Raw genomic sequence first — 57,671 nt, 5'->3', positions numbered from 1 at the left:
GGGATAGCGAAAACCGTCTACCAGACAAATGGGTGGTCAAGACTCGTGATTACCAGTTTTCCCTTGTTTTAACACCAAATGGCGTTAAAAGTGGCACGCAATTGTCACTCAATGAATTTGCAGAACTCGAAAAACACGCCCAATTTCAATTAGTAAAAGCTGACAATATCAAATCGTTTGATATACTCCCCGTCGCTTTGAAGTCAATGGAAGTATGGACTGTTAACGATTTCCAATCGCTCGCCAATGTGGCGAAAGCTGAAGACGATAAGCATTCAAATAACCGCAATGACGCATTATCGATGAAGTTGAACGAAAGCCATGACTGAGATGCAAAAAAACACAGGTATCAAACGTATACTCCTCGCCGCTAAATATTCTTGGTTTGGTTTAATTGCCGCATGGAAGCACGAAGCGGCGTTTAGACAAGAGATCATAGGCCTAGTGATTGCGGTCGCAGTCGCTATGTGGCTGGATATTTCTCTCGTAGAAAAAGCGGCACTAATTGGCAGTGTACTGTTTGTCATAACCGTTGAGCTGATGAATTCAGCCGTTGAAGCCGTTGTCGATAGAATAGGTCTAGAACGTCACGAGCTATCAGGGCGTGCCAAAGATCTCGGCTCAGCCGCAGTATTTGTTGCAATCGGGTTAGCATTGCTCGTATGGGCAAGCATTCTTTGGACTTACTTTAGCTAATACGTTCAAACCATTATCTAATATGTTCAAACCAATAGTTAGTGAGTTCAAATTAATCGTTAGTAAATTCAAACTCATAGTTAATCGCTCCTAACTTACGGCAAGTAAACCCAAACTAACGGCTAATAAGGCTTGACCTTCCCCATAGGTCAAGCCTTAGTGTTATCTAAACACCTTAAAACACGGGCCAGTTCATGGGATGCTGCAATCGTCCGCCCAACGGCGGCACAAACCAACTAGGTAAACTGTTCAAGCTTATCGCCATTTTATTCGTGATCATTTTCACTCTTGCCCTACTCTTTCCAAGTTAATCATTTTTCTGTTTTAATTGATAAGTCTATAATATATAAGCATGTTCTATTAATGTGTTGGAATGTAGACCTACTATCCACTCACCGATGAAAATGCCACTCATTGCATAGTATTAATTAGAGTTGTCTTCCAGCGATCTAATACTAGCAGTCTGTTACATTTTATTTACATTCATCTTGAATAATCATTATTTGTTATGCACCGCATCGGTGAGTGCATAACCCATATGGAATATTCAACATGGAGTAACAGATGCAACAACATAATAAAATGCTATTGGCTGGAATAGTCAGTACGACAATGCTCAGTGGCTGTTGGTGGGAAGACCCGAAAAACGTTGCCAAATACGTCAGCGAGAAGATTGAACGTGAAGAAGTGGTTGAGCACCTCGTCACGCTAGAAGGGCTTGCTTCTACTACCTCAGATGGCGCATCAACCACGCGCGCCGCCGGTTCAAAAGGCTATCAAAACTCGTTGGAGTATATCGTTGAAGTCATGCAAGACAGTGGCTATGACGTCACTACCCAATCCTTTGACTTCCGAGCATGGGAAGAACTAACGGGCACTCAGCTTGTCGTTGATACACAGCCTCTCATTGGGGTTCGCGATGTACAATCAGGGCAAGAGCCCGATTTTGCCACCATGTCTTACTCTGGGTCGTCTAGCGGATTACTGACGAGTAACCTTGCCTTTGTGACACCAGACTTCCGCTTCGACGCAAGCGACTACGACAGCACAGACGGCTGTGAAGCATCCGATTTCACCGGCAAAGCCATTGCTGGCAAGATTGCCGTCATACAACGCGGTGGCTGCTCCTTTGATGCTAAAGTCGTTAACGCTCAAAATGCCGGAGCCATTGCGGCCATTGTGTTCAACCAAGGTAACGATGAAGGTCGCAAAAGTGTGGTTAACGGCACATTGGGGAGCGACAGTTTAGCCACTATCCCAGCTTTTGGTGCGCGCTATGATCTTGGTAAATCCTGGTATGATTTATCACAAGCCAATGCCGTCAGTGCATCGCTGTCTGTCAGCGTTCAAGATGAGGTTGTTGTCACTGAGAATATTATTGCCGACTCCAAAGGTGGAGATGAATCACAGATTGTCATGATTGGTGCTCATCTAGATTCAGTACCAGAGGGACCCGGAATCAACGACAATGGCTCCGGTACTGCAGGTCTACTGGAATATGCTGTCACATTGGCTGATTTAGGCATACCCGTTAAAAATAAAGTTAGATTCGCTTGGTGGGCAGCAGAAGAAGCCGGACTGGTGGGCTCTGAGTATTACACCAGCACGCTTTTCTCTCAACTGTATACGCAAGCACAAAACGAAATACTGGCAGAGCTCGGGCTTAGTGACCCATCAGAGCTCACCGCTGAGCAAGTCGACTTGGTTGAGGCTCGTTACAATGCGATCAATGATATTAAACTCTATCTCAATTTCGATATGATTGGCTCGCCTAACTACGTACTTGGTGTGATGGATGGTGATCTATCCGATACAAAAGACAGCCCAGACAATGCTTACACTGGCAATTTCGAGCCACCTTATGGTACCTCTGACATTGAGCTAAATTTCAACGAATTCTTTGGCTCAAAAACACTTGCAACGGTACCACAAGCACTCTCCAAGCGTTCAGACTATGCAGGCTTTGCCGATTGGGGCGTCGCATTTGGTGGGCTATTTACTGGCGCAGAGAAAGTAAAATCGGCTGAAGAAGTCGAGCAGTTTGGTGGCGATATTGGCGTCGCTTACGATGTCTGCTACCACCAAGCTTGTGATGATCTCAATAACATCAGCCAAGAAGCCCTGTATGTTAATACTCAGGCTCTTGCCTACGTGACAACGTATTACGCAATGAGTCCGAGTTTATTCCCAGAAAAACCGCAAGCGGCACCACAAGTAGCAAGCTTTAGTTTGCGCGAAAACGCATCGCAATCACTACGCATAGGTGAAAGACTTAAAGCCGCTGATAGCGTTTCTGATCATGACCACTTCCACGGAGATTTTGATCAGGATAAACACTAACTAACATCGCAGCCATGCTTTTCCTCTAGTACCGGCTTGCTAGAGGAAAAGTATCATGCTCACAACGCAGCCATTCACTACGGCATGATTCAACAATGAAGATTCTCAATTAAAGCAAATTCCATTACAGTGATTCCATATTGAAGAAACAAATGGAAAACACGTGAATCTACGACAATTGGAAGTCTTTTATGCCATCATGCAAGCTGGCACCGTTTCCGGCGCGGCGAAAAATCTACATGTATCACAACCCAATGTCACACGAGTTCTCGCTCATACGGAACAACAGCTTGGTTTTACTCTTTTTGAACGAGTCAAAGGGCGCTTAGTCCCTACCCTTGAAGCAAACACCTTGCTGCCAGAAGTTGAAAACATCTACCGCCAGCTCAATCAGTTTCGAGTGATAACTAATAAGGTGAAGCAAGGGCACCAACATATCCGCATTGGTGCGCCACCGGTACTTGCTAGTCATTTGCTCACCCCAATCATCGCGGCTTTCTACCAATCACACACATGTTCTATCGATTTAACCACAGGGAATCGTAACGAATTGTGCGATGCATTACTGAATAATGAACTCGATATCGCTATCGCATTTGGCGACAAAACACCGGCAGGGATTTCTCATGAATTACTCACAAAAACCGCCATGAGAATATTGTTGCCTCGCTTACCTTGCCAATCATTAATCCCTGCTGATAAGCACCCTATTAACATCCCGCTCGAACTATTGTTGCAACAAGACATCGCAATTATCGCATTGGACAACCGCGATCCATTGGGAGACAAACTATCTCAAGCCATTGCTAACATTGACTCAAACCACGCCCCTTCTATCACCGTACGAAATTACAGCGCTGGTGCAGAGCTTGCGAAACTTGGCGCGGGCATTGCCATTGTTGATCCTTGGACAGCCGCTCAATACCAACATTGCCCTGAACTCTATGTCGCAGAATTGAACACACCACTAGATTGTTCCGTCTCTTTAATGACCAGTGATCTGCACCCACTGTCGATTACTTCAAAACAGTTTTTGCAGCAACTTCGCCAGTATCACACAGTAACGCAGTAACGCAGTAACGCAGTAAAAATACTAAACCACTGTCTATTAGCACTGCCCATAACCTCACGTTATAGGCGACCAACAATAGAGTATTCGTCCCTAGCTCCAACCGCGTTTATCTTAGGTGTTACTTAATGCACGCTAAATGAAAGGGACACCATGCGAATTTCTCAACCATACTTACTTTTCCTCGGGGATGTTACCGACCCTCTTTCCGCAAAAACGGCGCGCGGTATCGTGCAATGGCGGCCTGAGGCTTGCTTGGGTCAACTTAGACTCACCGCAGACACCGTTTCGCTAGGTCTTAGTGAGATGACCCTGCAACAAGCAAAACAGCAAGGCGCCAAAACCTTGGTGATCGGCACGGCGAATGCGGGGGGAGTAATACCTAGAAATTGGCTAGACACGCTGATCAGCGCCGCGAACATGGGGTTTGATATTGCTTCAGGCATGCATCAACGATTGTCTGAAATACCAGAACTTACCGAGTTGGCAAACCTAGGGATTACCCATCTATTTGACGTTCGCCACTACAATGAACGGCTATGTGTGGGGACAGGGAAAAAGCGTCAAGGCATGCGGCTGCTAACCGTTGGTACAGATTGCTCGGTTGGCAAAATGTTCAGTGCTTTAGCAATCGAACAGTCACTTAATTCACGCGGAATCAACGCTCGCTTCAAAGCCACCGGTCAAACCGGCATCCTAATTGACGGTCAAGGTATATCCGTTGATGCCGTGGTGGCGGATTTTATCTCGGGTGCTGTTGAACAAATAAGCCCTGATTTCGACACGCACCAGTGGGACATTATTGAAGGACAAGGGTCGTTATTTAACCCGTCTTTCGCAGGCGTTAGTCTTGGATTATTGCATGGCGCACAACCTGATGCGCTCGTTCTATGCCATGAAGTGGGCCGTCAACATATTCGCAACCTACCGCACGCCCAGTTACCGACCCTCGAACAAACCATCCAAGCCAACCTTTTGGCGGCACGTGTGACCAACGCCAACGTCCAGTTCGTCGGTATCTGTTTAAATACCTCCTCATTAATTGAATCTGAAGCCAAGCAGCTATGTGTCAAATGGGGTAAAGAGCTTGGACTTCCCGTCACGGATCCCGTGCGTTTTGGCGTCGAGACCATCACTGACAAACTCACTGTATGATAAATAACGCTATGGGAGTCATTGAGTGAACACTATGAAAATCAGCAGTTACCATCACGCGATTCAGTTAGCGCGACCCTTTACTATCTCTCGTGGCACTCGTACTCACTGCGATGTTGTGCGCGTCTCCATACAATACCTTAATGACACGGCACAAGGAGAATGCACGCCTTACCCTCGATATGGTGAGTCCGTAGATTCGGTGATGGCTCAAGTTGAATATTTCAGCCAACCACTGAGTATATTAACACCGCAAGCAGCTCGTACCGCCTTACAAACCATGCCCGCTGGTGCGGCAAGAAATGCGATTGATTGTGCCTTGTGGGCACTGGAAGCCAAGCAAGCTGGGGGGCAGTTCCCACAACAGCAATTTTCTATCAAACCCAAAATTGAGACCGCGATGACCGTTTCAATGGCTAACCTCCAAAGCATGGCTGCTCAAGCAAAAGAGTATGTTGAAAATGGTGCCACCTTACTTAAGGTTAAGCTTGATGCTGATGAGGTGATTGAAAAGACTCGCGCGATTCGTGCAGCAGCTCCCAAGGCAAAAATCATTATTGATGCTAACGAAGCTTGGCAAACATTGAATCTAGTCACCGTTTTTAACGCCCTTGCCAAACTGAATGTCACGATGATCGAGCAACCCGTACCAAGCGGGCAAGATCATTTGCTTACGGGTATTCCCCACCCTATTCCACTTTGCGCCGATGAAAGCTGCCATACTCGCGCCGAACTTGACGCCTTAATTGGCTGCTATGAAATGATCAACATCAAGCTGGATAAAACGGGTGGACTCACCGAAGCCTTAGCACTGGAAAAGCAAGCGCGAGCAGCGGGGATGCGTATTATGTCAGGCTGCATGCTTGGCACCTCTTTGGCGATGAAAGCCGCCCTACCAATCGCCAACAACGCTGAGATTGTTGACCTCGATGGGCCCGTTCTTTTAGGAAGTGATATAGACGATAAACTCACGTACCAAAATGGCGCAATAGTCGTGTAATGGAATAAGAAAAAGCCCGAGTATAAAAGCTCGGGCTGTTTGGTTTCGGCCTTGCTAATTACGCGGCTGAAACATCCTGGTTGTTTGAATAACGGCGAATGACAATTCGTAGACGAAACAACATTAAGGCTGCCGCAACCGTTAGCCCGGTCAGTATTCCGACCCAAAACCCTTCTTCTCCCATTGCTGGAACAATATGGTCCGTTAACCCTAATACCACCCCAATCGGCAGCGCAAGCCCCCAATAAGAGGCAATAGCAAGAAACATCGGTACTTTGGTGTCCTTATAGCCGCGCAACGCACCATTTGCTGACGTTTGCAGCGCATCACTAAATTGATACATAGCAGTAAAGATTAATAACGTTGCCGCGGTCGCGCTAATCGCTGGATCAGTGGTATAGAGCCTTATGATCACTTCAGGGAACAACAAAAACATCGCCACCGACAACAATGACATTAACGCCGCCACTAGAATACCGAACTGGCTGCGCTCGACGGCACCCGAATGGTCTTTAGCCCCAAGAGCATGACCAACACGAATCGTAATACCAAATGAAATACTCATTGGAATCACATACGTCATACTAGAGATATTCAGGGCAATCTGAGCTGCAGCAACGTTTTCTGCACCAATCCGTGCAATCAACAACGCAATCACGGCAAAAATACTGCCACACACGGCAATATTCATCCCAATTGGTAGCCCCAATTTAACCAAATGACCAATTTCTTTTGCTCGCGGCTTCGTGTCTTTAAAACGCAAAATCGTTTTAAAATGATGGTGCCCTTTAATATAAGAGTACAACAACGCCGACATCATCCAATACACGAGACTTGTCGCCCAACCACAGCCTACGGCGCCCATTTCTGGCAAACCAAACTTGCCGTAAATAAGGACATAGTTCACAGGAATATTGACGAGCAAACCCAAGACCGAAATGATCATCGGCGCTTTGGTATTATTCATTCCTTCGCAAAAGCCATTTAAGGTATAAAACAGAGCGATGCCCGGTACGCCAAACGCTAGAGCATACGCATAGTCGCTGGCAATAGGGATGATTTCAGAGGCAACACCGATCCATTGCAAGATCGGTTTAGCACTTAATAAATAGCCAATCAGCAAAACACTTGAGGCTAGAGCGAGCCAAAGCATTTGCACAAATTCTACAGAAATGCTGTCAAAATCACGGGCGCCACGGTGAAACGCCACCACTGGCGTTAACGCCATAATAATGCCGCGCAAAAGCAATAACACCGGAATCCAAAGGCTGGTTCCCAGTGCAATGGCAGCTAAATCAGCAGGGCTCACCTGCCCTGCCATTGTCGTATCAACGAAACCCATTGCTTGCGTAGCAAGCTGAGTCAAAATAATTGGCGTCGACAACGTCATTAACGCTCCCGATTCGCGGGTAAAACGAGGTAAAAAAGGACGAATTGTAGTTTGCATGGGGGTTCAAAACACCAATATAAATGCACCAATAATGGCAGGATGGCGGTGTGCATTTTAGGGTGTGCCCTGTGGGCGGCGACAATATAAACGTCATCATGGTCAATTTCAAGCCACCAATAACTGAGAATTGTATTGATGTTCGACTCGAAAGCACGCAAAATAGCGCGCCTTGCCCTATCTTAGGGTATATGGGCGCAAAAAAGATACACCTACCCCGGTAGTATCCACTTTGAGATCCCACTCTCCTACCCCACTTACTGAGTACCACTATGAGTTTTGAATCCTTAGGATTATCTGTTCCACTTCTTCGCGCTATCGACGAGCTTGGCTACACCAAAGCATCGCCAATTCAAGAAAAAGCCATTCCTGCCATTATTGAAGGCAAAGATGTCATGGCTGCCGCTCAAACAGGAACAGGCAAAACTGCAGGATTCACGCTACCGTTACTTGAGAAGTTGAGCGCTGGACAAAGGGCAAAAAGCAACCACGTACGTGCACTCATCCTGACGCCAACGCGTGAACTTGCTGCTCAGGTTCATGATAGTGTGGTGAAGTATGGCGCTCACCTGCCAACAACATCGAACGTTATATTTGGTGGCGTCAAGGCAAACCCGCAAATGCAAAAGCTTCGTAAAGGTTGCGATGTCCTGGTCGCGACACCGGGTCGTCTGCTTGATCTTTACAGCCAGAATGCAGTGAAGTTTTCACAGCTTGAAGTACTCGTATTGGATGAAGCCGATCGTATGCTCGATATGGGCTTCTTCCGTGATATTAAAAAGATCCTCGACCTATTACCAAAAGAGCGTCAAAACTTGCTTTTCTCGGCAACCTTCTCGCCAGAAATTCGTTCTTTAGCAAAAGGCTTAGTACACAATCCGGTCGAGATCTCAGTAAACCCACCTAACTCAACCACTAAATTGGTTGAGCAAAGCATCTATGTTTCCGACAAAAACCAAAAGTCAGCGATTCTGGCTAAGCTCATCGAGCAAGGTGACTGGAAACAAGTGCTCGTATTTAGCAAAACGAAGCATGGTGCCAACCGCTTGGCTCGCTTTTTAGAAGGCAAAAACATCTCTGCGATGGCAATCCACGGTAATAAGAGCCAAGGCGCAAGAACCAAGGCACTGGAACAGTTTAAAACTGGGCAAATCCGCGTGTTAGTGGCGACTGACATTGCTGCTCGTGGCTTAGATATTCCTCAGTTGCCACAAGTCGTCAACTTTGATTTACCACATGTTTCGGAAGATTATGTGCACCGTATCGGTCGTACTGGTCGCGCTGGTGAAACCGGTAAAGCCTACTCACTGGTTTGTGCAGACGAAGCGAAAGAGCTGTTTTCCATAGAAAGACTGATTGGCGAAGTGTTAACGCGACATGAAATGGAAGGCTTCAAGCCTGTGCATGCGCTACCAGCTTCAAGAACAGACACTCGCGCAATGAAGCCTAAAAAGCCGAAGAAACCAAAACAGCCAAAAACAGAACACACAGATGGTCAACGTCCAACGAATAGCCATCAAAAAACCAAGCAGAGACAATTTGGCAACTCTGAGTCAAATAACAAAAATGGCGGCAAACCGAATGCTCGTTCCGGCGCGAACGCCCGCCCTGGCAACGCCCCAAGAAGACGTAAGCCAAAACCAACCAATACGGTTGCTAAGTCACAATAACTAGACGGCTTATTAAGCCGTTATTATTGATTAAAAAAGCCATCGCAAGATGGCTTTTTTAATGGTGCAGTAACCATCGCCTTACCGCCACAGCAGTCACACCATCGACGAGCTACCACTTAATGGCTAGCCGGTTTTTTGACACCAAGTCAATGTTTTGACTACGCTTGCGCTACATCATTGTTCTATAAAATAACTCTGCAACCTCTTTTCAGTCTATAACAATTTTTGTTAACTTCATCGCAAACATATTGCATAGGGTTATATTCATGCTCAGGTCGCTACGTTCGCTCAATATTAAAAATACGATTCTTGTTGTATTTCTCATTCCCACGTCTCTACTCATCTTTTTAATTGGAATACAAATTAACCAAACCAGTCAGCAAGTCTCAGCCGCTGACACCTCTGAAGAATCGGTTCAGTTATTTCACCTTTATGATGAGGTCGCTCACCAGTTTGCGGTCGAGCGAGGATTGACTGCGGGTGTACTCGCCACTAAAGGCCAAGGCACACAAGCTGACGCCCTTAAAAAACAGCGCAAAAATGCCGACCTTGCGTATCAAAACCTCATTGCTTTTCAACCTATGCATATCGACTCGACGCTGTTTAGCAACCTGATGAGGGATATCAAGCAACAACTTGAGCGACGAGGTGAAATACGCGCTCAAGTCGACAGTCTCGCCATCCAAGATTCACCTTTTGCTTTCTACACCAACATCAATAGCCTCGCCCTTGATAACCTATCCGTGTTATTGACTCAAATTAGCGACTCACAGCTCAAATTAAAAATGCAGGGCTTGCTGGCGTTATTGGTGATTAAGGAAGAGGCAGGAAAAGCGCGCGGTGCGCTCAACGGTGCCTTTGCAGCGCAGCACTCTTCATTAGACGCTTACAGCAATATCAGTACTTATATCGCCACTGAAAAGCAAGCGTTAAGACAAGCAGAGCTTTTATTGCAAGGCGATATAAAGCAACAACTTCTAGCCATTACTCGCAGTCAAACTTGGGAAGACGTCAATAACATCCAACAGCAGTACCTGAGCCAAAAAGACAGCCTTACCACGTTAACGGGTCCTACTCCTCAAACCTGGTTCTCGTTAGCAACAAAACGAATTGGGTTAGTCAAGACTCTGCGCGATACCTTTACTCTGGATATTTCTCAGACCGCAGCTGAACTCAAAGCGCAAGCGAGCCAAGCTCGCTTTTCCTATATTGCTCTCGCACTATTTGTGGTGGTGCCATTAACTCTACTCGCGTTTCATTCCGTTCGGACGATTCGCCAGCGGGTTCGCCAATTTAGTCAGCAACTGGATCACATTGCCAAAAACAAAGACCTAACCGTTAAACTGACTAGCAACAAAAATGATGAGTTGGGTGAAATTGCCCTTCATTTTAATCACCTCACTGACAGTCTAAGCCAAGCATTGCGTAAATCGCTTGAGGTCGCCAATCGCACTGAACAAGAAATGAAGACCATGACGGAATTGGTCAGCCAAGCACAACAAGCTAGCCAACAGACGCACCTTCGTTGTGACAACATTGCAACAGCGATGACTGAAATGTCGCAAACTAGCCAAGAAGTGGCCAGTATCACCGTGGATGCGCAACACAGCGCCGATAGTGTCAAAGATAAAGCGATAGAGTGTCATCAACACGGCGAACAATCGCTAGCCACAACCACGGGTCTTATTGAAAGTGTCAACGACACCTATACCTGCTTAGAAAGCCTTGAGCAGCAAATGGCAAATGTCACTGAAATTCTCGACACTATCAATGCGATTTCAGAGCAGACTAACCTTCTTGCGTTAAACGCGGCGATTGAAGCTGCCAGAGCTGGCGAACAAGGACGTGGGTTTGCTGTCGTCGCAGACGAGGTGAGAACGTTGGCACAACGCAGTAAACAGTCCACAGAAGACATTCGACACCTTCTGGACAACATCAGTGATAACGCCAAAACCTCCTTTGGCAATATGCAGCGTAGCCGAGATGCTAGCTACACTACACAAACCATGGTATCTGAAACCAACGAAATGATGGATGCGCTCACGGTGACAGTAAAAGAAATCACCGATTTCAACACCAGTATTGCAACCGCTTCAGAAGAACAGTCTCAAACCACGCTATCGGTTGATTCCGATATCGACAATCTATTGTCTCTTGTTGAAAGCACTAATCAAACGGTCACTAATCTTCATAACGAAATGAGTACAGTAAAGTCGCGAATGTCAGAGCTGGTCAACGAAGTGTCTGCCTTTAAGCTAAGCGCGTAGCTGTAACTAAGTTAGTAGCTGTAACTAAGCCAGTCGCTTAATAATTTGAAAGTAATAGATAAAAAAATACCGAGCTAATCACAAACAATGTATTAAACTCGGTATTTTTTGGCTTTCATGGTCCGATAAGATCAGCTTACATGCTATGAGCTTGCATAGATCACACTACCACCCTTGATGGTGTCTATAATCTCTTTAGATAACGCCTCCGGTAATGCAGGGCAACCCCAGCTGCGACCTAAATAGCCATTCTTTTTAATGAATGATTCATTAGCGTAGTCTGCGCCATGAACAACGATATAGCGATCTCTCGCATTATCATTAACACCACGGCTCAAACCATCTAGCCGTAACGAATAGCCGTTAGAGCCGTAATAAGTCGTATCGGTAACAAAAGTACCTAATGACGTTTTTCGAGAATTAATCGCATTAGAAAAGGCCGTGGCTTGTTTAGCACCGCTATTCACACCATGGGAAACATACGTGTTATACATCAACGCTTTTTTAGCTAGATCAATAACATAAAAACGTTTATCCGTTGAAGGTTTCGAATAATCGATAATCGTCAGCAACGGTTTCTTTTTTTCTGGCGTTTGGCTATACGCGATATAGGCGTCTTTAAATAGTTGAAAATCAACCACGCCATCTAATGCTGCTCTATCATATATACGCTCAACTTGCGTTTTATCCGTCTCTACCTTTTTCGGTGTATGGTAGGGTGATAATTCCGTTTCGCTGCGAGCATTATATGAAAACGCCAAAACCGCTATGAAAGCAAACATCCATAGAGGGGAAATAATATTTTTAATCATTACTACAACAGGTTAGCTCAATAAATCAATTTATACGTTCAATAACGCATTTACAATTGCTGGGATATTACGCTAATTTGAGTAAATACTGAACATTATCGTGGGGTTTTTGAGCGAAAATTTGAAACAAATCGTATGATATCTATAAGCTCTCCAAGCGATTCATTTATAATCAACAAGTTAACTTTCTTATTCCAATACATTAAGTGTTACGACAAAAATACGCCACTTAATTCATATTTCAGTGACCATTAGTATAATCCAATCCATTTTATAGCACGCCTCTTAATTGACTTAACCGTACGTCACTCTATCCGCCGTTAATGATGTGGCTGGATTAGACTGTTGAGAATGATGACCACTAAATATACGGTCGAAATAACTCAGTGGCGCGATTTTAGCGTTTGCTTTACCTTGCCATTTAGAGCTGTTCGCCACCAGCCATTTTTCACTCGCGCCTGCAATAATTTTCTGGCTGACTGCCGCCTCTCTGAGTTCATGTTCAAAAGCATAATCTTGCTGCTCGCCAGACGTCGTCACAAAGCCACTTGGCTGTGGCCCTGCTGACACTTCAACGGCACGTATAGAAGCACAACTCACAATCCCAATATCGGCGGAAAACAGGTCAAAAAATGGGACAACGTGGTCACCAACAACATCTCGATCATTGGTTCGAACCCGCCCTCCGGGTACCCAAGTTTCGATATGATCGCACTGAGACAGGACATGCGCCGCTTCAAAATTATTCGTGACCACTCTTAACTCTTGATGGGTAATTAATTGCTCTGCAATCATCGCAATGGTCGTGCCAATACCTAGAAATACCGTACTACCATTCGGGACATGCTGCGCCACTTGCTTGGCAATACTCAATTTTTCGTCTTTATTTGTGGTTTGACGTGACACATAACTGCGGTTCGCCAACATCGCCGGTAAACCCACACCTCCGTGATGACGACAGGCTAATCCTAAACGACACAACTCGTTTATATCTCGCCTTATCGTTTGAGTCGTCACGTCAAAGCAGCGGGCTAAATCATCAATGGCGCAATATTCCTGAAGATGAATTTTATCTACAATAGATTGCTGACGAAGACTTAATTTATGCATTATTACAACGTCTCACATTCAACCGGATCCTGCGGAATAAAACCCAAAGAATGATAAGCTTGTGGCTTATCAGTAATCATCATATCCACACCCCACTCCCAATATTCAGATACTTCTCCCGGTCTATTAGGCGTGTAACAATAGAGACCGTAACCCAATGCCTTAATATTATAGGCCTGTCCTCTAGACAAGTAGCGATAATCACAATGCACGCTAAACGCCTCTATTTCTAATAGTATCTCACTGGCATTATCTGGAATACTCTGCCACAGCTGACCACGCTTTATCTCTGGCAATATAACACCAAGATACTTTAATACAACGTTATCAAAACTAGAAAAAAGCAAATCCGACAACGTCAAATTATGCGCATCTATGACGTTTTTTATTTGGTCGCAAAGTTCAAACACGTCATCATCTGGGTAGCGTTTTATTTCAATATTAACCTTAGTCCCATTAACTTTGGCTAACAACAATGCCTCGCTAAGTGTTGGAATTTGTTCTTTATTATATTGCGAATCGAACCAAGAACCCGCGTCTAACTGTTTCAATTCTTGTTGAGTCATTTGAGAAACCAAGCCACTACCATTACTGCATCGGTCTACCGTTTTATCATGGATGACCATAGGAACATTATCCGCGCTCAACTGAACGTCAAGTTCAATCCAGTCACAACCATATTGCCTCGCCAAATTGAACGCCGCCAATGTATTTTCTGGCGCGATACTAGATACACCTCGATGTGCGGTTAACTTCATGAATACTCTTCTCTGTCTCATTAATTCAAATCGAAGAATCTCAGATTAACGTTACGATTTTATTTCATTAATAGTGAGCAATAGTGAACAAAACCGAAAAATTAACTTCATTTTAATGTCACTAAAGCGTCATTAAGTTCATTTAACTTTCAAGTGAACATTTTGGTGGCTGTTTATTATTCCCATCAAATCTTACTACCACAATATTGATGTCCTCAGATAAGGAAGATCTCATGTCAATTAAGACATTTACTGGTTTAGCATTAACAACCGCACTTTTAAGTACACAAGTTCACGCTAAAACAGAAGTAGAATGGTGGCACGCAATGGGCGGTGCGCTAGGTCAAAAGGTCAATGAAATCGCCGCCGACTTTAATGCCAGCCAATCAGAATACGAGATAAAGCCCGTTTATAAAGGCAGCTACGCAGAAACTATGACAAGCGCTATTGCGGCGTTTAGAGCAAAAGAGCAACCTGCGATTGTGCAAGTATTTGAAGTCGGTACCGCAACAATGATGGGGGCGAAACAAGCGATCTACCCCGTCTACGAACTGATGGAAGATACCAAAGAACCCTTTGATACAGATGACTATCTTGCGGCCGTCACGGGTTACTACACCACCAATGATGGTGAAATGCTATCCATGCCGTTCAACAGCTCAACCCCTGTCATGTACTACAACAAAGACATGTTCAAAAAGGCTGGCATTAATGCAGCACCAAAAACGTGGAAGGAGATGGAGTCGGTTTCACGTAAGCTGATGGAATCTGGTGCGCAATGCGGCTTTACAACAACCTGGCAATCTTGGACACAAATTGAAAACTTTGGCGCTCGAAACAATATTGCCGTTGCCAACAACAACAATGGTTTCGGCGGCGTAGATACTCAGTTTGAATTCAACGCAACACCATTTGTTAAACACATCGAACAGATGGGAGAATGGTCAAAAGCGGGTATTTTTAAATATGGCGGTCGCCAATCTGACGGTATGCCTCTGTTCTATACACAAGAGTGTGGTATGACAATGGGCTCATCAGCGGGTCTGGCTGGCATCCAAGAAAACATGAAAGGTATCGATGTGGGCGTCGCGCAGCTGCCTTATGACGATACACTGATTGAAAAGCCACAAAACACCATCATTGGCGGTGCCTCTCTTTGGGTACTTCGTGGCCACTCTGATGAAGAGTATAAAGGCGTTGCCAAATTCTTTAGCTACCTTTCAAGCCCAGAAGTACAAGCTGACTGGCACCAGTTCACCGGCTACCTACCCATTACTAAAGACGCCTACGAGCTCACTAAGCAACAAGGCTTTTACCAATCTAATCCAGGTACCGACACTGCAGTCGTTCAGATGACGTCGACCACGCCAACGGCGAACTCTAAAGGGATTCGTTTCGGTAACTTCTTACAAACACGCGACATTATCAATGAAGAACTTGAAGCTGTTTGGGCAGGAAAAGCATCGGCCAAAACTGCGCTCAACAATGCCGTTCGTCGCGGTGACGAACAACTTCGTCGCTTTGAACGTACACAAAAATAACAAACATAATTAGTCGCCACCGTTATCGGTGGCGATATTTTGCTTTGCCGCAGTACCTTGGAACACTTGTATGTCATCTCCTGTTGTATTTAAAAATAAGTGGTTACCTGTTGCGCTGATCGCGCCCCAGCTATTTATCACATTAGTCTTTTTTATCTGGCCTGCGGGTCAGGCTATTTTCCAATCCTCGCAACTTGAAGACGCGTTTGGATTGAGTAAAGAATTCGTTGGATTAGAAAACTTCATTACCCTTTTCAACGACAGCTATTATCTAGATGCATTTCTTACCACGTTACAATTTAGTATCAGCGTGGCTTTTCTCGCTTTGATCAGCGCCCTGATTCTGTCGGCATTTGCGGAACAGATCGTGCGTGGTTCAACCTTTTACCGCACGTTTCTCATCTGGCCTTATGCCGTTGCCCCCGTTGTTGCAGGATCGCTATGGCTCTTTCTCTTTGACCCGACCATTGGTGTCGTGACGGAAATGTTAGGCTGGTTTGGTGTGGACTGGAACCCAACATTGAACGGCAGCCATGCGATGTGGATGGTCATCATTACCTCAACATGGAAGCAGATTAGCTACAACTTCCTATTTTTTCTCGCTGCATTGCAATCGGTACCTAAATCCTTGCACGAAGCCGCAGCGATTGACGGAAGTGGTCCAATTAAACGCTTTATGACCATTAGCTTTCCACTCATTTCACCCACCAGCTTTTTTCTCTTAGTGGTGAACTTTGTCTACGCCTTTTTTGACACGTTCGCGGTCATCCATGCGATGACACAAGGTGGGCCAAGCAACAGTACATCCACCTTAGTTTATAAGGTATATAACGACGGTTTCATCGGACTCGATCTTGGCTCCTCAGCAGCGCAATCCGTTATTTTAATGGCATTAGTCGCGCTCCTCACCGTGTTCCAATTTAAATATGTAGAAAAGAAGGTGGCATACTAATGGTTGAACGAAGACCCCTATTTACGATTTTTTGTCATGTCATCTTAATCCTTGGCATTCTCTCTATTGCGCTGCCAGTCTGGGTCGCGCTAGTCGCGACGACTCATGACAACACCGCTTTTGCCACGGGCACGCCACTTTGGTTTGGCGACCTAGGATTTAGTGTCTTTAGAGAGCTGTGGAGCAACGAAAGTACTTACAACAACTCCGCCTTGCCCATTACACACATGCTGTTTAATTCACTCGTCATGGCGCTATGCATTACTGTCGGGAAACTCACCATCTCCATTTTGTCCGCCTACGCGGTGGTATTTTTCCGATTCCCCGGTCGTATGTTGGCGTTTTGGATGATTTTCTTCACGCTCATGCTGCCCGTTGAAGTACGTATCATGCCGACATTTGAAGTCATTACGAATCTTAATATGCTCAACTCGTTTTCTGGCTTAACCATACCTCTGATCGCCAGTGCGACGGCGACGTTCTTGTTTCGTCAGTTCTTTTTAACCGTTCCTCATGAGTTAGTCGAAGCGGCTCGTATGGATGGTGCGGGGCCTATCAAGTTCTTTATTGATATTTTACTACCCTTGTCGAGAACGAATATCGCCGCACTATTTGTTATTACCTTTATCTATGGCTGGAACCAATATCTTTGGCCATTACTGATCACCACCGATACTCAATACTTCACCATTGTCATGGGTATCAAACAAATGCTAGGCGTCGTCGATGGCGTCGTGGAATGGAACAAAATTATGGCGACCACCATCATCGCTATGCTGCCCCCTGTCATCGTTGTTATTGGCATGCAAAAAGCATTCGTCAAAGGCCTAGTAGATTCGGAGAAATAAATGTCAACGCTCACTCTTAGAAACATCGCAAAATCGTACCCAAATGGCTATCAAGCGGTCCAAAAGTTAAACCTAGACATCAATGATGGTGAAATGGTGGTGCTTGTTGGCCCTAGTGGCTGTGGCAAATCAACACTCCTTCGCATGATAGCGGGATTGGAGGAAATCACCTCCGGTGAACTCACCATCGACAACACCGTCGTCAACCACCTTGAACCGGGTGAACGAGACATTGCGATGGTGTTCCAAAACTATGCGCTTTATCCGCATATGTCGGTATTCAATAACATGGCGTATGGACTTCGTAACCGTAAAACCCCCAAAGCGGAAATCCAACGTTTAGTGGATGAAGCAGCAGAAATGCTGGAGCTTTCACACCTGCTTGACCGCAAGCCAAAAGAACTTTCCGGTGGTCAACGACAGCGTGTCGCGATGGGGCGAGCCATCGTCCGAGAGCCTAAAGTATTTCTATTTGATGAACCGCTCTCTAATCTCGATGCTAAGTTAAGAGTTCAAATGCGCCTAGAGATTAAGAAGCTGCAACGCAGGCTGGCAACCACATCGGTTTACGTCACCCATGACCAAGTCGAGGCAATGACACTCGCCGACAAATTGGTGGTGCTCAACAAAGGAAATGTCGAGCAAGTCGGCACCCCATTAGAAATTTATGACAACCCAGCCTCCATGTTTGTGGCAACGTTCATCGGTTCGCCATCCATGAACATACTCGATGCAAACGTCACCGCAGAGGGGCTGCAACTTGGACACGCATTACTGCCAAGCCAGACTCAATCGCTCGACCTAGGAGCAATCAAGTTAGGCCTACGCCCTGAACATCTCACCATTGCCAACGCCGACCCATGGTTTGAAGTCGAAGTGGAACTGGTTGAATCGCTGGGCGCCGATTTACTTCTCTACTGCCAAACTCAAGATAACCAAGCACAAAAGCTGGTTGTGCGCGTTGAAGGACACAGCAACATCAACATTGGTGATATTCTGGGTTTGGATATCGACCTAAATCATGTCCACTTATTTGACTCTACGACTGAAAAACGCATTGCGTTTGATGCTCATGCGGCAGACAAGCCAGAGGTCATCAATGCCTAGCACCCTGAACAATATGTTGCCTCCCACCACGTCGGCTGTGCCTCAACCGCTTAAAAGTCCGCAGCCATTAACAGAGGCACCGACTGAAGCGTTGAAACGAATTCAATGGTTGCTCACTGATGTTGATGACACATTAACATGGCAAGGCACTCTACCCGCTCAAACCCTTGAAGCACTAACGCAACTCAAGGAGGTGGGTGTTCATGTTATTGCGGTGACAGGCGCGTGTGCAGGATGGTGTGACCAAATCGCAAAATTATGGCCTGTTCATAGTGTGATTGGCGAAAATGGCGCTTTTTCCATGCAGAAAAACCGTCAAGGGTTTCACATTGAGTCAACGTTGCCCATGGCAACAATGAAGCATCAGCAAGCGCAATTGCTAGAGGCATTAAAAGAACTTCTGCGTGACTACCCCGATATTGATTTTGCTAATGACCAAGCGTTTCGCTACTGCGATGTCGCCATCAATATTGGCCAAGACCGCGATGCGGTTGATCGCGACACATGCCAAGAGTTACTGGCGCGTATTCGTCAATTGTCGATTGAAGGTCATAACGTCAAAGCCACACAAAGTTCGATTCATATTAATGTCTGGATTGGCGAGCACAGTAAACAAGTGACGAGTGAGCAGTTACTCCTACAACAATTGTCACAAGAATCCTTACCTCTCGAACACATCACCTACATTGGTGACTCCCTCAATGACGAGTCTATGTTCGCATGGCTTCCCATGACATTTGGCGTCAACAATATTACTCGATGGCTACCACAACTCCGTGCAAAACCAAGCTATATCACTGTGAACAATGGTGGATATGGATTTGCTGAACTGGCAACGTTGATTGTTCAAGCAAAGCAGTAATTAACCATGTTCACCAAAGAGCCGACATTGCATACACAATGTCGGCTCTTTTCACATAAAAGGCGAGCGCTTACTCTTACGGTATTTACTTACAATGATAAACCGAAACTTGTGCCCCGGCTGGAAGCTCGTTACGAGTTTTAATCACTTTATCCACATTAAAATGAGTGCCACTCAACATGTACGTGGTGTTCTTAATGTACGGATAGAAATTATTCGGGTGCCCGTCTTCAAGCACGAATGTGTCTATCTTTTCACACTGCATGTGTTTCTCGGTGAAATCAGACATCATTCGAACTTTGGTCGCTTCAGGGTCTACTGGAATTTTTCTCGTCACACAGCCTGTGGTCATCAAAGTGATGAGGAGTAACAGTGTGGTACAAACTACTTTAAACATTTATTAGGCTCTAACAATAACAATCATAATTCGACGCGACTATAATCGTTACCGTATTCAAAACCAAATAGCGCCTATCGATAAAGTCGATAGAATGTATGCGCAACCTAATTTACAACCAACGTTGGGGATTAAGATTTCCGTCATGTTAGCAGTAGATACTGGTTTAGTTGCTTAGCTGCCTAATTGCTTAAATAAAAAAAGCCGACATTGAATTCACAATATCGACTTTTGTACTCACACTATCCGCGATTAGCGCTAGAAGCCACTGATTGGCAGTGGTACGCCGTAACCTGCGCACCAACAGGTCGCCCTTTGCGGGTTTTAATCACGTCTTCAATCTGAAAGTGTGTACCACCCAACATATAGGTTGTGTTCTTAATGTATTGGTAAAAATTATTCGGATGTCCGTCCTTGAATATAAACGTATCTACCTTCTCACAACTCATATCTTGTCGGGCAAGATTAGATAGAGCATGAACTTTCTCAGCCTCAGGTTCGACAGGGATTTTTCTGGTCACACACCCAGTACTCACGATGGTAGTGAGTACTAACGCTACACTACAAATAACTTTCAACATGTCATCGACCTTACTCATAATAACGATAATTCGACAGGACTCTCGTCCATATCAAAAGTGTATCGCCAAGCAACGTCGTTACTCCAATCAGTTATGCATCAAAAATCATTCGAACTTTTCATTGCACATCGTTAATGCTGAGTTTCAAATACGTATTTTCAGGTACTTAGCCACAAATACTTAGTCACAAAAACTTAGTCGCTCGCTTTCAACTTCAATAACGTATGACCCAACCCAATATTATCGGTACGCTCTGTCACCTCAAGCCCAGCAGCTTCAACGATTTCTAAGAAATCTTCGCTACGGTAGAAACGGCTATTACCATTAGCAAGACAAGTAAAATACAACGAGGTAGCGTTTAGACTAAATGAGGCGGCATCGTATTTTTGTGCATCCCAAAACAGTTCTAAAATATAAACCGTCGAGCCAGGGGCAAGCTGAGCTCGTACGTTTTTCAAAATGGTCAGGATTTCCATTGGCGAAAAACAATCTAGGAATTGGCTCATCCACCACACATCAGCATGCGCGGGTAATGGCTGAGATTTATCTAGCATATTCGCAGGAAATGGATGAACGCGATCAGCGAAGCCATTGTCAGCAACATTTTTCATCGCCACATTAAGCTGTTGGGGTAAATCAACGATAGTGACTTCAACATCATCATTGTAACCACAACACTGCAGGGCCCACTTTCCGGTATTTCCACCAATATCTACGATGTGTTTAGGTTTTAAGCTGAACACTTCTTTAAGCAAAATAGGAAACGAACGATCAGAATAGAAATGGTCAAACTTAAACCAACTTTCTTTCGCTTTTTCAGGTAATTGAGATAAGCCTTGATAAATGGTTTCCCACTCTCCTAACTCTTTCAACCCTGCAGGTTTACCTTCTTTAATGGATTCTGTTAAATGCATCATCGCGGCGTAACAAACATCAGCAGTAAAATCCATATTCGCTTGGGTCATACCATCATGGAGCAAAAAATGCCCCATGTTCGCCAATGAATAATTTGGTTTATTCCACAATACAATATGGGCACTAATCGCCATATCCAGTAGTACTTTCACCCCGTATTCCGAAACACCTGTTGCTTGAGCTATTTCTTCGGCATTAAGACCCTTTTCACCAACTTTGTCGAGTTCGGCTAGAATTCCCAAATCTCTTAGGGTGCGAGCAGCTTGAAACACAATCGGAGCGAAAGACAGCTCTTGAGCGGCTGTCTTTGCTTCAAATGCATTGTATGGATCAATGTTTTGTTCTGACACGTAAAATCCCGATTACTATATTATTAAATTATTTCGACGCTGCGACAGCGGTAAGTTGCTTTCTTATATCAGTATTCAAATTATTGATCCAGCGATTGTAATTGCGATGAATTTCACCATCCGCTGCTTTTAGATTTTTAGAACTAACGTAAGTGATGGAATAATATTTATTGGTATATGGGATTTCAGCTTCCGCTTCGTGGGTGCGGACCAAGATAGTTGCCTTTAATACACCTGGTTTAGGCTCAGAAATAACCCATTCTCTCGCTGTTGCGGCTGCGATTATCGCAGACTTAACCTGCTCAGCGGTCAAATCATGCGCCACTGGCTCATTTTCAAAGTTCAATACTGGTTGTACTCGCCCACAACCAACTAATACCAACGTCATGACAAATGCCACTGCAAACTTTAGCGCTTTCATACTATTTCCTTACATTTTAGTTTATAAAACGATATGATTATCCAGTCGTGTGCCAATAAATCAATATCTTATGTCTCATTCATTACCATTACTTTCTTTCCAAATTGACGCTTGGTGTGCAAAATCCAAAGGATTACATACGCCGTCAGATTGGTTTTCCTGGTCTAAATCAGCACAATGGCCTGAAGACGAGACGCTTGAAGTCAATAAAATCCCAGCGATGATGCGACGTAGAATGAGTTCATTAAGTAAGCTCGCAGTTCAGTGCGCACTCGAACTCATGGAAAACCAGCACATTGATTATATTGTTTTTTCTAGCCGACATGGTGAGTTGCAACGCAGTTCTGAACTAATTAAAAGTATCATTAGTGGTGAAGATGCCTCACCGATGGCATTCTCTCAATCTGTTCATAATACGGCAGCAGGTCTCACTACGATAGCGGCTAAACAAGCGATCCCAGTAACCTCTATTTCCGCTAGCAGTGATACCTTTAATAGCGCACTTATCGAAACTTGGAGTTACCTAGAAGATAATCCATCGCATCGCGTGCTACTCGTAGACTTTGACGAGCCCGTACCCGAGGTTTATCAACAGTATGAAGACAAAGAGTTCCGTGGCTACAGCTTAGGGTTGGTGTTAACTCGCGGCGAGACGAACTCATTTTTACTTCAAAATAGCCACCAAACCAATAGCCGTTTACCACAAGCCTTAGATTTTCTTCAGCAGTGGTTAAAGTCTGAATAGAACACCCCCTTTAACCATATCAACCGTAACAAGGATCACCATAGACAATGGCCGTCAACTCGCTTTATCTAAAAACAAATCAGCTATGGCGTATTTTCGCTACCGGATTTTGCTTTAGTGTCTTTGGTGTTGGTGGGCTTGTTCTCAGTTTTATCCTCATTCCTGTTATTAGCCGAGTCACGCCAGACCCGACAATAACGGAGTATCGTGTCCAAAGGCTGATACAATGCTCGTTTCATATTTTTTGCCGTCTCATGAAGTTCACTGGCGCCATTGACTACGAAATAACGGGCGCAGAACATTTACAGCACGATCGTAATTGCCTTATTGTCGCTAATCACCCAAGCCTGATTGACTACGTGTTAATTGCGTCGCAACTGAAACAATGTGATTGTTTAGTGAAAAGCGCGATTTGGCGTAACCCTTTTATGAAGCATATTGTGCGTGCTGCAGGCTATATTCCCAATGAAGCTCCCGATGATGTTATATCAATATGTGAGCAACGGTTTGACCAAGGAAACGTACTGCTGGTATTCCCTGAAGGCACACGCACTACCCCCGGTCTTGACCCCAAATTGCAGCGCGGTGCAGCGCAAATTGCCATTCGAACGCAACGAGATTTACGTGTAGTTCATATCTCGGTCACCCCCAGTTTTTTAACCAAAGAAAAGATGTGGTACCAAGTCCCAAAGATCAAACCCTTTTTCCATGTCGAAATAAAAGGTAAGATTGAGGTAGAGCCGTTTATCGAGCAAACGAACTCCCCCACTTTAGCCGCAAGAAAACTGAACCGTTATTTGGCTGAAGCTCTTTTTCCCAAAAATGAACAACGATGAGTAAGATCCTGTGGAAGCACTACAAAATCAAATCAAACAACTAATTATTGATGCTCTAAATTTAGAAGACATCACCGTCGACGACATCGAAACCGATGCGCCACTTTTCGGTGAAGGTCTAGGGCTTGACTCTATTGACGCATTGGAACTTGGCTTGGCAATTAAGAAAACCTTCAATATCGTCATTGATGCCGATGATACGAATACCCGTGAGCATTTTGCATCTGTTGCAAACTTAGCTAACTATATTTCATCTCAGACTAATTTCGTCTCAAACTAGCCACTAATTAGCAGATAACATCATGACAGAACTAAACCAACAACAAGTATTTGAGCAAGTAAAATCAGCGCTCGTTGAACTCTTTGAGATTGACGAAGCCGATATTCAGCCAGACGCTCACCTTTATCAAGACCTAGATTTAGACAGCATTGACGCCGTTGATCTTGTGGTACATCTGCAAAAAGTAACCGGTAAAAAGATCAAACCTGAAGAATTTAAAGCCGTTCGTACCGTCAATGATGTGGTTGTCTCTGTCACCGAGCTATTGAAAGAAAACTAATGCGCCCATTGCTGACCATACTGTCCGCAATCGTTATTTTTGCGTACCCTTTTGCCGTCTATTTCGGCGCAGAACAATTTGGTCTGCAAGCCATTAGTCTGATTCTTATCACTGTCTTTGTGATAAGAATCTTTTCTAGCAATAATACCAAGCTTAAAGAATTCAAACAGCTCGCTTGGATAAGCGGTCTAACGGGTATCACTTTAAGTGTACTTGGCGCTGTTTTTAAACAACATGGATGGCTTACCTTCTATCCTGTGGTTGTCAACCTTTGTATGCTCACCGTCTTTGCACTCAGTCTCACTCAACCACAATCGATCATCGAACGATTTGCTCGCCTCCAGCAACCCATACTGCCCAACAGCGCTATCCGCTATACTCGCAATGTGACGAAGGTGTGGTGCGGCTTCTTTATTGTTAATGCTGGAATCGCCCTTTATACCTGCTTTCAAACACTTGAAGTTTGGACACTTTACAACGGCTTACTCAGCTATCTTGCTGCTGGTTGCTTATTTGCAGGCGAGTGGATCATTAGACAGTTTGTTCGCGAGGATTAATCTATTATGTCGTCCCACACTCAAGCGAACATCGCTTCAGCTCAATTTCTGTCTCTTGCACACCTAGTCAGTACCGCGCGTGATAAACATCATGTCGTCGCATTTGATGGCACGCATAACTGGACATGGCAACAACTGCTGCACGACGTCAGCGCAACCCTTAACGATATCTCAACTTTTCCAGGTCAGCGCATTGCTCTATGCACGCAAGATAGCTATCACTTTACAGTCGGATTACTCGCCATCTGTCATAGTGGAAAATCTCTGGTCTTACCGGGAAATTACCAACCAGCAGCGCTTGCTGAGCTTGCTTGCCAATTTGACCTATTACTGCACGACAACGGTGTAGAACCGATCCCAGGTCGTCCATGTCAATCCATTCGCGTTGACAGTCAACACGGCGCAATCAAGACCTTTGATACTCTTGAGCTCAGCAATATCGATGTAGTGTTATTTACCTCTGGGTCTAGTGGTACGCCGAAAGCAATAGTCAAAACGCTGCACCACATAAACACCGAAATCGCCATCTTAGAGTCAGTTTGGGGGGCGGATTTGAAAAACAGTGTTATTGAAAGCACCGTCTCTCATCAACATATCTATGGTTTACTATTTCGTGTGCTTTGGCCTTTGTGCAGTGGACGAGCCTTTGCCTGCCAAAATCTAGAATACCCGGAACAAGTCATAAGCCACGCGTCAGCTGACTGTGTATTAATTAGCAGCCCTGCATTACTTAAACGCCTTACCACACAAACATCCTTGGCAACCTATCGCGCGCTGTTCTCTTCCGGTGGTCCTTTGCCATATCAAGCCGCACAACAGGCACACACCCTTTTTTCGCAGTTGCCAATTGAAGTCTATGGCAGTACCGAAACTGGGGGAATTGCGTTTAAGCAGCAGCACCATGACGGTGAGTATTGGAAACTGCTTCCCGGAGTCAAAGCCGAACTCAACCAAGAAGGCTGCCTACGATTACAGTCCCCACATATCGATCCTGAAAATTGGTACCAAACCGCTGATGCCTGCGTCTTGCACAATGATGGACTGTTTGAACTAAAAGGGCGAACTGACCGTATAATAAAGATAGAAGAAAAACGAATTTCATTAGTCGAAATAGAGAAGCGGTTAGATCAACTCGACTGGATTTACGAAAGTGCGGTATTCTCTACCCAGAATGAACAACGGCTATCTCTTAATGCCGCTATCGTGCTAACAAAAGCTGGACAAAGTGAGCTTGAAAGTATCGGTAAAGGCAAGTTTTGGTTACTACTACGTTCTGAGCTAAGGCAATGGGTGGAGCCCATTGCCATTCCACGTCGCTTTAGAGTGATCCAAGATATCCCTTTAAATAGCCAAGGAAAACGCCAGGTTTCAGAGCTGGAGTCGTTATTCAACGAAGCGCACTAAACTGCTCCCAAGCGCCTAGACCCTTTACATTCACGCGACCGATACCGACACGACCATGACAAAAAGAAAACCGACCGTTTTACAATCTGATGTACAATCGCCTAGTGCTACGCTAAGCCTACAAGTCGATGCTGATATTCTAGACTTTTGCGGTCACTTTACTCATTTCCCTTTGCTACCGGGAGTTACGCAAATAGATTGGGCGCTTTACTACGCTATCAAGTTACTTCAGGTACCAAGTGCATTCAAAGGGATGGAAGTGATCAAATTTCAAGAGCCCATATTGCCTGATGCGATTATCACACTGACACTGAATTGGAATGCAGAGACGCAAAAGTTAGCATTCAAATACAGCTCAGTTTCGGACGAACACACTACCGTACACTCTTCAGGAAAAATGAAGCTAGGCACACCTTGTGACTAACACGCTAGAAAGAGAACCCGCAGACCGCATGAGTGATAGCAAACCAATAAACCATGATTACACCCCCTGCTTTCTTATCCCCTGTTTCAATCATGGCGATACCATCGCAGATGTCATCGCTTCATTGAAGCCATTTAGCTACCCTATTTTACTGGTAGATGATGGCAGTAATCAGGCAACAAAAGAAGCGTTGGCCCATGTCGCTAAACTCGAACATGTACACCTGATTACCCTTGAAGTTAATCAGGGTAAAGGCGGGGCTGTCATGGCTGGCATTCGTCAAGCCAAGGTTTGGGGCTTTAGTCACGTCATCCAAATAGACTCTGACGGTCAACACGATCTTGAATCACTACCTTCTTTGCTTGATGCGTCGCAAACACAACCGAACAAGCTTATATCCGGACGACCCGTTTACGACAGTAGCGTGCCTAAATCTCGTCTATACGGCCGTTATGTCACTCACTTTTGGGTGTGGGTAGAGACTCTATCGTTCGATATCAAAGATAGTATGTGCGGTTTTAGAGCCTACCCTGTCAAGCAAACCGTCAAGGTGCTTGATAAGTATCGCATTGGCAGCCGAATGGACTTCGATATTGAAGTTCTAGTTCGCATGTACTGGGAAGGCTGCGACATTCAATTTATCGACACTCGCGTCATGTACCCTGAAGGCGGTATTTCTCATTTTGATGCGCTTTGGGACAACGTCAAAATTAGCAAGATGCACACCAAGCTATTTTTCGGTATGTTGCCGCGTATTCCCAAGCTCATCGCTCGCCACTTTAAAAAGACTGACCCTGCGGCAGTCACATCTCACAGCGCAAGCAACGCACCAGCCACGCCACCTCATTGGTCGAAACAAAAAGAGCGTGGAACCATACTGGGTATAAAAACTTTATTATGGATCTACAAAGTATTAGGGCGCCAAGCGTTCAATCTCATCTTGCCGCTTGTTATTCGTTACTACCACCTCACTAATCATCGTGCGCGCGATGCATCTGAGCAATACCTTCAGCTGCTAACCCGTTTTGCAAAGCGTCATAATGCCACTCTGCCAGGCAATCTAACCAGCCAGCAACACTTATTGTCTTTTGGTCATACCATGTTAGACAAGCTTGCCGCCTGGAAAGGCGATTTTTCTCTCGATAACTTGACGATTCACGGGCAAGAACAATTCCAGCCACTCATAGACAATAAACAAGGCGTACTACTGCTCGGATCGCATCTCGGCAATATTGAGCTATGCCGAGCACTTAGCCGTCGCTACAGCCATATCAAAATTAATGCGTTGGTGTTTACTGAGCACGCTGAACGTTTTAACTCTGTCATGAAGACCATCAATCCCAACTCAGATTTAAACCTCATTCAAGTGAGTCATATGGGGCCCGATACGGCGATTTTACTGCAGCAAAAAATCGAACAAGGTGAATGGGTCGTCATTGTGGGTGATCGTACTTCTACCAGCAAAGAGCAGCGCTGTATCTGGGCTAACTTTCTCGACAAGCCAGCACCGTTTCCACAAGGGCCATTCATGTTAGCCTCCGTGCTTAAGGCGCCTGTTTATTTGATCTTTGGCTTTCGCGATGATAGCCGAAGAAGCCCCCATTTTAATGTCTATTTTGAGCACTTTAGTGACAAAATAGCCTTGCCACGCCGTACTCGACAAGCCGCATTGGAGCAGGTCGTACAAAATTACGCGAATCGCTTAGAGCATTACGCCTTACAAGCGCCGCTACAGTGGTATAACTTTTTCAACTTTTGGACGTTAAGTAAGCAAAATGACGAAGAGCAATAATATTATTTTTGGTGCAGAGCGCCTCTCTATTGAAGATGTCGTAGCCATTTCTGCAGGTGCACAAGCCAGCATGAATCGCTCTCCAGAGTATGTCGCCAAAATCGATCGCAGCGTGGCGTTTTTGGAGCGCTTATTAAAAGAAGAGGGTGTTATCTACGGTGTCACCACCGGATATGGTGACTCCTGCACTGTCGCCATTCCGCCTCATCTTGTTGATGAACTGCCTTTGCATCTCACACGCTTTCACGGCTGCGGGCTCGGTGACATTCTCACCCACGAGCAATCGCGCGCCGTATTAGCAACGCGCCTATGTTCCTTGTCTCAAGGTATGTCTGGCGTCACCCATGACTTACTCAATCAAATTACCACCCTCATTAATCACGATATCGCACCAAGAATTCCACAAGAAGGCTCGGTGGGAGCCAGTGGTGACTTGACCCCTTTGTCCTATCTTGCTGCGACACTGATTGGTGAACGTGAAGTCTTATACAAAGGTGAAATTCGCGCGACGCAAGATGTATTTAAAGAACTCAATATCAAGCCGATTACGCTTAAGCCTAAAGAAGGGCTGGCATTAATGAATGGCACATCAGTGATGACGGCTCTGGCCTGTTTAGCCTATAAACGTGCAGAATATTTAGCTCAGTTGTGCACCAAAATCACGGCGATGGTATCGGTTGGTATTCACGGTAACGACTTCCACTTTGATGAAGCTTTATTTGCAGTCAAACCTCACCCAGGCCAACAACAAATTGCCGCATGGCTACGTGATGATTTACAAGCAGAAAGACCTCCTCGTAATAGCGACCGACTACAAGATCGTTACTCACTACGCTGCGCGCCCCATGTCATCGGTGTGGTACAAGACTCTCTGCCTTGGCTTCGTCAACTCATTGAAAACGAACTTAACAGCGCCAACGATAATCCGATAATTGATGGTGATAATGAGCGTGTCTTGCACGGTGGACACTTCTACGGCGGCCACATTGCCATGGCAATGGATACACTAAAAACAGGTGTGGCGAATCTCGCTGATCTATTGGATCGTCAAATGGCGCAGTTGATGGATTACAAGTTCAACAATGGCTTACCGTATAACTTAACGGGGGCAGAAGGCGATCGTAAGCCAATCAACCATGGTTTTAAAGCGGTACAAATCGGTATCTCGGCATGGACGGCTGAAGCCCTAAAGCACACCATGCCAGCCAGCGTATTTTCACGCTCGACCGAATGCCACAACCAAGACAAAGTGAGCATGGGTACCATTGCCGCGCGTGACTGTTTACGTGTACTGGAATTAACCGAGCAAGTCGCCGCAGCCTCACTACTGGCAGGAACGCAAGCGATAGAACTTCGCAAGCGCCACAATGAACTCGACGAGCACCATATGAGCGATAACTTGAAAGCGATTCGTGATTCGATCTTAAGTGAATTTGAAATGGTGAATGAAGACCGCCCATTGGAAGCGGATTTACGTCATTTCATGAGCCGAATTCAACAGCGTCATTGGTCACTCTATTAATTTCAATGATTTCGTTTAGCTAAATCATTGTTTAATTTAGCTCATCAGTTTATACAGTATTAGGAAGCGCTATGACTGACATCCTACATCCGCTCACATCAGAAGTGAGCATGATTACTTCTTTTCAAGATGCGGATCCCATGGGCGTCATCTATCACGGTAACTTTTTCCGTTTTTTCGAAGAAGCGCGCCGAGTGTTGATGGATAATATTGATTACGATTATCGCGCGATGCAAGCGTCCGGGTTTGCTTGGCCCATCATTGATACCCGAGTGAAGTATGTTAAGGCCATTCCGTTTAATCACGCTATTCGTGTGACGGCAAAACTCACCGAGTGGGAAAACCGTCTGCGTATAGACTACGTCATCTATGACGCCAACAGTGGGGCTAGAATGTGTAAAGCACACACGACTCAAGTCGCCGTTTCGATTGATACCGAAGAGATGTGCTTTGCGTCGCCTCGCGTCTTTATCGAAAAAGTCGACTATTGGCATCAACATGGACACCTAGCACATGAGGCTTAACCTACTCTCACCATTTCGCCAGCCATCGCTGGCAAAGGCATTCATACGCAAACATGCCATTTTGGCCGTGCTGCTGATGTTTTCCCCTTTGTCGTTGGCACAAGTCGATAACCTAGCCGATTTGCAACAACAGCTTGCCAAGCATTCGCTGGTACGAGGTGACTTTGAACAACAGCGTCATATCGAAATGTTTGAACAGCCCCTGATCTCATCAGGGCAGTTCACGCTCGATAAAACCAATGGCTTATTATGGCGTCAGCAATCGCCATTTCCTGTCCAGCTTGTCCTGACAAAAGATAAACTTCGCCAGACTTTTGCCGATCAACCAGCACAAGTCATTACCGCAAAAGACAACCCAATGGCGTTCTATTTTAGCCATATATTCTTGGCGGTGTTTCACGGTGACACCCAACAACTAGAACAACAATTTGAAATGAACTTCACCGCGACTAAAGGACATTGGTCACTCGTGTTGACGCCACGTGCTGCGCCACTCAATTCTGTCTTTGACACCATTTCAATCCGCGGCAAAGACGAACTGGAACAACTCACACTGCAAGAAATTCGCGGCGATAAAACCAACATTATTTTTAGTCATCAACGTTATCAACCAAAGAGCCTAACGGATGCCGAGCAAGCCCAGTTCCAATTTTAGCCAAGCGAGTCGCTTCAGCTTCACACAAGCACGAGCCTATCAACTGGCTCTATTGTGGTTTGGCGTGGTTCTATTCGCTATCGCTCTACTTATTAAACAGTGGGCGTTTAGCACCGTGTCGCCCATAGAAACCGACATTCTAAAATTACTCCCTGTTAATGAACAAAACCCAGTTGCTGAAAGTGCCTTTAACAAAGTCACGACCAGCATGAGTGACAAGGTCGTTTTTGTTCTCTCGGAAAAAAATTCGTCGGCGGATAGCGCAGCACTATATCAAGCGGCTGAAACCTTTGCCGACCAACTTCAACAGAGCCAGTACTTTGCCACTGTGACGGCGAGAATAGATGACAATCAGCAACAGCAATGGGCGAAATATTACTTTCAACACCGTTGGCAACAGCTGACAAACACTCAGCGAGAGCGACTAGAACACAACCCTAGCGCGCAAACACAACGCGTTATTCAGGCCGTGTACAATCCATTCTCTGGTGTGACAGGACAAGAGTTAGAAAACGACCCCTTTTTGCTGTTTCGAGATTATTTAAGTCAAATCAGTCATTCGTCCTCTTCCTTTGTCTTAACGCAAGGTTACTTATCAACGCAATACCAAGACAAAACGTACCTGCTGATTACCGCTGAACTCAACGATTCCCCCTACAGCATGCAGGCACAACACGTGGTGCCACTTATCGAACAATGGCAGCAAGACATCGCGCAACATTACGATGTAGAAATTGCTCATACTGGGGTGCTTTTTTATGCCGATTTTGGTACGCGAAGTGCGAAATCTGAGATCAGTACCATCGGTGTGTTCTCATTATTAGGGGTGGTTTTGCTCATTGGTTTGGTGTTTCGCAGCCTCACTCCATTGGCGTTGGCCTTACTGTCGGTATCAATGGGGCTTGTCGTTGCAATGGCAGTCACAACCTTCATTTTTGGACGAATACACTTATTTAGTTTGGTGTTCGGCGCAAGCTTAATTGGCGTGTCTATCGACTACGCCTTTCATTTCCTCACAGATCGCTTAGCGGCGGGAAACAAATGGGATAGCCTCAAAGGGCTAAAACACATATTCATTGCCATCACCCTCGGTCTTGCCACTAGCTTGATTGGCTACTTAGGTTTACTTATCGCCCCATTCCCCGGTTTACAACAGCTGGCTCTATTTTCGGCAATAGGACTTATCTCTGCCTACATCACGGTGGTGGCTTGGTATCCTATTTTAGCAAAGTCGCCAAGCAAACCCCGCAAACTGCCGGGCAAGGCGTTGAGCCAAAAATGGCTCTCTTGCTGGCAAAATCGCGCGGTGTCATGGGGCATACCCTTCGCAACACTCGCACTTAGTGCACTGATGATGACGCAAGTACGCTACAACGATGACATTCATCAGCTGCAAGCCATGCCCCAAACCCTAAAGCAGCAAGAAACGCTCATCGCGACGTTAACGGGAATGCAGTCATCGCAACAAATGTTAGTGGTAACTGCCGACGATAACGAATCACTGCTGCAATCGTTAGAATCCATAGAAACGCCACTCAACGAATGGCAACAATCACAAGTGATTAGCGGCTATCAAAGCTTACACCGTTACCTCCCTTCCCAACAAAGGCAGGCCGAGGACTTTGCGCTCATTCAATCGCTCTACAGCGCTCAAGCCGAAACACTGGCTAAATCGTTGCATCTTGCGCGCGTGCCTAACATAGTCGAACAGCCAGAGCTCATCACCTTACGCGACTACCTTCAGCATCCTGTGTCGGAGCCTTTACGATTTTTATATCTAGGTGATATCGACGGACAAATGGCCTCGGTTGTTTTACTTAAAGATGTCTCTAATGCTGATGCTATTAAAGCACTCGCACAACAAAATCATCACATCACCTATCTCAATAAAGCAGAAGAAGTGTCGGTGTTATTTGGGCAATACCGCATAAAAATCATGGAGCTCCTTGCCCTGGCAACCCTAGCAATTGCTCTGGTTTTGGTTTGGCGATATGGTGTTAAACGTAGTATTCGCATCCTACTGCCATCACTCATCGCTTGTCTTGCAGGACTGGCGGTGACTGTTGCAACAGGCAGCGAATTAAACTTATTTAACCTGTTAGCCTTGGTGTTAATTATCGGCATTGGCATTGATTACACCCTGTTTTTTGCAGAACAGCAGCGCTGCCATAGCACGTTACTTGCTATCACTTTATCTGCCATCACCACACTGTTGTCGTTTGGTTTATTGTCGCTAAGTGATACACACGCCATTCACAGTTTTGGTATTACCGTTCTCACGGGTATCTTCGTTGCTTGGTTGCTGTCCCCGCTCGCCATCAATGATGACAAGGAGCCTCAATGACACTAAGCATATTTTCTCCTTTGGGCTGGATAACCACACTAACGCACAACCTCAGGCGGCGCTTTTGGCGCGGGTTCGTGCTGTTACTCACCCTTTCTAGTATCACGGGTTGTGCGCTAACGCCTCAAAACGCTTCGACGCAAGTACAACTAAAACCCGGTACTCGTGTCACTCTACCGACACCGGCAGAACTGGGTTATCAACTCTCAGCAAGCCAGTTAATTAGCGCGACTTGGCATAGTGAAAAAGGAGAGGAGTCTTCCCAGCTTCCAGTGCAGCTGCAAGTCGATAAAAACCAACTGGTATTAGCTGGGTTCTCATCTTGGGGAACGCGGATTATGTCACTTACCTACCAAGATGATGACATTCAAGCGAACGTGCTCAGCGGACTGGAAAATACCTTGCCAGAGCCAGAACAGATCTTATTTAATTTGATGGTAACGCTCTGGCCGCAAAGTGCTTGGGAAGCCCCATTAAAAGCGATAGAGTGGCGTATCATCGACTCGAAAAATCAGCGCCAACTCATTGATGAAACAGGCACAACCGTCATCAACATTCGTTACGAGAGCCATGATCCTCTGCAAGGTAAAATTTATTTTGAACACCAGCAACTGGGGTACTCTATCGTAATCCAAACGCTCAATTTTCAACTCAACGACAACGAACAATAAATAAGCATGAAGCGAACTAATCCCTCAACTCCGATATTTATCCATGACTGCGGATTTCACTCTGCACTCGGCAACACACCACTCAGTGTGCAACAAGGCTTGTCACAGGGTCACTGCCCTCATATGGAACCGGCGGAAAATTTGCTAAACAGTGGAAAGTCGACTGTTGTCGGCCGTGTAAAAGAAGCGCTGCCTGCGCTTCCCTCACATTTGCTTCAGTTTGACTCAAGAAATAATCGCCTTGCCCTTTCTGCCTTACAGCAAATCGAGACGAGCGTACGCGCGGCAATAACACGCTATGGCTCAGAGAGAGTCGCAGTCATTGTCGGCACCAGTACATCCGGTATCTCTGATGGTGAAGCAGGCTACGCAGAAAAATTATCAACTGGCGACTTTCCTCGTGATTACCACTATCGTAAACAAGAGCTTGGAAACGGCAGTGACTTTATCGCTCACTATTTTGACCTCACCGGCCCATGTTATTCTATTTCTACTGCGTGTTCTTCAAGCGGACGGGTGTTTATCAGTGCTAAGCGGCTATTAAAATCAGGACTGGTTGACGCCGTTATTGTCGGTGGCGTCGATACCCTTTGCGCGCTAACACTCAACGGTTTTAATAGCTTAGAGGCGCTCTCTAGCACCTTATGCTGCCCGTTTGATGAAAACCGTAATGGCATCAACATTGGTGAATCCGCCGCCTTTATGCTGCTGTCTAAAGAGCGCCCCACCACACGTGAACCTGCTATTGCTTTGTTGGGGGCTGGCGACAGTTCTGATGCTCATCATATTTCCGCCCCTCACCCTGAGGGAGACGGCGCTGAGCAGGCCATGCTAAAATCACTCTCAGACGCGCAATTGCAACCCAACGATATTGGCTACATCAATGCGCATGGCACCGCGACACCACTTAATGACAGCATGGAAAGCAAAGCGATTACTCGCATCTTCGGTCAGTCGGTACCGGTAAGCTCTACCAAACCGTTGACGGGGCATACTCTGGGAGCAGCAAGTGCAACAGAAGCTGCGATTGCTTGGCACATGCTGAAATATGATTTGTCGTTGCCCAAACAACAGTGCCAACACAAAGCAGAGGATATTGATGTGGATTTAGTAGAAACCGATATCAAGCTAAATGGTAAAGCTATTTTGAGTAACTCTTTCGCCTTTGGTGGCAACAATGTCAGTCTAATTTTTGGAGTATGCCATGACTAGCCTCCCCCCAATTGAGCAACTCCTCCCCCACGATGCGCCGATGATTTTAGTGGATCGTGTTATCGATGTTCAAGACGAGTCCGTTCACTGCCAAGTCGATATTGGCGATCATCATTTGTTTTTTGATCCCGCGACTCAAACAACGCCAGCGTATGTAGGCATAGAATTTATGGCTCAATCAGTCGCTGCGTGGTCTGGTTTTCATGCCAAGAGCAAAGGGGAAACCCCACCTATCGGTTTTCTATTAGGAAGCCGACGATATCAAGTCGACTATGAGCATTTTAAACAAGGTCAAACGCTAGATATCCATGCAGAAAAGGTGATCGAAGACAGTGGCATGGCAGTATTTTCAGCTCGCCTTGAGTTGAATGGCGAACAAATCGCGTCATGCCAACTCAATGTTTATGTGCCGTCAGAACAGAAATTAAAAGAAATGAAAAATAGGAAACCCCAATGAGCCGACAAGTATTAGTCACCGGTGCCAGTAAAGGTATCGGTCAAGCGATTGCCATCCAACTTGCCAGTGATGGGTTTACCATCGCCGTGCATTACATGGGGGACGAACAAGGCGCGCAACACACACTTTCGACCATTGAAGCAAACGGCGGCAAAGGCCGATTAATTCAATTTGATATTAGTGACCGCAAGCAATGTCGCGAGCGCCTTGAAGCCGATATAGACCAACATGGTGCCTACTACGGTGTCGTGAATAACGCCGGCATCACAAGAGACACCGCTTTCCCTGCGATGACAGAAGAAGAATGGGATGGCGTTATTCATACCAACTTAGACAGTTTCTATAATGTGCTTCACCCGTGTGTGATGCCTATGGTGCAAAAACGCAAAGGCGGCCGAATTGTCACGCTCGCTTCTGTTTCTGGCATCATGGGCAATCGCGGTCAAACCAATTACAGCGCGGCCAAAGCAGGCGTCATTGGCGCAACAAAGTCACTCGCACTCGAACTTGCAAAACGCAAAATCACCGTTAACTGCGTTGCTCCGGGCTTAATTGATACTGGTATGGTCGATGAACATGTAAAAGAACATGCCATGCCACAGATCCCATTGCGCCGCATGGGTGAACCAGAAGAAGTCGCCGGGCTGGTTAGCTACCTTATGTCGGACATCGCTTCCTATGTCACCCGCCAAGTTATTTCGGTAAATGGAGGTTTAGTATGAACCGCCGCGTTGTTGTCACTGGCATGTCGGGCGTTACCGCATTTGGAAACGACTGGGCATCAATAGAGCCTAAATTGCGCGCGTGTGAAAACGCCACGCAATATATGCCGTCCTATGAGCAATATGATGGGCTAAATACCAAGTTAGCCGCACCGATTGACCACTTTGAATTGCCTAAGCATTACAAGCGCAAGCAAGTTCGTGGTATGGGTCGGGTATCTAAGCTGGCGACTGTCGCCACCGAAAATGCGTTAATTCAATCCGGACTGTTGGGTAATGAAGTACTCACTAACGGCCAAGCGGGGATCGCCTACGGGTCCTCAACGGGCAGTACCGATGCCATTGGTGCCTTTGGTGTCATGCTCAATGAAAAGAGCACACGAGCCATTACCGCCACCACTTATGTACAAATGATGCCGCACACCACTGCCGTTAACGTGGGGCTATTTTTCGGGCTTAAAGGACGCGTTATTCCTACCAGTAGTGCGTGCACCTCTGGCAGTCAAGCGATTGGCTATGCGTATGAAGCAGTGAAACACGGCTATCAAACCGTTATGGTCGCAGGGGGTGGTGAAGAGCTTTGCCCAACAGAATCCGCCGTTTTTGACACCTTGTTTGCCACAAGCCTAAAAAATGACGCGCCGAAATCAACACCTAGCCCTTATGATTCAAGCCGCGATGGTCTTGTCATTGGCGAAGGCGCTGGAACGTTAGTTTTAGAAGAATACGAGCACGCTGTCGCTCGTGGCGCGACGATTTACGCAGAAATTATTGGCTTTGCCAGTAACTGCGACGCCGCCCATGTGACGCAACCACAGATGGAAACCATGCAAATATGCATGGAAATGGCACTACAAAACGCCAACCTATCACCAGAAAAAATTGATTATGTCTCTGCCCACGGAACCGCAACCGAGCGTGGTGACATTGCAGAAAGTAATGCTACGGCTAATGTCTTTGGCGCGGTTCCTATTAGCTCTCTGAAAAGCTACTTCGGCCACACGTTAGGTGCCTGTGGCGCAATTGAAGCATGGCTTGGGTTAGAAATGATGCACACTGGCTGGTTTAACCCAACCTTGAACCTCAATACGCTCGACGAACAATGCGGGAAGTTAGACTACATCACAGGCACAGGTCGTGAACTCAATGCCACCTATCTGATGAGCAACAACTTTGCGTTTGGTGGTATTAACACTTCAATCATTTTTAAGAAAATCTAACGCTCACCCACAAACACGTAAACGGGTGTTCAACGCCAGTTTACGTGTTTTATCGTAGGTACCTAACGATACCATCATCCATGCTTTGATACTGAACACCATATTTCAACGTTAACCTCACCGTGAATTTTACTTTGACATCAAAGCAATTAACGAGTTGCCATTGGTATTTTCGCGACTTAACCTAGCTCACTAGTCAGCATATTAACGCTAATTTCACCTGTCATTTATTGTATAATTGTTACTAACAAAGCCGTGCTTAAACTCCCTGATCACTTTGCATCAACAAAAACCACGCACAACCCATTGAAAACAATGCATCTACGCACATAACCAAAACCATTGTTGGTGCATTGATATTGTAAATTTATATGTCACATCAGCAACCCAAAGGCACCCCTTATTAGTTGAAGCCCTTTCTATATATACCTTTCGTTGCTATTTTATTCGCACAAAACCTTTAGAGCACTAATCAAAATACCAAGTATGACTGGTCGCTTTTATGTTAGATTACGGCGCTGGGATTGGGCGTGACGTAACGTGACGAGTTCACAAAAAGTGCCGGGGGTTATATAGCACTATCCGTCTAATCAAAGATTAATTAAAAATGGAGTTGGTCGTTGTATCCGTGCATTCGGATATACAAACCTCATTACTATGAGTTTTAAATCAAAAAAATACAGTATAGATTCTACCGACTATCAGGTTGGTCAAGACAACATCACTAAATGGGGGATGGACGTTCACAACACCGTATTTACGGCGTCGGCAGGTTTATCCATTCTCTTTATCATCACACTTTTAGTGCTTTCACCTGCCGATGCCAAAGCGGCCATCGATGCAGTTAAAGCAGCCGCGCTCTCTAAATTTGACTTCGTCTTCATCTGGGGTGCAAACATACTGCTACTGTTTGCCATTGGTATCGCTTTTTCACCTTTAGGTAAAATCCGCTTAGGGGGAGACGAGGCGACAACTGATTACTCCACTTTGTCCTGGATTTCCATGCTATTTGCCGCCGGTATGGGCATTGGACTGATATTTTGGGGGGTCGCCGAGCCAACCGCATTTTTCACCAATTGGTTTGGTACCCCGTTAAATGTCGAGGCGTATACCTCTGAAGGTCGCGAACTGGCACTGGGCGCAGCAGTATTTCACTGGGGATTCCACGCCTGGGCTATCTATGGCATGACGGCACTCGCTTTAGCCTACTTTGTTTATAACAAAGGGTTACCACTTTCCATGCGCTCAATTTTCTATCCCCTACTTGGTGAAAGGGTTTGGGGTAAGATTGGTGATGCCATTGATGTTATGGCGGTATTGGTCATTCTATTCGGACTAGCGACTTCTCTAGGGTTGGGCGGCTCTCAAGCCGCAAGTGGAATAAGCCACGTATTTGGATTTGAAAATAGCCTTTTCCTTCAGCTTCTGGTCATCCTAGTTATCATGGGTTTAGCCATTATTTCAGTGATTCGTGGGATGGATGGTGGTGTTAAAGTGTTGAGTAACCTCAACATGATTATCGCTTTTGTTTTCCTTGGCTTTCTTGCCATACTCAATTTCACCACTGTACTCGACTCAGTAACAACAGCGGTTGTGGGCTATGTGAAAAACATCATTCCATTAAGTCAAAGTTCTGGTCGTGAGGACACAACATGGCTGCATGGTTGGACTGTGTTTTATTGGGCGTGGTGGGTTGCTTACGCTCCATTCTTTGGCATGTTCGTTGCTCGAATATCTAAAGGGCGCACCATCCGTGAGTTTTTAGTTTGTGTCATGGTTGTGCCAACCTTAGTCACCACCGCATGGATGTCTTTCTTTGGTGGTATTGCTATCCAACAGATTATTGATAAGGTTGGGCAACTCGGCGTCGAGCAAGGCATTAGCGATGTGTCGTTAAGCTTATTCTATATGCTAGACGCCTATCCAATTGGCAATTTACTTTCAATCATTGCGGTTGCGCTGATCATTGTCTTCTTTGTTACCACCCTTGATTCTGGCTCTATCGTTGTCGATAGTATGACCGCGGGTGGAAAATTGGAGCTGCCAATTAAACAAAAAGTGGTATGGGCGTTTATCTCTGCCGTCATTGCAATGGTAATGCTATGGATTGGTGGAACGGACTCTATTCAGGCGCTGCAATCCATTACTATTATCGCAGCCCTGCCGTTTACGTTGATTCTAATTCTCGGTGCAATCAGCTTAGTGAAAGCCTTATTGACTGAGGTCGAACAACCCAAAGTCACCGAAAGCAAATCGGCTTAGGGTTTAACCTAGAATTAAGGCTTATCAACAGCATTTGTTGATAAGCCTGAGCCAGTATTAATTATCTTCTCCGCACTTTTCACATTCATCATACGTACGTTCACCTTCACTGATCACAACATAGTCTTGCACACACTTTTCACAAAGTGCCAGCTTTGGGTAAGCTTTTTTGGCGCGCTTATCGCCCTCAACGGTATAGTACTTTCTCATGTTATTTGCACAACCATATCCAATTATCGTTAACCGCTATGGGTTTATTTAGCCAAGATTATACAAGCTTCTCACCTTGATTAAAGCGTGGGTAAATGAAAGGCCGTGTCGTATAGAAACTAGAAACGACTCGCTCGGTTCTACCGCTATTGCGGTATGTGTGTCTCAGTTGCCATCACGTAATAAGACCTAATTCATAACTTTTGATATTGTTCGTGCTTAGACAAATACATTGAGGCTCTAGAAATGAAAAACTTGCTATTACTTATTGCGATCACATTTTTCATTAGTGGCTGCTCCAATACATGGAAGGGAGTAAAAGATGATTCTTCTAAGATATGGAATGACACCAAAGAAGCCGTCCATGAAGCCACTGAGTAACACCGATGGCGTGCTTTATCACGGCAAAAAAAGCTACAAACAATGTTGTGGCATAAGCGCGATCAAGACAATCTGGTTCACCGCTGGTTATGAGAGAAGCTCAAACAATTGGTAAAAAACCAGGCTGGATAGACCAAGCCACTCAATACAGTCGCCACCATGATTAACACCAATTGGAGCTCGCATCACAAATATTCGCTATGTTTTCACAAGCTATTTATTGATTTATCAGCATGTTAGACAATACTTAAGCAAGAGTATAATTGTGGATAATAGAAATGCGCATAGAGAAAAAACAGCACACTATACTGCTTGTTGATGATACGCCTGATAACCTTGACCTGCTCAACGGTGTGCTTGCAGAAAAGTACCAAATAAAAATAGCGACCAGTGGCAAAATCGCCCTAAAGATTGCACACCGCTTACCCAAACCCGATCTCATTTTGCTCGATATCATGATGCCAGAAATGGATGGATACGACGTTTGCCGACAACTTAAGTCTCACCCAGTTACCCAAGATATCCCCGTAATATTTATCACCGCCAAAACTCAAACAGAGGATGAGACCAAAGGGTTTGCCCTTGGCGCCGTCGATTATATTACCAAACCCATCAGCCCTCCTATCGTCCGAGCTCGTGTCGAAACGCATCTCTTCTTACATAATCAGCGACAAGCCCTTGAGCTCGAAGTACAAATCCGTACTCAAGAATTACGACAAAACCAATCTGAAATTATTAACTGCTTAGGGCGAGCCGCCGAATTTAAAGACAATGAAACCGGTATGCATGTTATTCGTATGAGTCATTATAGCCGCTTACTCGCCGACGCTATTCATGTAGACCCTAAATGGCGGGATCTGCTGTTTGAAGCCGCGCCAATGCATGATGTCGGTAAAATTGGAATTGCGGACAACATATTACTAAAACCCGATACTCTCAATGACGACGAATGGCATGAAATGAAGCGTCATGTGGACTATGGCGTTGAAATCTTGGGCTCTTATTCGTCACCATTACTTGATTTAGCAAAGGAGATTGCCCAAAACCACCATGAAAAATGGGATGGCAGTGGTTACCCTAAAGGCATTAGCGGCGAAAATATTCCCCTTTCAGCACGTATCGTCACGATTGCCGATGTATTTGATGCCCTCACAAGTGTCCGCCCCTATAAACGAGCTTGGACAGTAGAAGATGCATTTCAGTTTTTAACTGAGCAATCAGGCCAACATTTTGACCCACAATTAGTCGACATTTTTCTCTGTTTAAAAGACGAGATAAATAAAATAAAACAACGATTTAGTGACTAATTTTCGACGAGGTAATTTTGCAACATGGTCGTTTGGCAGCATAACCGTTTGACAGCATAGTCACTCACCATGGGCCCACCACTAACTTACACTCGTACCATACAAGACACAATCAAGGAAGATCTGCCATGCTCTCTAATGACGTACAACGCTCAATCATACGCTCTAACCGTATTGTGGTTGGATTTTTGATTGTGGTTGTCATGCTGTTCAGTATTGGACTAATGGCTTGGGTAAGCCTAAACAAATTATTTAGCTCCGTTGATCGGTACGAAGGCGCTGGGCAGCTATTGTTAACATTAGATCGCGCTCGTCTGCACGAGTTATCGTTTACTCGAGATTTGGCCGTAAAAGAATCAGATGTCGCGTTAAATTACATGCAAGAAGCACTCGTACTAGCTAATACCTTTCACCTAGAACGGCAACAAGACAGCTATGGTACTCAGGAGCTTATTCATAAAATCTCCCAATACGAAAGCGACTTTGGCAATTATGTCGATCTCAGTTTAAACTTCCTTCAAGAGCGAAATGTGATGGTGCAGAATGCTCGGAAAGCCAGTACATTATCGGACGCTATTCATCGCCTGCAGCTCAAATATATTGACTTAGATAAAATGCGAGTTGATGAGCTTCGCAAAGAGATGAGTGATATTTCAAAAAACTCTGCAACGTCTTACCAACTTTCAGTTTCCGTTGAGTCAGCTCGTAATTTTGCTAAAGACTTTCTTGTCTTTAGCAATAAAAAAGACTACCGCTTAAGCCTAGCTGAACTTAAGAAAATATCTCGCTACTTAGAGCAGCTAAGTTCTAGAGTAAAAGATAAACGTAGCCGAGCACTCCTATCCAAACTCGACCTGCTAGAAAATGAATTCTATGATCGTCTCCATCAATTGGAAAATGTATCTGGACCAAAAGATGTTAGCCTTGATAACCCCCTGATACGCAATTTTGCTATGACCGCGTTTGAACTTGCTCAAGCCTCACTAGACTTAAGAAGCAACGAAACCCTTGTGTTTGAACTCGCCCAAGAAAAAGTCGCCAATATTCAAAACTTAATGGCGCAGCGCCTCAATATTTCTAAAGAGATCACCGCTCTCATTACAGAAATTGATTCTGCACGCCAAACCGACCGCGATTTTTCTTTAGCCATCAGTGAAGAAGCGAAAAGTATCTACGCTCAGGAAGTCATTTATCTGCTACAAAAAGCATTACACCGAATAGAAATTATTGCGAGTTTGCTGATAGAAAATGATGAAAAACAATTGTTCAAACAGCTTTCACCTGTACTAAAAATGTATTTGGATGATTTCCATCGGGTACAAACGGTTTCCAATCAAACAGACAGTATCGCCAAGCGAATGGTGGAGTCCGCCGTTGAGATTGATGGGGCTATTCTCGATATTCGAAATCGACGCTTTAGTGAAATGTCGCAAGCCAGAGATCTTTCCGCCTACATTTCATATGGCGCGATATTATTCGTTCTCGCCTTAATGATGCTCGGGTATCTCATTCGACGTTCTCATACCGAATTACAAGGTGTCGCACAGGTGTTAGAGCAAGCCAATGACGTGGCACAAAACGCCAACCAAGCAAAATCGGACTTTCTCGCGACAATGAGCCATGAAATTCGCACGCCAATGAATGCCATTATTGGCATGAGCCACCTTGCTTTAGAAACTGAGCTCAATAAAAAGCAGCGCAACTACATCACGAAAGTTCACAGTTCCGCAAAGTCTTTATTAGGGGTGATCAACGACATTCTCGACTTTTCCAAAGTAGAAGCGGGCAAGATTGAACTAGAGTCACTTGAATTCTCTCTTGATGAGGTAATTGAAGACTTTATCAACCTCACCGGAGATCGTGCTCGAGATAAAAACCTCGACCTACTCATCGATATTGACCCCAATGTTCCGACAGTAATGATGGGCGATGCCTTACGCTTAAAACAAGTGTTAATCAACCTAGGTACCAATGCTGTTAAATTCACCGAGCAAGGAGAGATCCGAGTTCAAATCCGAACCCTTTCCTACACCAACGGTCACTACACCCTACAGTTCAAAATCATTGACGACGGTATAGGGATGACAGAAAAACAGATCAAAAAACTGTTTCAGTCCTTTAGCCAAGCTGATAGTTCAACAACCAGAAAATATGGTGGTACCGGTCTAGGTCTCGCTATTACCAAAAAACTCGTCACACTCATGGGCGGTGATATCTCTGTCGAAAGTCAGCCCAACCAAGGCTCAGTGTTTACCTTTACTGCGCAATTCGGCGAGATAGTCAATAATAGCAAAGCCCTCTACCCTTCAGTATTGAGTAGTAAGAAGATTCTACTCGTCGATGACTCGAAAGAAGCGTCTAGAATCATCAATGCCCAACTGCAACGTATGCAATGTGAAGTGCATTGCTTCAGCAACTTATCCGAACTCGCCACGGCGATGCAAGACAAAGCGATTGAAGCTGACCTTGTTCTTTATGACTGGCGCTTCGACAACTTCAACAACATCGACGAAATCTATAAGCTACGTGAACAGTTCTCTGAATTACTCGTCAGTAAATTGGTCATCTTATCTTCCAAGGGATCGGATGGCATTTCAGAGGCACTTCAAGACACCGATATTATGGTGGCCGATATCCTAGAGAAGCCATTTACTAACTCCTCTTTGGTTGACTTACTTATGAATACTCTGATCTCTAAACAACGCTCCCCTCATCGTCGGAAGCGGGATGTTCAAATGAGTAAGGATATTGAAAGTTTAAAAGGGGCCAAGATCCTTCTTGTTGAAGACAATGAGATAAATCAGGAGGTTGCCTGTGAAATACTCGAAATGAACGGCATGTCCGTAGAGATTGCTAGTAACGGTGAAAGTGCTCTAAAAAAACTCGCTACCCATCACTACGACGGCGTGTTAATGGACTGTCAAATGCCAGTGCTTGATGGCTACAAAGCCACAAAACGCGCCCGACAGGAACTGGGACTTAACAAGTTACCCATTATCGCGCTAACTGCCAATGTTATGGTTGGAGACAAAGAAAAAGTACTCGCAAGTGGCATGAATGATCTCATCGGAAAACCACTTCTGATTGATGAGATGTTTCGAATCATGGCGAAATGGATAACCGTGAATAAAGATGGCACGCCAATCACACCTCCACAACACCGTTCGGTAGAATCGTCTCGTAGTGATGAGCGTCGACAACTGCTGTCTGACTTACAATCCATTGAAGGACTGCAGTGTCAAAATGGGCTAAAAGCCGCCAGTGAAAACACCGCGCTCTATCTCAAACTATTAAATCAATTTTGTCAGCAATATAGAGGGACAACATTCTCCCTCACGCAACAAACGCCCAAAAGCTACCAACTGGATATTCACACTTTAAAAGGCGTCTCCGGAAATTTAGGAATGGTGACAATCACAACATTATGCAGTGACATTGAAGCATCATTGTCGAATGTAGGCCCGAGCAACCTTGACTCACTAGAAACAGAGCTTAATGACTGTATTCAAACAATGGTCGAGCAATTAACACCGCTACTGCCGTTTTCCGCCCACACATACTCAACACAGCAAACAACAAGTGATACAGCCAAATCCGTGCCTAACACTCCAACGACAGATAACAGCCAGTTAGAAATGATTATTCAATATGCCGCTGATTTTGATATGAAAGCGATATCTTTACTCGATAACCCTGCTGTCATTGAATCTATTGGACTAAATGAACATCAACAAGCTCTACTGACAACAGCGATGGAACAGTACGACTTTGAAACTATCACACACATTTTAACGCAACACTTGAACCCATGAGGTGCAGGGCGTTCAACGCAATGAGTGGCGGTATAATGAGTGAATGTCACACACCAAATATTCACCACAATGAGACGCTCACTGCCAAAATAAAATGCCCTAAGCATATCGCTCAGGGCATGAATATTACGTCATCAACTCTCGAACGTTGACTACAGCTTTAGCTCTGCCTCTAGAGCCTGTTTCAATTGTGGGTAAGGCAAATAACCAGGAATAATCTGATCATTAATCACCAATGCTGGCGTACCACGCAAACCTAAATCGGCAAAGAACTGATAATTTCTGTCTAGCACTTCATCAGAGACTTTTGATGTAACTAACTGGCTTTGTGTGCCCGTTTTTTCCGCGATTGCTTTCAACGTGCGTTCATTGTGCAAGCGAGGATTGGCCACCAGAAAATCATGTACTTGCTGGTATTTATCTGGCATTTCCCTCCACACATTTAATGCATAACTCGCGGTTGTGTATCCCAATTCATTGTTACGTTCTTTAAGTGGTAGATAAATGTTCACCACCTTAACTTGAGGGTAATCTTTCACTAATTTCTCAAGCTCTTTGTCTAACTTTTTGCAATAAGGACAATTGTAATCGGTCACATTGAGAATGGTTAACTCAGGGGCTTCTATCGCCCCAAAAGCACTATGCACTGCACTATTGGTATGAGGTTGATAGCGTTGTAGTGTTGTACTAACCCCTTGCTGCTGTGCAATAAAAGCCATCAGACTTTGATGAAGGTTATCCACCACTTCCGGATTGTCATGAAGCATTTGGGTGATGTCATTAATTTTTGTCTCTGTTTCACTAGAAACAGGACCCGCAACACTATGTACACTCATTAGACCGAGCAATAAGACTGTGGCTATCTTTTTCATTTTATTCATTTTTGTTATCCGTAAAAATAATCTAAAGCATCATCATGCGAGCAAATAAACCCATTGGGGTTGTCACCCCTGTTGTCATCGACTCGATTTTCCCATTGTTGATAATAACGATGGTAGGCGTGACACTAATACTCCAGCTATTCATTAACTCTCCTTTCGGATCGTTAATGTTTGCAAAATCCCTATCTTGGCTCGCCATAAATCGATTCACCCGAGCATCTGAACCAGAGCTAACAGAGACACCAATCACCTTATAGTGATTGCTAAACCAATCAATCGTAGGCGTGACAAACTTACACGCCGGACACCAAGTCGCCCAAAAATAGACGATAACGGGCGCTTGCTTACTTTCTTCCAGCACATCAACCCACTGACCATCTAACGTCTTGCCACTTAAGGCTGGCAAGTCAGACTGAGGCATATCACGAGTACGGTAGCTATCAATGACTATCGTCACCACCACCATAACCATGATTATTGCTGCCCACTCTCGGACATGCCGACGCCAGCCTTTAACTGACGCCTTATTTGATTTTTTACGAGACCACATCACTGCTCACCTCGCGCCGCCGAAATAGCATTAAGCACAACATCATCAGTCAGAATGACAGGCAAAGGGATGCCTTCTGGCGCACTGGGACCAAACACGATGTTAAAGGGCACACCATATCGGCCATAAAAGCGCAAAAACGCGGTGACGTCATCACTTGGAGTGGTCCAGTCACCTTTCATCGCAATGACATCCGTTTGTTGCAGCGTGTCATAAACCGGTGGTTGGAGAATAACCCCAATTTTGTTGGCCTTGCAGGTAATACACCAATCGGCCGTCACGTCTACAAAAACCACATTGCCAGCCGCTACTTCATCGGTGATCCGAGTGGTCGATAACGACACCCAGTCAGGCTCAGGCGGCAATGGTGTCGCCCAACGTTCTGCTGTCATACTGCCAATAATTAAGCCACCCGCCAGAGCAATGATACTCACCCCACCGAGCAACAGTGCTGCCCTATCGCCATAACAGGCTTTAACACGTAAAAATAACCACACCATTGCTGCTACGGCTAAGGCTCCAATCCAAAACGCTGGTAAGTGATGGCTGAGTAACGATAACAACCAAGTAGACGTTAGCAACATCATCGCACCGAATACGATTTTCACTCGGTTCATCCACGCCCCAGGCTTGGGCAACCACGATACCAAACGCGGAAACATCGCGATGAGGATCCACGGCAACGCCATCCCTAAGCCAAGTGCCGTAAAGATGGCGAATGTCGCACCAGTGCTAGTTGCAAGCGCAAAAGCCACCGCCGTGCCTAAAAATGGCGCAGAACATGGCGTAGCCAAAAGCGTAGCAAACATACCTTGTACAAAATGACCGATATAAGAATTGTCGCCTTTAGTTGCCATCCAGGTGTTCATTGAACTCGGTAAGCGAAGCTCAAATAAACCCAGCATATTGGCACCAAATAACCCGGTGACCAGCACCATAAAAGCGATAAACCCACCACTTTGAAACTGGATGCCCCACCCAATGCTAGACCCTGACCATTTCAACACGGTAATAAATAAAGCCAGTAGCAAAAATGACGTGATTATTCCCATAGATGAGGCAACAAATTGGGCGCGTATTTGCTTTTTCTCTGCCGTTGCAGCGGAAATAACATGGCTCAATTTCATCCCTAATACCGGGAACACACATGGCATAATATTGAGTATCAAACCACCCAACAATGCAAAACCAAGCATCGATAACATAGAAGCAGACGACAAAGAGCTGGCGATGTCATTGCCTGTGATAACTCCGCTATTTACCGTTATCGCTTGCTCCGCTAGTAGGTTTTCATCAATCATCGTGACCAAGATCGAACGTGAATCCAAATCGGGGTCACCTAACCAACTCGTGACCTTAAACGTCGCCACGACTTTATCGCCATCTATATTAATTTTGGGCGATAAAAATGAATAGTCCTCAACCACATCATCCTGACTATCAATCAACAGATCCGGTTTCACCCATCCTCTCGCGTTAAGCACGGTGACTTGAAGCTCTTGACGAGATGCGTCCCAAATGGCATCGACATCATCAATCAAAGGGGACGTTTTAGGCACAAGACTCATCGCTTGCGCATATTGATACATCGCTGTTTCTGATAAGGACAGTTCACTGGGCACAAACGTCATATCAATCGGGAAGTCAGTCAATACACAAACGGTAGTACAGCTTGAAATCGTTGCCGTCGCCGACAAGTTGACGGGTGCGTGAATATCGTTAACTTCGATATGCAGTGGGAAGACGACATCGTGTTTATAGCCTAACGTCTCTAAACCCAAGAGTTCGAAGCGATGGGGATAAGGCCACTCCCATTTTATCGCCTTGATATTGCTTGATTGTTGCCAGTCCAGAGAAGGAGCAATGCCGCCCTCACCCGGAGATCGCCAATACGTTTTCCAATCACCCGATAAACGGACTTCTAGAAAACCCTCTACGGTTTGAGTTCGCTCATCAACTTGTCCAGTGAGGACTACGCGTGTTTCAACATGTGGATGGACTTCGCTTGTAATCCAGCCAGTCTCCGCGCCTGCCTGCTGATGTTTTATTGATTCGCCTTCGAGCGCAACGCTTGCTGCAATTGAGCTAGCAGACGCAGAAGGAGGATTAGCTAATGCCAGAGGACTGAGTATTAACGTACTCAAAAACCAAAGGCCAAACACAAATGACGCCAGTCGCTGTACGACGGAGCGCAGGTATGCTGTTTGCTTTTTCATTGATATTCCTAAAATAAAATTACGACGTGTTAAGTTGTGTTAACAACCGAAAACGGAAATGTCTCTTATTCTGGAAGCGTTATTCTTGGAAAGTGCAGTGCCGGAGATGGATCCGATATCGACTAAAAATCGGCGGTGTAAAGGGGAAAAACGACATTCTCTGAACACGATAAATACCCAGAGCGAGAAGCGTGACAATAAGGGGAATCAGCCAAAGACTATCAAGATCGAAGATATGGAAACTCAATAACTGGCTAGACAGATGACACTCTTCGCTGGCTTGCTGATTGCCGCCTTGTAGTGGTGAGCTCGTACTCTTAGAGGCTGAACTGTCTAATGACATACTCTCAAGAGCACTGGCGTTCAGCGCGGTATTTAAACCCTGCTGTAGATTTGGCTGTGCGACTACTGGCGTTGTGGCTACGTCACTCCTGTCTTTTAGCGGCGAACACACTTGCAGCACACCACTATTTTGCAACAAACACACAAACAGCACCCAAACCGTTAAGGTCAAAGCGAATTTTGCTTTTTTGTGTAAAGACTTCTCACGAAGATCAGAGAAAAAACGTTGCGTCAAAATGGTTTCGTTACCGTTAGTCAAATGCTAAAGCACGATCAATATTAAGCGTACGCTAAGATTATGAGCGAGCGGCGACCAGTGTAGAGAACCTCAACCCTTAACTCTAGTGAATTCTTCGCCTTTTTTCATTTGTTAACAATATACACCCACCGCTTGCGGTCATCCCGTTACTCCCCTCATATTCCACTTGTCATTCTTAACGCTCAATAAATACAAAAATTCATTTATTGAAATGAATTGTTCCACTTTGTGTTATTTATGGGTATATTAAACAGGTTTAATGTTCATTCTAACCACTGGAGGTCCCCTATGGCTTATTGTCTTAACCCTAACCACGAACAATATTGTCTCATCAACGTCGCGACCTCAGAGGTGATACGGGGTAGTGTTTTTGAACTCGCTCAGCAGCTTGGTTGCCGAGTAGACACGATCCAAGCTTTGCTACTTGGTGGTGAATCAAATAGCGCATACTGGGGAGATAATGGATTTTCGGGTTATCAGCGCCATTTAAGTCTTAATGACAGCTAACTCTTGATCACAGCTAAACCTTAATGACGCCTGAATCTTCATGATCACTAAGCAGGCATTACGAGCAGCCATGTAAACTCGGAGCATGGCATTTTGGGGTTCCATTGTACTGAGCTAGCAGCTGAGAAACATTGCTCGGCAAATCACGCAACCAGTGTTCGACGCTGGTTTTAAATTCACTTGATGTCGCTGTCGCAGACGTTGTTGGAAATAAGTCCACACCTGACTCTTCGAGTATTCGTAAAATGGATCTTTGATACTGACTATACGCTTGGGCCTTCTTAACCTTCGCAATAACCCATTGCACTTGCGCCTTATATAAGTCCAATTCATCCATTAATTCATAGCTCAACCTTTGCTGCCTTAACTCAAATATTTCTTCAAGAGTACGCGTTCTCTGTGACTCCATAGCCAAACGCTTTTTATCCGTTTGATAGGCGATATTGGCAGCTCTAATCTGACCAACAATGGCAACAGCATTCGCCAACGAAGCCAACTGCTCAAGTGCTTGACGCTTTTCTAACTCATCAAGTTTCGCAGGTAATGTCAGTAACTCAATCACCTTTATTGCTAGATTCAGATCAACTTGAAGCCACTCACTGTTTCTCAGGTTTGGATCCGAATCATAATAACTCGAATAACCCACGGAGAAGTTTGGCAATGCATCCAACCACGCTCGCTTTATCTCAAGCCCTGCATTTTTAATCTGATACATAGATTCCATCAGGTCAGAGCGATGATAAAGCGCAAAACGCTCCAACACCTTAAGCTCAGTACCATCAAGCGAGAGATTAAACGTATTTTGACCTTTATGAACAATTGACACCTCCAAGCCAGGTGCGCTTATTAATGTCATGAGTTCCTGTTTTGATGACAAATAATCAAGTTCTAAATCTTCCAGTTGAATACGTAACCTAAGCAATTGTTCACGATATTGAAGCAAGACTAGCGGATCCACCAAATGACTATTTTCCAGCAGCTTCACTCGAGCTAAACTGCGGTCCAATAACGTTAAAATTTGCCTAGATTGTTCTATTTCCTGCTCAATGGCGGCAAGTTCAACGTAAGCACTCAATACTTCACGAACAATGCGAGTCAACACCCGCCGTTGCTGCTGCTCCTCCATCAAGGCCTCATTCCCCAACTCTTGCGCTCTCAAATAGGCTTGTCCAAGGTCGAGTGAAGACCATGATATTGTCGTCGACGAAGAATTTTTATCCCGCGCCGGAGGCAACACATCCACGGCGCCGCCATCATTATTTCTCACGTATCGATTCGAATTCGAATTAAGTTGTGGCAAATAGCCCAACACCGAATGATTAAGCGCGGTTTGCCCGACTAATACTCGATACCTTGCTTGCTCAATTTCCAAATTATGCTTTAAAGCTAGAATAACCGCGTCAGACAGGGATAGTGGCCCCGTGATTTCCATCTGGGTATTTTCAATCCATTTGCTCTGTTGCATCACTCGCAGATCTATTTGTTCTTGTGTCACTTTAACTGGAGTGACGGAGCAAGCAGACAGTATCAATGCGCTTATAATCAATAAGGTGAATCGCATCCTAAGGCTCCCTGAAACTTTCGTTAAATGCCTTAGCAATTGGAAAAACAAGATATGAAATGAGCGTTCGCTTGTCCGTTTGAATATTAGCTTCGAGCGTCAGCCCCGGCTGTAATCGAAAATCGCTAGGCGCATCCCGAATATCATCAAGACTCGAAATATCGATCCAACCTCGGAACGTCAGCGCTTCTTTACCGTAGACATCATCAGTAAGCGCATCTTCACTCACCTGCCGCAACGAGCCGCTCATCGTGCCGTATTTAGTAAAAGGTAACGAATCCAGTTTAATTGTGACAGCATCACCAATAGAGACCTGGTTAATGTCAGAAGGGTTTAAATCAACAACGATCTCCATCGGACTATTATTTGGGACAATCTCATATAAAAACTCATTCGCTGCGACGTAACTGCCAAACGTTTTGTCCGCGACTTTTAGTATGACGCCGTCAATAGGGGCATGAATTTCAGCTAATTTTCGTCGAACGAGATACGCAGAGAGCTGCTGCTCAAGCGCAATATATTCTCTCGTCGATTTCACCAACTGATCTGAAATATCGACTTGTTGCTGACTGATGTATCGCTTTAATTCACTAAGGGTGTTTTTGGCTTCTGTTTTTAACGACGTCATGGCGCTCACCAACGACGTGTGCTTTCTCTGCATTTCTAACAACTGCTTTTGAGCATCAAGGTAAGCTTCTCGCTTAGGTCCCGTTCGACGAAATCGATCTTTTTCTTGTTGATACAACCTTTGCTTATCAGCAACGAGCTTTTTTTGTAGTTCAATTTGCTTTAGTACCACAACTTCTTCTTGCTTCATGCTCCCTAATCGCGTGTCGAGCGAGGTCAGCATGACATTTTTGGCCGTAACCGTTGCTTGATAGGCTGAACGCCTTGCTTTAAACAAGGAAGCTTCTAATTTTTGAGAGGATCGCGGAGGACTATCCACATCATAGGCCTCATTAGCTAACTCCGCTTCCAGTCGTCGGATGCGCGCTTTCATTCGTTGCATTTGATATCGGGTAGAACGAATGTCTGACTCTATTGGCCTCCCACCAACGATCGCAATGAGGTCTCCCTTTGATACGGCCGTTCCCGCACTACCAAAATATTGCTCAAGCAACCCTTCAGCCTGGCTCTGAATAACAATATTTTGCGCCACGGGCTTAACATGCCCTCTTGCAACGACAAAAGTATTCACTTTGAAGATACAAGACCACGTAATTAGCGCGACAATAGCAACCAGTAATACCCACAATGACAAATACATGGGCCGGTTCGGATAAGAATGGCGAATCTGCTGCCATTTAGGGGCATGTTCTATCAACGGATCATGAGGTTCAATCTTCATCCGACGCGCTCCTGTATCGCAAACGACGCTGGGTGCTGCCGATTCCATAGTTCTTTGTACAGTGAACATCGTGACAATAGCTCGTGGTGAGAAGCAAAATCTTCCAGTTTCCCTTCGTTCATGACCAAAATACGATCCATATAAGGCATTGAAGATAAACGATGTGAAATGTTGATCAGCGTTCTACCTTGGGCAAGTTGATACAGGTTATCCAATATGTGTTGCTCACTTTCCGCATCAAGCGCACTGGTCGCCTCATCCATTAATAACACTTTAGGATCGTCGAGCAGTGCTCTAGAAAAGTTAAGTCGCTGGCGCTGACCACCTGACAGGTTGCTGCCGTTTTCTTCCAGCATCGTGTCATAGCCTTGGGGGAGCTTGTCGATAAAGGTGTCTGCGCCCGTGAGTTGAGCGACTTGTATGATCTCTTCTAGTGATTTACTGGGGCTCGACTTAGCGATATTGTCTTTTATCGAACCTCGAAATAGGAAGCTATCTTGTAAAACAATGCCAATTTTGGAACGAAGATAATTGGGCTCATATTCCCGTAGTTCGTTATTGTCAATTCGGATAGAACCTTGCGTCGGATTATAAAAACCAAGAAGAAGCCGAGTCAAAGTGCTTTTTCCGGAGCCACTCGGTCCAACTATGCCTATTTTCTCACCTCGCCCAATATCAAAACTGAGCTGGTCAATGACTGGGGCTTGATTCGGTTCATATTGAAAACTTAACTGCTTTACCGCAATATGACCCGCGATTGGTGACGTCACGCCCCCTTCTCTTACACGCTCTGGTGCGCTATTGAGCACGCGTCCCAACATATCAACACTAATCGAAGTCTGCTGAAATTTGCTGGTCAATCCCACAAGCTGCACCAACGGGCCCGCGATACGGCTCGCCATGATGTTGAACGCAATCAAGGTACCGATCGTCATTTCTCCCGCCAGAACCAATTGCGCCCCTAACCAAATGATCACCAATGACATGAGTTTTTGTAGAAAGCCACTAATTTCATTAATGTAGCCGCTCCATCGCCCTACTCTATGTTGCCTAGACACAACATCGGCAGTGACTTCTAACCATTCACGCTTTTGTCGCTCCTCTATCGCCATGCTTTTTATCGTTTCCATACCGCGCACATTTTCCACCACAATGGACTGGCGTTCGGCTTCGGCTAGATAGAGTGCCTCCAACTGTGTTCGATAAGGACGAAGAACCGCCACTAAACTCAACATAATAACGGCTGAAAAACCAATCACTAACCAAGTTAACGTTGGGCTAAAAAACCACATCACGGGGATCAGAACGACAACGGAAGTAAGTTCGATTAACGTAAAAAGTAAATTCCCAGTAATAAACTCTCGAATACTACTTGCTTCTTGCACCTGTTTCGCCAGTTTACCTGCCGCTACCTTATGAAAAAAAGCTAAAGGAAGCCTAAATAGGCGCCGACACGTTAAGTGAGCGATTTCAATATCTAACCTTGCAACAGCATGTAAAATAATAAGATTTCGAATGAAAGATAGCACGCCGCTAATCACTAAAGCGGCCGCAGCACCGATGAACAAAACATGAAGCGTGGAATAACCGGAGTAGCCAATAACCTTATCGAAGACCACCATGGAAAATAGCGGGACAACAAACGCAATAATATGGAGAAATAACGAGACTACGATAATGTTGTATAACATCGCAGGTTGTTTCAGTGCTTCATGAAAGAGCCAGCGAAAACCAAATGGCTGCTCTAACCCTAACTCCGAGCCAATGGGACGGACAAAAATGCAACAGCCTTTCCAATACGAACGAAAGGCTTTTTCTGCGATAGGCACAAGATCCATACTCGCAGCCTTGGGATCCTGAATTAATACTTCTAACTCACCGCTTGATGATGCACGTACTCCAGCTGCAACAACAAACTCACTGTTACTCAGCTGAATAATAATAGGGAACGCCGCTCCTAACCTTATAAACTGACGCCAACGCAGTGTCGTACACTGTGCTGTTAATCCAGTTTGATTAATCAAGAGCGTTAAATCCAACGCTGTCATAGGCTCATCCTTGACCCCATGATCGCGTATCAAGGTATCAGCAGAATGATATATCTGGTAATACCGAGCGATAAGAACATACGCGTCCAATGCTGTGTTCATATCCTCTCCTTTTAACTAAAGCTCGGGGCAAGATTAGCGGCTGGCTGGTCTTCAGTGACTTCAGGTTCGGTATTCGCTTGCTTCTCTGTTACTAGCCCGCGACTTTTCAGTTCTTCCAGCAGTTGCGCATGAGTTTGCCAGCTACGTAAAAACGCATCCGGAGACATCACTAAACGTAAATTATGCTCTTTTGGCGGCTCCTTACCGCTTGTTTCTGGGTCAACTGCAAACGTATAAAAGTCCATTCGAATATTCCCTGCAATGATCGCGACATTTTCAATGCCATCAATATAATGTTGATCTGCCATGATTTAATTTCCTTACTAGATAAAAAAATGCCTAGCTCAATAACCGAGCTAGGCTCCCGATCACGCAAGTCCTACTGCGCTATCAATTTTTGTTTTCGAATCGTGCATATCACCAATAATGCTATCGACCATATTCGATAAACCATCATTGATGTCGCCGAAATCGACTTTTCCAGCTTCGCCATCATTGAGCCAAGCAATGGTAGCTTGTGCGCCCTCTTCAAGTGCAGACGCAGAATCAAAGGCATCAAAACCTCTTAACTGCTCTGATACCGATGCGTCCATATTGTCCCAATGCTGCTTAAGTTGACTAAAGCTAAGGTTAGCTAACCCTTCAACATTAAAGACATCGTTATCCCCCCAATTATTGAGACCGATCTCAGCGACAGACTGACCATCAAAGACAACGTCCAAGTTTGTATAATCCGTAGATAACACCAAATTATCCAAAGAAAAAACCACGTCGTTTTGCGTCGAGTTGGAGTTGATAAACAGCGTGTCGATTTCGTTAGGCGTATCCGATTCATAAATATCAAACCGGCCACTTCCCAAGGTAAATCGATAGCTATCACTGCCGGTGCCTCCTGTGACTTGAGAGCGGCCAAAGCCCGAGACAAACACATCGTTACCTGCGTTACCCAATGACACCGATTGGTCATCAAAACTGAGTAAAGAAGCGATGCTATCTTGTTTGTCACCACCAAAGGTGCTGACAACATTGCCCATAAAGTCGGTCAACCCACCCAATACTTTGTTAATAATGGTTGCGCCACTAGAGGTAAGTAAGTCAAACGTCTCCCAGCCCAGATCAAGGAATACATCGTTCCCTTCGCCACCAGAAGTCACACCTGCGAGACCAATATTAAGTACCGTGTCGTTGCCTTCTCCCATCGAGACAACATTGGCTAAGCCTAAATTGATAGCAAAATCGTCACCTAAACCAGCGGTTACGGTATTAGCGCCGCCAATCGTCGCAATAACATCATTACCGCTGCCACCGCTGACCAGTGACTTACTGCCCATCGAGACCACTAAGTCATCACCGTTACCGGCTACTACGTGATTGAATAACCCACCCGCAAACAGTCCATCGTTGCCACCACCTCCGTCGATCATGTTGCGCAATCCAGCTGCGACAATGACATCATTATCTGCACCGAACTGATCAACATCATCGCCATAGACTTTATTATCAATGCCCATCACAAATGCCACGTCTTTCCCTTTATGCAGAGAAACCGTATTTTCCACACCGATGGAAACGATATAGTCGTCTTTAAAGGTCGTCTTAACGGTATTTTTTCTACCCACAACCACGGCTGTTGTTGTGGCAAAGCCACCTTTAACGGTGTTTTCATTACCCAGTGCAAAGATGACATTTTTAGGCGTATCGCCCGGCATCCCCGGAGAGGTGTCGCCGGTAATCGTATTTTTGTTACCTATCGCCGCTATGAGATTTTCGCCAATGCCGCCTGACAGGTTATTTTCATTGCCGATGGCCACCAGCACATCATTATCAACACCACCCGCGAGCGTGTTTGTCCCGCCGATCGCCAGAGCAATATTTGCACCGTAGTCATCACGCCAAGTATTTTCTGCGCCAACCATGAGGGCAATATCATTACCTCGGC

General features: G+C 45.2%; 53 protein-coding genes (2 of these 53 cut by a window edge). 35 read left to right on the top strand and 18 right to left on the bottom strand.

What is annotated here, in order from left to right; translation table 11 throughout:
- From L4D74_RS08370 to dgcA, 6 genes are all read left to right on the top strand, one after another.
- A protein-coding gene (locus L4D74_RS08370) for a DUF4056 domain-containing protein (protein ID WP_428751675.1) crosses the window boundary here: on the top strand, positions 1-329 show its 3' portion. Its footprint begins 757 nt before the window's first position; only the last 329 of its 1,086 coding nucleotides appear in the window; its start codon lies beyond the left edge, outside the window; its stop codon occupies positions 327-329.
- Positions 322-696 carry a diacylglycerol kinase gene (locus L4D74_RS08365; RefSeq protein WP_428751674.1) on the top strand — a complete coding sequence of 125 codons (375 nt, stop codon included), beginning with the start codon at positions 322-324 and terminating at the stop codon, positions 694-696. Before L4D74_RS08370 ends, L4D74_RS08365 begins: the two co-directional genes overlap by 8 nt.
- A 564-nt stretch (positions 697-1,260) precedes the next feature.
- The gene (locus tag L4D74_RS08360; protein WP_428751673.1) at positions 1,261-3,036 is read left to right on the top strand and encodes a M28 family metallopeptidase; all 1,776 of its coding nucleotides are present in this window, start codon (positions 1,261-1,263) and stop codon (positions 3,034-3,036) included.
- A gap of 163 nt (positions 3,037-3,199) precedes the next feature.
- Complete coding sequence (locus L4D74_RS08355; RefSeq protein ID WP_428751672.1) at positions 3,200-4,108, top strand: LysR family transcriptional regulator; 909 nt, start codon at positions 3,200-3,202, stop codon at positions 4,106-4,108.
- 150 nt (positions 4,109-4,258) lie between these two features.
- Positions 4,259-5,260 carry an N-acetyltransferase DgcN gene (gene dgcN, locus L4D74_RS08350; protein WP_265673326.1) on the top strand — a complete coding sequence of 334 codons (1,002 nt, stop codon included), beginning with the start codon at positions 4,259-4,261 and terminating at the stop codon, positions 5,258-5,260.
- 34 nt (positions 5,261-5,294) lie between these two features.
- Positions 5,295-6,260: an N-acetyl-D-Glu racemase DgcA gene (gene dgcA / locus L4D74_RS08345; RefSeq protein ID WP_265673570.1), complete on the top strand. Its 966-nt coding sequence runs from the start codon at positions 5,295-5,297 to the stop codon at positions 6,258-6,260.
- A 58-nt stretch (positions 6,261-6,318) separates the two neighbouring features.
- On the opposite strand, the gene L4D74_RS08340 is transcribed toward dgcA, so the two are convergent.
- Complete coding sequence (locus tag L4D74_RS08340; protein WP_265673325.1) at positions 6,319-7,707, bottom strand: MATE family efflux transporter; 1,389 nt, start codon at positions 7,705-7,707, stop codon at positions 6,319-6,321.
- 272 nt (positions 7,708-7,979) lie between these two features.
- On the opposite strand from L4D74_RS08340, the gene L4D74_RS08335 reads away from it, so the two are divergent.
- Positions 7,980-9,377, top strand: coding sequence for a DEAD/DEAH box helicase (locus L4D74_RS08335; protein WP_265673324.1), 1,398 nt, complete (start codon positions 7,980-7,982; stop codon positions 9,375-9,377).
- A 269-nt stretch (positions 9,378-9,646) separates the two neighbouring features.
- A complete protein-coding gene (locus L4D74_RS08330) occupies positions 9,647-11,647 on the top strand; it encodes a methyl-accepting chemotaxis protein (RefSeq protein ID WP_428751670.1) in 2,001 nt (666 codons plus the stop codon).
- A gap of 143 nt (positions 11,648-11,790) precedes the next feature.
- Here L4D74_RS08330 and L4D74_RS08325 read toward each other — a convergent pair whose 3' ends face one another.
- From L4D74_RS08325 to L4D74_RS08315, 3 genes are all read right to left on the bottom strand, one after another.
- Positions 11,791-12,459 carry a murein L,D-transpeptidase catalytic domain family protein gene (locus L4D74_RS08325; RefSeq protein ID WP_265673322.1) on the bottom strand — a complete coding sequence of 223 codons (669 nt, stop codon included), beginning with the start codon at positions 12,457-12,459 and terminating at the stop codon, positions 11,791-11,793.
- 294 nt (positions 12,460-12,753) lie between these two features.
- Positions 12,754-13,569 carry a DeoR/GlpR family DNA-binding transcription regulator gene (locus L4D74_RS08320; RefSeq protein ID WP_428751669.1) on the bottom strand — a complete coding sequence of 272 codons (816 nt, stop codon included), beginning with the start codon at positions 13,567-13,569 and terminating at the stop codon, positions 12,754-12,756.
- Between the two features lie 2 nt (positions 13,570-13,571).
- A complete protein-coding gene (locus tag L4D74_RS08315; RefSeq protein ID WP_428751668.1) occupies positions 13,572-14,327 on the bottom strand; it encodes a glycerophosphoryl diester phosphodiesterase in 756 nt (251 codons plus the stop codon).
- 233 nt (positions 14,328-14,560) lie between these two features.
- On the opposite strand from L4D74_RS08315, the gene ugpB reads away from it, so the two are divergent.
- The 5 genes from ugpB (at position 14,561) to L4D74_RS08290 (ending at position 19,637) form a co-directional block, all read left to right on the top strand.
- A complete protein-coding gene (gene ugpB, locus L4D74_RS08310; RefSeq protein WP_428751667.1) occupies positions 14,561-15,868 on the top strand; it encodes a sn-glycerol-3-phosphate ABC transporter substrate-binding protein UgpB in 1,308 nt (435 codons plus the stop codon).
- Positions 15,869-15,938: 70 nt separating this feature from the next.
- Entirely contained in the window at positions 15,939-16,820 is an 882-nt protein-coding gene (gene ugpA, locus L4D74_RS08305; RefSeq protein WP_428751666.1) for a sn-glycerol-3-phosphate ABC transporter permease UgpA, read from the top strand.
- Entirely contained in the window at positions 16,820-17,668 is an 849-nt protein-coding gene (gene ugpE, locus L4D74_RS08300; protein ID WP_428751665.1) for a sn-glycerol-3-phosphate ABC transporter permease UgpE, read from the top strand. Before ugpA ends, ugpE begins: the two co-directional genes overlap by 1 nt.
- Positions 17,669-18,775, top strand: coding sequence for a sn-glycerol-3-phosphate import ATP-binding protein UgpC (locus L4D74_RS08295; RefSeq protein WP_265673314.1), 1,107 nt, complete (start codon positions 17,669-17,671; stop codon positions 18,773-18,775). It abuts the gene before it with no gap.
- A gap of 13 nt (positions 18,776-18,788) precedes the next feature.
- On the top strand, positions 18,789-19,637 hold the full coding sequence (locus L4D74_RS08290) for an HAD-IIB family hydrolase (protein WP_428751906.1): 849 nt from the start codon (positions 18,789-18,791) through the stop codon (positions 19,635-19,637).
- Positions 19,638-19,722: 85 nt separating this feature from the next.
- Here L4D74_RS08290 and L4D74_RS08285 read toward each other — a convergent pair whose 3' ends face one another.
- The 4 genes from L4D74_RS08285 to L4D74_RS08270 all read right to left on the bottom strand — a co-directional run bounded on the left by L4D74_RS08285 (position 19,723) and on the right by L4D74_RS08270 (position 22,301).
- Positions 19,723-20,034 (bottom strand): hypothetical protein, encoded by a 312-nt coding sequence (locus L4D74_RS08285; protein ID WP_265673313.1) that lies wholly within the window; start codon positions 20,032-20,034, stop codon positions 19,723-19,725.
- A gap of 242 nt (positions 20,035-20,276) precedes the next feature.
- Positions 20,277-20,615 carry a hypothetical protein gene (locus tag L4D74_RS08280; protein ID WP_428751664.1) on the bottom strand — a complete coding sequence of 113 codons (339 nt, stop codon included), beginning with the start codon at positions 20,613-20,615 and terminating at the stop codon, positions 20,277-20,279.
- Between the two features lie 194 nt (positions 20,616-20,809).
- Positions 20,810-21,880, bottom strand: coding sequence for a methyltransferase (locus tag L4D74_RS08275; protein ID WP_428751663.1), 1,071 nt, complete (start codon positions 21,878-21,880; stop codon positions 20,810-20,812).
- A 28-nt stretch (positions 21,881-21,908) separates the two neighbouring features.
- On the bottom strand, positions 21,909-22,301 hold the full coding sequence (locus L4D74_RS08270; protein WP_428751662.1) for a hypothetical protein: 393 nt from the start codon (positions 22,299-22,301) through the stop codon (positions 21,909-21,911).
- A gap of 70 nt (positions 22,302-22,371) precedes the next feature.
- Here L4D74_RS08270 and L4D74_RS08265 point away from each other — a divergent pair, with 70 nt between their 5' ends.
- The 18 genes from L4D74_RS08265 (at position 22,372) to L4D74_RS08180 (ending at position 40,208) form a co-directional block, all read left to right on the top strand.
- Entirely contained in the window at positions 22,372-23,046 is a 675-nt protein-coding gene (locus tag L4D74_RS08265; protein ID WP_428751661.1) for a beta-ketoacyl synthase chain length factor, read from the top strand.
- Positions 23,047-23,093: 47 nt separating this feature from the next.
- Positions 23,094-23,882: a lysophospholipid acyltransferase family protein gene (locus L4D74_RS08260; RefSeq protein ID WP_428751660.1), complete on the top strand. Its 789-nt coding sequence runs from the start codon at positions 23,094-23,096 to the stop codon at positions 23,880-23,882.
- Between the two features lie 10 nt (positions 23,883-23,892).
- Positions 23,893-24,162: a phosphopantetheine-binding protein gene (locus tag L4D74_RS08255; protein WP_428751659.1), complete on the top strand. Its 270-nt coding sequence runs from the start codon at positions 23,893-23,895 to the stop codon at positions 24,160-24,162.
- Positions 24,163-24,184: 22 nt separating this feature from the next.
- The gene (locus tag L4D74_RS08250; protein ID WP_428751658.1) at positions 24,185-24,442 is read left to right on the top strand and encodes an acyl carrier protein; all 258 of its coding nucleotides are present in this window, start codon (positions 24,185-24,187) and stop codon (positions 24,440-24,442) included.
- Positions 24,442-24,999: a COG4648 family protein gene (locus tag L4D74_RS08245; protein ID WP_428751657.1), complete on the top strand. Its 558-nt coding sequence runs from the start codon at positions 24,442-24,444 to the stop codon at positions 24,997-24,999. Before L4D74_RS08250 ends, L4D74_RS08245 begins: the two co-directional genes overlap by 1 nt.
- Positions 25,000-25,005: 6 nt before the next feature.
- Positions 25,006-26,403 carry an AMP-binding protein gene (locus L4D74_RS08240; protein ID WP_428751656.1) on the top strand — a complete coding sequence of 466 codons (1,398 nt, stop codon included), beginning with the start codon at positions 25,006-25,008 and terminating at the stop codon, positions 26,401-26,403.
- A 55-nt stretch (positions 26,404-26,458) separates the two neighbouring features.
- The gene (locus tag L4D74_RS08235; protein ID WP_428751655.1) at positions 26,459-26,827 is read left to right on the top strand and encodes an ApeI family dehydratase; all 369 of its coding nucleotides are present in this window, start codon (positions 26,459-26,461) and stop codon (positions 26,825-26,827) included.
- Positions 26,828-26,855: 28 nt separating this feature from the next.
- Positions 26,856-28,619, top strand: a complete 1,764-nt coding sequence (locus tag L4D74_RS08230) for a glycosyltransferase family 2 protein (protein ID WP_428751905.1) — start codon at positions 26,856-26,858, stop codon at positions 28,617-28,619.
- A complete protein-coding gene (locus L4D74_RS08225) occupies positions 28,603-30,141 on the top strand; it encodes an HAL/PAL/TAL family ammonia-lyase (protein ID WP_428751654.1) in 1,539 nt (512 codons plus the stop codon). Before L4D74_RS08230 ends, L4D74_RS08225 begins: the two co-directional genes overlap by 17 nt.
- A gap of 71 nt (positions 30,142-30,212) precedes the next feature.
- Entirely contained in the window at positions 30,213-30,665 is a 453-nt protein-coding gene (locus L4D74_RS08220; protein WP_428751653.1) for an acyl-CoA thioesterase, read from the top strand.
- Positions 30,666-30,741: 76 nt separating this feature from the next.
- Positions 30,742-31,320, top strand: a complete 579-nt coding sequence (locus L4D74_RS08215; RefSeq protein ID WP_428751903.1) for an outer membrane lipoprotein carrier protein LolA — start codon at positions 30,742-30,744, stop codon at positions 31,318-31,320.
- Positions 31,292-33,664 carry an MMPL family transporter gene (locus L4D74_RS08210; protein WP_428751652.1) on the top strand — a complete coding sequence of 791 codons (2,373 nt, stop codon included), beginning with the start codon at positions 31,292-31,294 and terminating at the stop codon, positions 33,662-33,664. The genes L4D74_RS08215 and L4D74_RS08210 overlap by 29 nt, the downstream gene beginning before the upstream one ends.
- Positions 33,661-34,335, top strand: coding sequence for a DUF3261 domain-containing protein (locus L4D74_RS08205; protein WP_428751651.1), 675 nt, complete (start codon positions 33,661-33,663; stop codon positions 34,333-34,335). The genes L4D74_RS08210 and L4D74_RS08205 overlap by 4 nt, the downstream gene beginning before the upstream one ends.
- A 6-nt stretch (positions 34,336-34,341) precedes the next feature.
- Positions 34,342-35,547 (top strand): beta-ketoacyl-[acyl-carrier-protein] synthase family protein, encoded by a 1,206-nt coding sequence (locus L4D74_RS08200; RefSeq protein ID WP_428751650.1) that lies wholly within the window; start codon positions 34,342-34,344, stop codon positions 35,545-35,547.
- The gene (locus L4D74_RS08195) at positions 35,540-36,004 is read left to right on the top strand and encodes a hotdog family protein (RefSeq protein ID WP_428751649.1); all 465 of its coding nucleotides are present in this window, start codon (positions 35,540-35,542) and stop codon (positions 36,002-36,004) included. The genes L4D74_RS08200 and L4D74_RS08195 overlap by 8 nt, the downstream gene beginning before the upstream one ends.
- Positions 36,001-36,726 (top strand): 3-ketoacyl-ACP reductase FabG2, encoded by a 726-nt coding sequence (locus tag L4D74_RS08190; protein ID WP_428751648.1) that lies wholly within the window; start codon positions 36,001-36,003, stop codon positions 36,724-36,726. The genes L4D74_RS08195 and L4D74_RS08190 overlap by 4 nt, the downstream gene beginning before the upstream one ends.
- Positions 36,723-37,946: a beta-ketoacyl-ACP synthase gene (locus L4D74_RS08185; RefSeq protein WP_428751647.1), complete on the top strand. Its 1,224-nt coding sequence runs from the start codon at positions 36,723-36,725 to the stop codon at positions 37,944-37,946. Before L4D74_RS08190 ends, L4D74_RS08185 begins: the two co-directional genes overlap by 4 nt.
- A 657-nt stretch (positions 37,947-38,603) precedes the next feature.
- Positions 38,604-40,208 (top strand): BCCT family transporter, encoded by a 1,605-nt coding sequence (locus tag L4D74_RS08180; RefSeq protein WP_428751646.1) that lies wholly within the window; start codon positions 38,604-38,606, stop codon positions 40,206-40,208.
- A 57-nt stretch (positions 40,209-40,265) separates the two neighbouring features.
- On the opposite strand, the gene L4D74_RS08175 is transcribed toward L4D74_RS08180, so the two are convergent.
- Entirely contained in the window at positions 40,266-40,418 is a 153-nt protein-coding gene (locus L4D74_RS08175) for a hypothetical protein (protein WP_428751645.1), read from the bottom strand.
- Between the two features lie 246 nt (positions 40,419-40,664).
- Here L4D74_RS08175 and L4D74_RS08170 point away from each other — a divergent pair, with 246 nt between their 5' ends.
- The 3 genes from L4D74_RS08170 (at position 40,665) to L4D74_RS08160 (ending at position 45,918) form a co-directional block, all read left to right on the top strand.
- Entirely contained in the window at positions 40,665-40,799 is a 135-nt protein-coding gene (locus L4D74_RS08170) for an entericidin EcnAB (RefSeq protein ID WP_428751644.1), read from the top strand.
- A gap of 278 nt (positions 40,800-41,077) precedes the next feature.
- Positions 41,078-42,106, top strand: coding sequence for an HD domain-containing phosphohydrolase (locus tag L4D74_RS08165; protein ID WP_428751643.1), 1,029 nt, complete (start codon positions 41,078-41,080; stop codon positions 42,104-42,106).
- A 128-nt stretch (positions 42,107-42,234) separates the two neighbouring features.
- Positions 42,235-45,918: a hybrid sensor histidine kinase/response regulator gene (locus L4D74_RS08160; protein ID WP_428751642.1), complete on the top strand. Its 3,684-nt coding sequence runs from the start codon at positions 42,235-42,237 to the stop codon at positions 45,916-45,918.
- A gap of 152 nt (positions 45,919-46,070) precedes the next feature.
- Here L4D74_RS08160 and L4D74_RS08155 read toward each other — a convergent pair whose 3' ends face one another.
- The 4 genes from L4D74_RS08155 to L4D74_RS08140 form a co-directional block, all read right to left on the bottom strand.
- Entirely contained in the window at positions 46,071-46,799 is a 729-nt protein-coding gene (locus tag L4D74_RS08155; protein ID WP_428751641.1) for a DsbA family protein, read from the bottom strand.
- A 22-nt stretch (positions 46,800-46,821) separates the two neighbouring features.
- Complete coding sequence (locus L4D74_RS08150; RefSeq protein WP_428751640.1) at positions 46,822-47,349, bottom strand: protein disulfide oxidoreductase; 528 nt, start codon at positions 47,347-47,349, stop codon at positions 46,822-46,824.
- A complete protein-coding gene (locus tag L4D74_RS08145; protein WP_428751639.1) occupies positions 47,349-49,565 on the bottom strand; it encodes a protein-disulfide reductase DsbD family protein in 2,217 nt (738 codons plus the stop codon). The genes L4D74_RS08150 and L4D74_RS08145 overlap by 1 nt, the downstream gene beginning before the upstream one ends.
- A gap of 79 nt (positions 49,566-49,644) precedes the next feature.
- Positions 49,645-50,142, bottom strand: a complete 498-nt coding sequence (locus tag L4D74_RS08140) for a hypothetical protein (protein ID WP_428751638.1) — start codon at positions 50,140-50,142, stop codon at positions 49,645-49,647.
- 312 nt (positions 50,143-50,454) lie between these two features.
- Here L4D74_RS08140 and L4D74_RS08135 point away from each other — a divergent pair, with 312 nt between their 5' ends.
- Entirely contained in the window at positions 50,455-50,673 is a 219-nt protein-coding gene (locus tag L4D74_RS08135) for a hypothetical protein (protein WP_428751637.1), read from the top strand.
- Positions 50,674-50,731: 58 nt separating this feature from the next.
- Here the strand turns inward: L4D74_RS08135 and L4D74_RS08130 are convergent, their stop codons facing one another.
- The 5 genes in view from L4D74_RS08130 to L4D74_RS08110 are tightly spaced (at most 60 nt apart) and all read right to left on the bottom strand, a layout consistent with a single transcriptional unit that may run on beyond the window.
- Positions 50,732-52,234 carry a TolC family protein gene (locus L4D74_RS08130; protein ID WP_428751636.1) on the bottom strand — a complete coding sequence of 501 codons (1,503 nt, stop codon included), beginning with the start codon at positions 52,232-52,234 and terminating at the stop codon, positions 50,732-50,734.
- 1 nt (position 52,235) lies between these two features.
- On the bottom strand, positions 52,236-53,582 hold the full coding sequence (locus tag L4D74_RS08125; protein WP_428751635.1) for an HlyD family type I secretion periplasmic adaptor subunit: 1,347 nt from the start codon (positions 53,580-53,582) through the stop codon (positions 52,236-52,238).
- On the bottom strand, positions 53,579-55,732 hold the full coding sequence (locus tag L4D74_RS08120) for a peptidase domain-containing ABC transporter (RefSeq protein ID WP_428751634.1): 2,154 nt from the start codon (positions 55,730-55,732) through the stop codon (positions 53,579-53,581). Before L4D74_RS08120 ends, L4D74_RS08125 begins: the two co-directional genes overlap by 4 nt.
- 11 nt (positions 55,733-55,743) lie before the next feature.
- On the bottom strand, positions 55,744-56,040 hold the full coding sequence (locus tag L4D74_RS08115) for a hypothetical protein (RefSeq protein WP_428751633.1): 297 nt from the start codon (positions 56,038-56,040) through the stop codon (positions 55,744-55,746).
- Between the two features lie 60 nt (positions 56,041-56,100).
- Positions 56,101-57,671, bottom strand: the 3' end of a protein-coding gene (locus tag L4D74_RS08110) for a hypothetical protein (RefSeq protein WP_428751632.1). The gene runs 4,408 nt beyond the window's last position; 1,571 of the gene's 5,979 nt are visible here — the last part of the coding sequence; its start codon lies off the right edge, out of view; it ends in the stop codon at positions 56,101-56,103.

The organism is Vibrio cionasavignyae (assembly GCF_050337155.1).
Classification (GTDB): domain Bacteria; phylum Pseudomonadota; class Gammaproteobacteria; order Enterobacterales; family Vibrionaceae; genus Vibrio; species Vibrio nomapromontoriensis.
This window is presented reverse-complemented; position numbering and strand designations above follow the sequence as displayed.

What these genes read in the sequence shown, in the direction of transcription:
- L4D74_RS08365 (WP_428751674.1), top strand. Translation starts at nt 322, where the DNA reads ATGACTGAGATGCAAAAAAACACAGGTATCAAACGTATACTCCTCGCC.
- L4D74_RS08360 (WP_428751673.1), top strand. Translation starts at nt 1,261, where the DNA reads ATGCAACAACATAATAAAATGCTATTGGCTGGAATAGTCAGTACGACA.
- dgcN (WP_265673326.1), top strand. Translation starts at nt 4,259, where the DNA reads ATGCGAATTTCTCAACCATACTTACTTTTCCTCGGGGATGTTACCGAC.
- dgcA (WP_265673570.1), top strand. Translation starts at nt 5,295, where the DNA reads ATGAAAATCAGCAGTTACCATCACGCGATTCAGTTAGCGCGACCCTTT.
- L4D74_RS08340 (WP_265673325.1), bottom strand. Translation starts at nt 7,707, where the DNA reads ATGCAAACTACAATTCGTCCTTTTTTACCTCGTTTTACCCGCGAATCG.
- L4D74_RS08335 (WP_265673324.1), top strand. Translation starts at nt 7,980, where the DNA reads ATGAGTTTTGAATCCTTAGGATTATCTGTTCCACTTCTTCGCGCTATC.
- L4D74_RS08330 (WP_428751670.1), top strand. Translation starts at nt 9,647, where the DNA reads ATGCTCAGGTCGCTACGTTCGCTCAATATTAAAAATACGATTCTTGTT.
- L4D74_RS08325 (WP_265673322.1), bottom strand. Translation starts at nt 12,459, where the DNA reads ATGATTAAAAATATTATTTCCCCTCTATGGATGTTTGCTTTCATAGCG.
- L4D74_RS08320 (WP_428751669.1), bottom strand. Translation starts at nt 13,569, where the DNA reads ATGCATAAATTAAGTCTTCGTCAGCAATCTATTGTAGATAAAATTCAT.
- L4D74_RS08315 (WP_428751668.1), bottom strand. Translation starts at nt 14,327, where the DNA reads ATGAAGTTAACCGCACATCGAGGTGTATCTAGTATCGCGCCAGAAAAT.
- ugpB (WP_428751667.1), top strand. Translation starts at nt 14,561, where the DNA reads ATGTCAATTAAGACATTTACTGGTTTAGCATTAACAACCGCACTTTTA.
- ugpA (WP_428751666.1), top strand. Translation starts at nt 15,939, where the DNA reads ATGTCATCTCCTGTTGTATTTAAAAATAAGTGGTTACCTGTTGCGCTG.
- ugpE (WP_428751665.1), top strand. Translation starts at nt 16,820, where the DNA reads ATGGTTGAACGAAGACCCCTATTTACGATTTTTTGTCATGTCATCTTA.
- L4D74_RS08295 (WP_265673314.1), top strand. Translation starts at nt 17,669, where the DNA reads ATGTCAACGCTCACTCTTAGAAACATCGCAAAATCGTACCCAAATGGC.
- L4D74_RS08290 (WP_428751906.1), top strand. Translation starts at nt 18,789, where the DNA reads ATGTTGCCTCCCACCACGTCGGCTGTGCCTCAACCGCTTAAAAGTCCG.
- L4D74_RS08285 (WP_265673313.1), bottom strand. Translation starts at nt 20,034, where the DNA reads ATGTTTAAAGTAGTTTGTACCACACTGTTACTCCTCATCACTTTGATG.
- L4D74_RS08280 (WP_428751664.1), bottom strand. Translation starts at nt 20,615, where the DNA reads ATGTTGAAAGTTATTTGTAGTGTAGCGTTAGTACTCACTACCATCGTG.
- L4D74_RS08270 (WP_428751662.1), bottom strand. Translation starts at nt 22,301, where the DNA reads ATGAAAGCGCTAAAGTTTGCAGTGGCATTTGTCATGACGTTGGTATTA.
- L4D74_RS08265 (WP_428751661.1), top strand. Translation starts at nt 22,372, where the DNA reads ATGTCTCATTCATTACCATTACTTTCTTTCCAAATTGACGCTTGGTGT.
- L4D74_RS08260 (WP_428751660.1), top strand. Translation starts at nt 23,094, where the DNA reads ATGGCCGTCAACTCGCTTTATCTAAAAACAAATCAGCTATGGCGTATT.
- L4D74_RS08250 (WP_428751658.1), top strand. Translation starts at nt 24,185, where the DNA reads ATGACAGAACTAAACCAACAACAAGTATTTGAGCAAGTAAAATCAGCG.
- L4D74_RS08245 (WP_428751657.1), top strand. Translation starts at nt 24,442, where the DNA reads ATGCGCCCATTGCTGACCATACTGTCCGCAATCGTTATTTTTGCGTAC.
- L4D74_RS08240 (WP_428751656.1), top strand. Translation starts at nt 25,006, where the DNA reads ATGTCGTCCCACACTCAAGCGAACATCGCTTCAGCTCAATTTCTGTCT.
- L4D74_RS08235 (WP_428751655.1), top strand. Translation starts at nt 26,459, where the DNA reads ATGACAAAAAGAAAACCGACCGTTTTACAATCTGATGTACAATCGCCT.
- L4D74_RS08230 (WP_428751905.1), top strand. Translation starts at nt 26,856, where the DNA reads ATGAGTGATAGCAAACCAATAAACCATGATTACACCCCCTGCTTTCTT.
- L4D74_RS08225 (WP_428751654.1), top strand. Translation starts at nt 28,603, where the DNA reads ATGACGAAGAGCAATAATATTATTTTTGGTGCAGAGCGCCTCTCTATT.
- L4D74_RS08220 (WP_428751653.1), top strand. Translation starts at nt 30,213, where the DNA reads ATGACTGACATCCTACATCCGCTCACATCAGAAGTGAGCATGATTACT.
- L4D74_RS08215 (WP_428751903.1), top strand. Translation starts at nt 30,742, where the DNA reads ATGTTTTCCCCTTTGTCGTTGGCACAAGTCGATAACCTAGCCGATTTG.
- L4D74_RS08210 (WP_428751652.1), top strand. Translation starts at nt 31,292, where the DNA reads ATGCCGAGCAAGCCCAGTTCCAATTTTAGCCAAGCGAGTCGCTTCAGC.
- L4D74_RS08205 (WP_428751651.1), top strand. Translation starts at nt 33,661, where the DNA reads ATGACACTAAGCATATTTTCTCCTTTGGGCTGGATAACCACACTAACG.
- L4D74_RS08200 (WP_428751650.1), top strand. Translation starts at nt 34,342, where the DNA reads ATGAAGCGAACTAATCCCTCAACTCCGATATTTATCCATGACTGCGGA.
- L4D74_RS08195 (WP_428751649.1), top strand. Translation starts at nt 35,540, where the DNA reads ATGACTAGCCTCCCCCCAATTGAGCAACTCCTCCCCCACGATGCGCCG.
- L4D74_RS08190 (WP_428751648.1), top strand. Translation starts at nt 36,001, where the DNA reads ATGAGCCGACAAGTATTAGTCACCGGTGCCAGTAAAGGTATCGGTCAA.
- L4D74_RS08185 (WP_428751647.1), top strand. Translation starts at nt 36,723, where the DNA reads ATGAACCGCCGCGTTGTTGTCACTGGCATGTCGGGCGTTACCGCATTT.
- L4D74_RS08180 (WP_428751646.1), top strand. Translation starts at nt 38,604, where the DNA reads ATGAGTTTTAAATCAAAAAAATACAGTATAGATTCTACCGACTATCAG.
- L4D74_RS08175 (WP_428751645.1), bottom strand. Translation starts at nt 40,418, where the DNA reads ATGAGAAAGTACTATACCGTTGAGGGCGATAAGCGCGCCAAAAAAGCT.
- L4D74_RS08170 (WP_428751644.1), top strand. Translation starts at nt 40,665, where the DNA reads ATGAAAAACTTGCTATTACTTATTGCGATCACATTTTTCATTAGTGGC.
- L4D74_RS08165 (WP_428751643.1), top strand. Translation starts at nt 41,078, where the DNA reads ATGCGCATAGAGAAAAAACAGCACACTATACTGCTTGTTGATGATACG.
- L4D74_RS08160 (WP_428751642.1), top strand. Translation starts at nt 42,235, where the DNA reads ATGCTCTCTAATGACGTACAACGCTCAATCATACGCTCTAACCGTATT.
- L4D74_RS08155 (WP_428751641.1), bottom strand. Translation starts at nt 46,799, where the DNA reads ATGAATAAAATGAAAAAGATAGCCACAGTCTTATTGCTCGGTCTAATG.
- L4D74_RS08150 (WP_428751640.1), bottom strand. Translation starts at nt 47,349, where the DNA reads ATGTGGTCTCGTAAAAAATCAAATAAGGCGTCAGTTAAAGGCTGGCGT.
- L4D74_RS08145 (WP_428751639.1), bottom strand. Translation starts at nt 49,565, where the DNA reads ATGAAAAAGCAAACAGCATACCTGCGCTCCGTCGTACAGCGACTGGCG.
- L4D74_RS08135 (WP_428751637.1), top strand. Translation starts at nt 50,455, where the DNA reads ATGGCTTATTGTCTTAACCCTAACCACGAACAATATTGTCTCATCAAC.
- L4D74_RS08130 (WP_428751636.1), bottom strand. Translation starts at nt 52,234, where the DNA reads ATGCGATTCACCTTATTGATTATAAGCGCATTGATACTGTCTGCTTGC.
- L4D74_RS08125 (WP_428751635.1), bottom strand. Translation starts at nt 53,582, where the DNA reads ATGAAGATTGAACCTCATGATCCGTTGATAGAACATGCCCCTAAATGG.
- L4D74_RS08120 (WP_428751634.1), bottom strand. Translation starts at nt 55,732, where the DNA reads ATGAACACAGCATTGGACGCGTATGTTCTTATCGCTCGGTATTACCAG.
- L4D74_RS08115 (WP_428751633.1), bottom strand. Translation starts at nt 56,040, where the DNA reads ATGGCAGATCAACATTATATTGATGGCATTGAAAATGTCGCGATCATT.